Origin of the sequence: Streptomyces sp. NPDC059534, from assembly GCF_042743475.1 — a bacterium.
Classification (GTDB): domain Bacteria; phylum Actinomycetota; class Actinomycetes; order Streptomycetales; family Streptomycetaceae; genus Streptomyces.
Genome location: NZ_JBHWAQ010000038.1, coordinates 18,947 through 67,131, shown reverse-complemented (window position 1 = coordinate 67,131; position 48,185 = coordinate 18,947). Strand labels below are relative to the sequence as shown.

Genomic DNA, 48,185 nt, shown 5'->3' with positions numbered 1-48,185 from the left:
ACCCCCCCCCCCACCCCCCCGTCGCCGGGGGCCGCTCCGCGGGCCCCCCCACCACACCCCCGGGGGCGGGGGGCCCCCCCCCCCCGGCCCCCCCCCCCCCGTCCGAGGTACCGGGGACCGTCAGGCGACGATCAGGTAGATGCCGTACGCCACGGCCGCCAGGCACAGGCCGAAGCAGGCGTAGGCGCCGGTGCGGGCCAGAGCGGCGGAGCCGCCCTGGGCGGCGGCCTGCTCCTGCTTGGAGAGGCCGATGACGCCGAGGGTGAAGAGGCCCACCAGGGCGACGGTCGCCACGAGGCTGACTCCGAAGACGGAGCCGAGAGCTGCCCAGTCGATCTTCATGTCGTTGTGTTCCTTACACCGCTGCGGCGGGGGCCGGGGGAGCGGCCGGGTCGCTGGGAGCCGGCGCCGGGATGGTGGTCTTGAGGTCCTCGTCCGCGACGGCGGCGACGGAGCCGGCCGGCGGCGGGGTGACGGCGGCGATCGCCGTGGTCACCACACCCGCGGGTTCGGCGTCGTCGAGGTCGTCGGCGGTGACGTTGTGCTGGTCGACCGGCTTGCGGCGGGACAGCGTCCAGATGACGGCCGAGCCGGCGACCAGCAGGACCGCGACGGCGGCGATGCCCCAGGGGCCCTGCTGGGTGAGGAACTCTGCGCCGGCGCCGACCAGGCCCGCGGCGGGCAGGGTCAGGCCCCAGGCGACGAACATCCGGGTCGCGGTCGACCAGCGGACGACACCGCCCTTGCGGCCGAGACCTGCGCCCATCACGGCACCCGAGCAGGACTGGGTGGTGGAGAGGGAGAAGCCGAGGTGCGAGGAGGCCAGGATGACCGTCGCGGCGCTGGTCTGGGCGGCGAAGCCCTGCTGCGGCCGGAGGTCGGTGAGGCCCTTGCCCATGGTGCGGATGATGCGCCAGCCGCCGAGGTAGGTGCCGAGCGCGATGGCGACACCGGCGGAGACGATGACCCACAGCGGAGGGTTCGAGCCGGGGCTGACGACGCCCTGCGTGACCAGGGCGAGGGTGATGATGCCCATCGTCTTCTGGGCGTCGTTGGTGCCGTGGGCGAGGGAGACGAGACCGGCGGAGGCGATCTGGCCGACCCGGTAGCCCTTGGCGGTGTGCTTCTCGTCGGTCTTGGCGCCGATCTTGTACGTCAGCCGGGTGGCCAGCATCGCGGCGAGGCCGGCGACGATCGGCGCGGCGACGGCCGGGATCAGGACCTTGGTGACGATGGTCGGGGCGTTCACGGCCGACCAGCCGGCCGACATGACCGCGGCGCCGATGAGACCGCCGAAGAGGGCGTGGGAGGAGCTGGACGGCAGGCCCAGGAGCCAGGTCAGCAGGTTCCACAGGATGGCGCCCACGAGCGCCGCGAAGATCACTTCTGTACGAATGCCCTCTTCGTTGATGATCCCGCCGGAGATCGTCTTGGCGACCTCCACGGACAGGAACGCTCCGACGAGGTTCAGCACGGCGGACATGGCCACCGCCGTCTTGGGCTTGAGTGCACCGGTCGAGATGGTCGTGGCCATCGCGTTGGCGGTGTCGTGGAAACCGTTCGTGAAATCGAACACGAGAGCTGTCACGACCACAATGGCGAGCAGCAGCGTGATGTGTTCCATTTACCCAGGCAATCGTTTGACGTCAGTGGCTCGTCGAACGTAAGCAACCTGGGTGAACGGAAGATGAACTGGGGCGGGCGGCGTGGTGTCCCTATCCGGTGTCAAGAGATTCCGCTTAGCCCTCGGACGGGGCGGCTGTCCACGATGCGGTCACCCCGCAACCCCGGGTAATCCGGGGCGTCCCCGGGCACATGCGACCTGCCCGGGTTCCTCCCCCGCCACCCCGTTCCGCTCCCTGGACCGGACCATCCGACCGGGGGACCCAGCGGAGGAGACCCATGTCACTCCCCAGGGGGGTCCACCGGACCCGGACGCGCTCCGCCGGACCCGTATGACGAACCCCGTCGGCTGCCCCCCGCCCGGGTCCGTCCGGTGGCAGCCCCTCCGCACCCTGCCGACACTGGGAACGTGCGCCCGGCTACAGCGACGGCAGTGGCCGTCACCACTCTGATCGGTGTCGGCGCGGCCGCGGTAGCGGCCGGCCGGTACGCCAGCGACGTCGCCCTCAGGGCGCCGTCCGGACATCCCCTCCCCGGGGATCCCCGGCTGACCGTGCACGCCACGGGCCCCGAACGGATCACCCTCACCCGCAGCCTCGCCTCGCTGCGCCCCGGCACGTACGGCGTGGAGGCCCCCAACCTGCACGCCGTCGTCGGCCCCGTCCTCGACCACGTCCCGCACACCGCCGACACCGTCGTCCGGCGCCTGGAGCGCGTCGAGCTCGGCACCCTCGGGCCCGGCTTCCGCGTCCGCCTCACCCCCCAGCTGCACCGCGGCACCCCGGCCACCGCTCTCGGCCTCGCCCACGAGGACGTCGAGATCCCCGGCGAACTCGGCCCCCTCCCCGCCTGGCTCGTGCCCGGCCCGCGCAGCACCTGGGTGATCGCCCTGCACGGCCTCGGCACCACCCGCGAGCACCCGCTGAACGTCGTCCCCTTCTACAACCGGCGCAAGATCCCGGTCCTCGTCCCCGCCTACCGCGGCGACGAAGGGGCGCCCCGCTCCCCGGAGGGCCTCGCGCACCTCGGCGACTCCGAGTGGCGGGACGTCGACGCCGCCATCCGCTACGCCGTCCGCCGCGGCGCCTCCCAGGTCGTCCTGCACGGCTGGGGGACCGGCGCCTCGATGGCCCTGCGGGCCGCCGCCGAGTCCGGGGTGCGCGACCGGATCCGCGGCCTCGTCCTCGACTCCCCGGTCCTCGACTGGGAGGCCACCCTGCGCAACCTCGCCGCGGCCCGCCACGTCCCCGGACCGCTGCTCCCGCTCGCCGTCCGCGCCGCCCTGGGCAGGACCGGTCCGCACGGCGACCACCTCAGGGACGCCTCGGCGCCGGACGCCCTGCGGGTCCCGGTCCTGCTCCTGCACGGCCCCGACGACACCATCGCCCCCTGGGAGCCGTCGGTCGAACTCGCCGCCCGCCGACCCGACCTGGTCAGCCTGCAGACCGTCCGGCAGGCCCCGCACGCGGCGATGTGGAACGCCGACCCGGTCCGCTACGAGGAGTCCCTGCGCCGCTTCCTCACCCCGCTGCTCTGACCCCGTCCGGCGAAGGCCCCCCCCCGCGAAGGGCCCTGCGAGGGCCCCGCGAAGGCTCCCGTCAAGGCCCCCGGGAAGGGCCCCGTCAAGGGCCCCGGGAGCCGGTGCCGGTACCGCCCCGAGGAGGCGTTCCGGCGGCAGTTGTGACGGGGCTGCGGATTCCGATTGGGCTTTCGGGCCGTCAGCGGGAAGACTGCCCCCGTGACGTCTCGAAAGCCCGATGAACCATTGGCGCGCAACTCCAGACTCCGACTCGTCCGCCCGCGGGCGCTGGCCACCGCCCGACGGGCCGTGACGACCCGGCGCACCCGGCCGGCGCCGCGGCCGCCCGAGGGCACTCCGCCCCGCGCGGAACTCGCCCGACAGGCCCGGCAGGTCCTCGCCGACGCCGTACGGATCGCCCGCTGGGCCGCCGCCGAGCACGGCGCCGAGACCGCCCCCCGCACCGGCGCGGCCACGGAACGGGCCGCCGCCGCACTGGACCTGACCCCCGGCCAGGTCGGCGCCGGCTGGGACCGCGCCCGGCTCGCCGGCCTCGTCGAACTGCACGGCGACACCGCCCGCCCCGGCTGGCGGCTGCACGCCTGGGACCGCGACGACTCCGCCGTGCTACGGGGCTGGGTCGCCCTCTTCGACGCCTGGTCCCTGGTGCACCCGGCCCCCGAGGGCGTCGCGCCGGGCGCCGTCGCCGAGGTCGTCGAGGCCGTCCCGCAGGTCCTCTCGCTGCTCCAGCTCTCCCAGGGCCCCGTCCCCGTCCCGGCCCTCCTCGACCTCCTCGTCCAGCGTGTCGAGGAGCTCCGCGAGGAGCGCTGCGAGGTGCCCGTGGCCGAACACGCGCCGGAGCCGGCGGACGACCCCGGCACCGACGGGCTCCCCGCCCTCCTGGACTGGGCGCTCGAAGGACTGGCCGCCGTCGGCGCGCTCACCCTGGACCCCGGCGCCCCGGAGCGCCACGCCACCCTGACCCCGCTGGGCAACTGGGCGGTCTGGGTCAAGCTGGAGCAGATCTGCGTCGCCGCGCAGAGCCCGGCCGGCAACATCGAGCAGTCCGCGGAGGACATGCTCCGCGGCTGCGCCCGGCTCACCCCCGGCCCGGCCCGCGACGAGTACCGCGCCTGGCTCGCGGCCCGCACCCTCTCCAGCGCGGTGACCGAGCTCCTCGCGGTCGCCCGCGGCGAGGACGCCCTGCTGCGCGGCCTCGCCTTCGAGGCGCTCCGCGTCGTCGGAGCCCCCGCCGAGGCCGAGGTCAGGGCCACCGTCGCCGAGCCCTCGCTGCGCCCCTACGCGCTGCTCTGGCTCGCCGAGTACGACGGTGCCGACCCGGACGACGCCCAGGAGGTCCTCACCCGCGAGGAGGCGACCTGGCTCTGGGTGGACACCGCGGCCGCCGTCGCCGACCACGGCGAGAGCGCGCTGCTCGTCCGCCACCTCGACTCCGCGGTGCAGGGCACGGTCCCCGCGCTGCTCGACGAGGTCCGGGCCGTCGGCCACCCGCGTACCGTCCAGGTGCTCGTCGCGCTCGCCGCCGCCCACCCGGACCCGGCGCTGGCCAAGGCGGTCCGCCGGGCCGCCTTCCAGGTCCACACCGGGGGAGCGTGACGGCGGGAGCTCAGTCCGCGGCGCCGGGGGTGTACGTCCCGAAGCTCCAGATGTTTCCCTCGGCGTCCCGGGCCGTGTAGTCCCGGGAGCCGTACTCCTGGTCCGTGGGCGGCAGCACGATCTCGACGCCGTGGGCGACCGCGCGCGCGTGGTGCTCGTCCACGTCGTCCACGTGCACGAAGACCCCCACCGGGCCCGCGCCGGCCATCAGCTTGTCGAACTCGCTGCCGGTGCCCTTGCTGCCCAGCATCACCATGCCGTTGCCGAACGACAGCTCGGCGTGCGCGATCCGGCCGTCCTCGGCCTCGTACACGGCCGTCGCCGTGAAGCCGAATCCCTCCGTGAGCTGTCTGATCGCCGCCTTCGCGTCCTGGTACGTCAGCGTCGGGCAGACGTGCGGTGCCTCGGTCATCCCGTCACTTCCCTTCCGTGCAGCCGAATGTGACCTGGGTCTCAGTCTGGCAGCCCCCACTGACAACTCAGCGGAAGGTGTTGCACCGGGCCATGTCGCCCGTCCTGTAGCCCTGGTAGAACCACTGCTGCCGCTGCGCCGCCGAACCGTGCGTCCAGTTCTCCGGCGTCACCCGGCCCTGGAACCTCTCCTGGATCCGGTCGTCGCCCACCGCGGCCGCCGCGTCCAGCCCGTCCCGGATGTCGTCGTCGGTGAGCCGGGTCAGCAGCGGCCGGCCCGTCCTGTCGTCGGGGGTGGTCGTCGCGTGGTGCGCCCACACCCCGGCGTAGCAGTCCGCCTGGAGCTCGACCCGGACGGCGTTCGAGTTCGCGCCGGTCCGTCCGTCCTGGGCGCGGCTCAGGGTCCCCATCAGGTTCTGGACGTGGTGGCCGTACTCGTGCGCCACCACGTACGCCTGGGCGAAGGGTCCGCCGCTCGCCCCGAACTTCGTGCGCAGCTCGTCGAAGAAGTCGAGGTCCAGGTAGACCTGCCGGTCGCCGGGGCAGTAGAAGGGGCCGACCGCCGAGGTCGCGGAGCCGCAGGCGGTCGGGACCCGCCGGCTGAACACGACGGTGGCGGCGTTCCCGTAGGTGCCGCCGCGGCGCGCGTACTCGGTCCGCCAGTAGTCCTGGACGCTGTTGACGACGGCGACGATCCGGCAGTCCTCGCGGGTGTTGGCGTCCGAGCCCTTCCGGCAGCTCTGGTCCACCTGGGCCGCCGACGAGGAGGTCGCGACCGGCTCGTCACCGCCGCCGGAGAGTCCGAGCTGGTCGGGCCCGACGCCGAAGAGCACCCCGAGGACCAGGGCGATGAGGCCGATGATGCCGCCGCCGACGGTCGCCCTGCCGCCGGGGATGCGGCTGTTCCGGACGTCCCGTACCTCCGAGGTGTCCAGGTCGGCGTCGTCGTCGAACTGCACGGTCCACCACCCTCCGCGTCACTGCCGCGGCAGTGGCCGCCGCCCTTCGCCGAGTATCGGGCGATCTGTGACCTTCCGCCCCTTTTGTGAATCATCGGCAGAAATGTGAGAAAGCTCCGATCGGGCCCCCGTGCCCCGCATGGCCGAAAACCAGTTGCAGGAGCCCGTTAGACTGGCCGCATGGCCATTCTCCCTTGGGTGCATTAGCGGCGTCGAAGCCCGCCACCAGCCGTCCTTCCGCCGTTTCCCATCGCCCTGGAGTCTGTCCGTGATCACCGCTACCGGCATCGAGCTGCGCGCCGGCGCCCGCGTCCTCATCGAATCCGCTTCCTTCCGCATCGCCAAGGGCGACCGCATCGGCCTCGTCGGCCGCAACGGAGCGGGCAAGACCACCCTCACCAAGTGCCTCGCGGGCGAGGGCCAGCCGGCCGCCGGCGCCATCGCCCGCTCCGGCGAGGTCGGCTACCTCCCGCAGGACCCGCGCACCGGCGACCTCGACGTCCTGGCCCGCGACCGCATCCTCTCGGCCCGCGGCCTCGACACCCTCCTCAAGAAGATGCGGGCGAACGAGGAGCGCATCGCGACCGGCAGCGGGGGCACCCGCGACAAGGCGATGCGGCAGTACGAGCGCCAGGAGACCGAGTTCCTCACCAAGGGCGGATACGGGGCCGAGGCCGAGGCGTCCACCATCGCCGCCGCCCTCGGTCTGCCCGACCGGGTCATGGGCCAGCCACTGCACACCCTCTCCGGTGGTCAGCGCCGCCGCGTCGAGCTCGCCCGGATCCTCTTCTCGGACGCCGACACCCTGCTCCTCGACGAGCCGACCAACCACCTCGACGCCGACTCCATCATCTGGCTCCGCGACTACCTGAAGACCTATCGCGGCGGGTTCATCGTCATCTCCCACGACGTCGACCTCGTCGAGACCGTGGTGAACAAGGTCTTCTACCTGGACGCCAACCGCTCCACCATCGACGTCTACAACATGGGCTGGAAGCTCTACCAGCAGCAGCGCGAGGCCGACGAGAAGCGCCGCAAGCGCGAGCGGCAGAACGCCGAGAAGAAGGCCGCCGCCCTCAACTCGCAGGCCGACAAGATGCGCGCCAAGGCCACCAAGACCGTCGCCGCGCAGAACATGGCCAAGCGCGCCGAGCGGCTGCTCTCCGGCCTGGAGGCCGTCCGTGCCTCCGACAAGGTCGCCAAGCTCCGCTTCCCGGACCCGGCGCCCTGCGGCAAGACCCCGCTGACCGCCGAGGGGCTCTCCAAGTCGTACGGCTCGCTGGAGATCTTCACCGACGTGGACCTCGCCATCGACAAGGGCTCGCGCGTCGTCATCCTCGGCCTCAACGGCGCGGGCAAGACGACCCTGCTGCGCCTCCTCGGCGGCGTGGAGCGGCCCGACACGGGCGAGGTCACCCCCGGCCACGGCCTGAAGCTCGGCTACTACGCCCAGGAGCACGAGACGCTCGACCCCGAGCGGACCGTCCTGGAGAACATGCGCTCGGCCGCGCCCGACCTCGACCTCGTCGACGTGCGCAAGACGCTCGGCTCCTTCCTCTTCTCCGGCGACGACGTCGACAAGCCGGCCGGCGTGCTCTCCGGCGGCGAGAAGACCCGGCTCGCGCTCGCGACCCTGGTCGTCTCCTCGGCGAACGTGCTGCTCCTCGACGAGCCGACCAACAACCTGGACCCGGCCAGCCGCGAGGAGATCCTCGGCGCCCTGCGGACGTACAAGGGTGCCGTCGTCCTCGTCACCCACGACGAGGGTGCCGTGGAGGCGCTCGACCCGGAGCGGATCATCCTGCTCCCGGACGGCGTCGAGGACCTGTGGGGCGCGGACTACGCGGACCTGGTGTCCCTGGCCTGACCCGGCGCTCGGCCCCGGATGCGCCCGAAGGGGACCGTCCGGAGCCCGGAGTGATCATGCGGGGCTGGATCATTCGGCTCATCGGTGATCCTTCATCTGAGTGAGGGTGTCTGGTACATCCCGGCGCGGTGCTCTGCCGAATCCTTCCGGCAGACCCGCGCCGTACGTGTGTTCCCCTGTCGTCGCTGACCTGGTACTTCCCGTGCCGACCGGTACGGATGTGCCGTTCCATCGGTGCGGAATAGCAGATTCCGTCTGTGATGACGCCGTACTCCTCCGCAAACCCGGCGGCACGGACCTTGTCGAATGGGTGGCCAGGACGCCGGGGAGGGGTGATCATGAGAAGTCCAGAGCGCACTTCCCATGAGGAGGCACGGGTGGCCGAGACTCTGAAGAAGGGCAGCCGGGTGACCGGCGCCGCGCGCGACAAGCTCGCGGCAGACCTGAAGAAGAAGTACGACTCCGGTGCGAGCATCCGGGCGTTGGCCGAGGAAACCGGCCGCTCCTACGGGTTCGTCCACCGGATGCTCAGCGAGTCCGGAGTCACGCTGCGTGGACGCGGCGGAGCGACACGGGGCAAGAAAGCCGCCTCGGTCTGACATCGGGGCGGCTCGACCGGGCCACCGGGTCTCTCGGTGGCCACCCGGTCGGTCCTGCGGCCGGCCAGGTGGTTACTGTGCAGTCACTTAGCATTTCGCATGCAGTGCTGCACCGGAACCGGAGGCGCCCCCATGACTACGCTCGAAGACTCTGAGCCCGTATTCGACAAGGACGGTGTACGGCTCACCGTCGAAGACGCCGTTGCCACGGTGACCCTGACCAACCCGGCGAAGCGCAACGCTCAGTCTCCCGCTCTGTGGCGGGCGTTGACGGAAGCCGGCCGGTCACTGCCGGGCAGCGTGCGGGTCGTCGTCCTGCGCGGTGAGGGCAAGTCCTTCTCCGCCGGGCTCGACCGGCAGGCGTTCAGCCCCGAGGGCTTCGACGGAGAGCCGTCCTTCCTCGATCTCGCGCGCGGTTCCGACGAGAACCTCGACGCGGTCATCGCCGAGTACCAGGAGGCGTTCACCTGGTGGCGCCGCAGCGACCTCGTGTCGATCGCGGCCGTCCAGGGCCACGCCATCGGCGCGGGCTTCCAGCTCGCCCTCGCCTGCGACCTGCGGGTCGTCGCCGAGGACGTGCAGTTCGCCATGCGCGAGACCAGCCTGGGCCTCGTCCCGGACCTCACCGGCACGCACCCGCTCGTCTCGCTCGTCGGCTACGCCCGCGCGCTCGAGATCTGCGCCACCGGCCGCTTCGTCCACGCCGAGGAGGCCGAGCGCATCGGCCTCGCCAACCTCTCCGTGCCCGCGGACGAGCTCGACGCGGCCGTACGGGACCTCGCCGCCGCGCTCCTCGCCGCGCCCCGGGACGCCGTCACCGAGACCAAGGCGCTCCTCCAGGGCGTCGGCGGCCGTTCCTACGAGGAACAGCGCACCGCCGAGCGCGCCGCCCAGGCCCGTCGCCTGCGCGACCTCGCCGGACTCGGCGACTGACGACACCCCGCAATGCCCGGGCGCGCCCCGGCCGGACGGCACTGCCCTACCGCAGTTCCGTGACCAGAACCGTGACCGCGGTCGCCCCAGGGGCGGTCGCGGTCACGGCGTTCCGGGCGGCGCGGGCGACGTCCAGGGGGCGCCGGCCGGCGGTGACGGCCAGCTCCACGCGGACGAGGTCGCCGGGACTCCGGCGCACCACCGGCGGCCCCAGGACGTCCGTCACGCCCGCCACGCCCTCGACCCGCAGGACCGCCAGGGCCACCGGGTCGTCGGTCGCCGGTGAGGGCCGACCCGGCGGGGGAGCGGCCGGTCCGGTCGGCGGCGCCGCGTCGAACAGCTCCGTCACCCGCAGGTCCACGCCCGTCACCGGGAGCCCGAGCCCGCTGTCGGCCGCGCCGAGCAGGGCGGCCCGTACCTCGTCCGCCAGCTCCGGCAGCGAACGGCCCAGCACCGCCCCGAACTCCGCCGTGATCAGCAGCGGCCCATGCGGCAGCCCGCCCGGCGGCACCGGCACCGGCACCGGCACCGGCACTGGCTCCGGCCCCGGCGCCTCGGTCGCCTCCGGCCCGGCCTGCTGGCCCGGTCCGATCCGCAGGCCGCCCGGCACCACCCCCGGTACCGTCGCGGCGGCCCGGTCCAGGACCTCCCGCGCCGCCCGCTCCGTGATCCACGCGCCGTCCTCCGCCGTCCCCAGCGGCAGCAGCCTGCCCGGCGCGAGGCGGTCCCGTACCGCCGCCGTCCAACCCTCAGCCGTCGTCATTCCCCCAGCCTGCCGTATCCCCGGGGCGAATCAGGGCAAGCGCCCTTAATCTGGGCGAGGAACCCCGAACCATCAGAGAAGGGGCGATGCAGGATGACTGACACCAATCCCACCGGAAATCCCGCGCCGGAGGAATCGCGCCGCACCTCCGTGACCAAGCGCGGCGGCGGCGCCCCGGCCTCCCGGGGCCGGACCACCATCGCCGACGGCGTCGTCGAGAAGATCGCCGGCCTCGCCGCGCGGGACGTCGTCGGCGTCCACGCCATGGGCAGCGGACTCTCCCGCACCTTCGGCGCCGTACGCGACCGGGTCCCCGGCGGGGGCGGCGGCAAGGCGAGCGTCACCCGGGGCGTGAAGGCCGAGGTCGGCGAGGTACAGACCGCACTCGACCTGGAGATCGTCGTCGACTACGGCGTGTCCATCGCCGACGTCGCCGGCGAGGTCCGGGAGAACGTCATCGCCGCCGTGGAGCGGATGACCGGCCTGGAGGTCGTCGAGGTCAACATCGCGGTCAGCGACGTGAAGCTGCCCGACGAAGAGGACGAGGAGCCGGAGTCCCGGCTCCAGTAGCCGTCGGCACCCCGGCGGTACGGGCATGGAAAGGGGCTCAGGATGAGCATGGCGGTGGTCGGCCTGGTGGCCGGCATGGCCCTCGGCTTCGCCGGATACTTCGGCGGCTTCGGGGCGTTTCTCCTGGTCGCGGCCTTGGGCGCGGTCGGCTTCGTGGCGGGCCGTTTCCTCGACGGCGACCTCGAACCCGGCGACCTGCTGCGCGGCCGCGACCGCGGCGACCGGAGGCGGTGACGCGGAGTGGTGACGGACCTGGCGCGGGACCGGGGGGCGACGAGGATCGCCGACCGGGTCTTCGCGAAGATCGCCGCCCAGGCTGCCAGAGAGGCCCTGGACGCCGTCCCCGAGGGCGGATCACGGCCGCACGCCTCGGTCGTCGTCCACCGGGACGTCGCCCGGGTCTCGGTCAGCCTCGACCTCGACTACCCCTCCGACATCGGCCGCCAGTGCGGGGCCGTCCGGGGCCGGGTCCGCACCCGCATGGAGGAGCTCGCCGGCCTGGAGGTCCACGAGGTCTCCGTCCACGTCGAACGCCTCCACTCCCCGCTCACCCGGCAGGCCGCACACCGGGAGCGCCTGTCGTGACCGCCACCCCCGAACCGCCGCCCTCCGACGAGACGGAGACCGGCGCCCCCGGCCCCGTACCCGTCCTCGCGGACACCCCCGCAGTCCCCGTCCGCCGCTTCTGGGCGGTACGCCGCATCCCCGCCGCCCTGCTCGCGGCGGTCGTCCTGGGGGGCACCGGGCTGCTCCTGTACGACGTGGCCGCCGTGCGGGCGGACCACTCCGCGATGGCCTGGCGGCGCGAGCTCGCCGACGCCCTCGCGACCAAGCCGCTCGACAGCACCGCGGTCGTCGCCGGCGCCGCCGTGGCCGCGGCCCTCGGGATCTGGCTCCTCGTCCTGGCCGCCACGCCGGGGCTGCGCGCGGTGCTCCCGATGCGCCGCGCGCACGCCGACGTCCGGGCCGGACTCGACCGCGAGGCCGCCGCCCTCACCCTGCGCGACCGCGTCATGGAGGTGTCCGGGGTGCAGTCCGTCGAGGTGCGCGTCGGCCGCGCCAAGGCCGCCGTCCGGGCGGTCTCGCACTTCCGGGCGCTCGACGAGGTCCGCGCCGACGTCGAGACGGTCCTCGCCGCCGGCGTCGAGGAACTCGGCCTCGCCCACCCGCCCCAGCTGACGGTGCGGGTGTCCCGCCCACGCAGGAAGGGATGAGCCGATGAGCCAACGGGACCAGCGGGGGAGGGGCCGGTGACCGTCGTCCTGCGGCGCGTCAACCGCGTCCTGCTCGGGCTCGCCGGGCTGCTCCTCGCCGTCGGCGGCGGGGCGGTCCTGGCCGCCGCCCTCGACCTGCCCGTACCGACCTGGTGGCCCTGGTCGGGCCCCTCCGACGTCCTGCTCTCCACCGCCGACCGGCAGCGGGGGCAGGACCACAGCTGGTGGTGGCCGGTGGTCATCGCCGTCCTCGGCGTCGTGGTCCTGCTCGCCCTGTGGTGGCTGCTCGTCCAGTTCCGGCGGGCCCGGCTCGCCGAGGTCCTCGTCGACACCGGCGACGGCGACGAGGCGGTCGTGCGCGGCCGGGCCCTGGAAGGCGTCCTGGAGGCGGACGCCGCCGCCCAGGAGGGCGTGGCCAAGGCCAAGGTCTCCCTCACGGGCCGCCGCGCCGCCCCCCGTACCCGGGTCGCCCTGCTCCTGGAGCCGTACGCCTCCCCGGGGGCCGCCCTGAACACCCTCAGCACCCAGGCCCTCGCGCACGCCCGCACGTCGGCGGGCCTGCCCGCGCTGCCCACCGAGGCGCGGCTGCGGGCGGTGAAGCACCGGGCCCGCCGGGTGACCTGACGGCGGGCCGTACGCGACGGCGGCTCAGAAGCCGCCGCGCGCCCCGCCGTCCACCGGGAGCATCAGCCCCGTCAGGTACGAGGCGGCCGGCGACAGCAGGAAGGCCGCCGTCCGGCCGAACTCCTCCGGGGTGCCGTAGCGGCGCAGCGGGATGGCGGCCTCGTTCGCCGCGCGGGACGCCTCCGCGTCGCCGGACAGCGCGTCGAGCGAGCGCACCCGGTCCGTGTCGATCCGGCTCGGCAGGAGGCCGATCACCCGGATCCCGCGCGGTCCCAGGTCGTTGGAGAGGGACTTGGCGAAGCCGGCGAGGCCGGGGCGCAGCCCGTTGGAGATGGTCAGGCCGGAGATGGGCTCGTGGACCGAACCGGACAGGACGAAGCCGATCACCCCGCCCTCGGTGAGGGTCTCGGCCGCCGCGCGGGCCAGCCGCACCGCACCGAGGAAGACCGTGTCGAAGGCGGCCGACCACTGCTCGTCGGTGTTGTCGGCCGCGAAGCCGGGCGCCGGGCCGCCGACGCTGATCAGGATGCCGTCGAAGCCGCCGAACCGGGACCGCGCCTCGGCGATCAGCCGGGCCGGGGTCCCCGGGTCGTCGTTGTCGGCGGCGATACCGGCCGCGCCCTCGCCCAGTTCGGCCACCGCGTCGGCGACCGTCTTCTCCTCGCGCCCGGTGATCAGCACGCGGGCCCCCTCGGCGAGCAGCGCCTCGGCCGAGGCGCGGCCGAGCCCTCGGGTCGCGCCGGTCACCACGTACACACGGTCCTTCAGTCCCAGATCCATGGCCCTATCCTGCCGCCTCCTCGGCGGCGAGCGCGAAGGCGGTCCCGACCAGGCCGATGTGGCTGAACGCCTGCGGGAAGTTGCCCAGCTGACGGCCGGCCACCGGGTCGTACTCCTCGGCGAGGAGACCCACGTCGCTGCGGAGCGCGACGAGCCGCTCGAAGAGGGCGCGGGCCTCCGCGGTCCGTCCGGTCAGCCGCAGCGCGTCCGCCAGCCAGAACGAGCAGACGAGGAACGTCCCCTCCTGGCCCGGGAGCCCGTCCACCGTTCCCGAGTCGACGCTGTACCGGCGGACGAAGCCGCCGTGCATCAGCTCCGCCCGCACGGCGTCCACGGTTCCCACGACCCGGGGGTCGTCCGGCGGCAGGAAGCCGACCTGCGGGATGAGCAGGGTGGCGGCGTCCAGCTCCCGCGAGCCGTACGACTGGGTGAAGGTGTTCCGCACCGGGTCGTACGCCCGGGCGCACACCTGCGCGTGGATCTCGTCCCGCATCGCCCGCCACCGCGCCGCGTCCCCCGGCAGCGAGCGGTCGGCCTCCAGGGTGCGGACCGCGCGGTCGGCGGCCACCCAGGCCATCACCTTCGAGTGGGTGAAGTGGCGGCGCGGCCCGCGCACCTCCCACAGTCCCTCGTCGGGCTCCCGCCAGGTCGACTCCAGGAAGCCGAGCAGGCTCAGCTGGAGGTTCCAGGCGTGCCGCTCGGCCGGGATGCCGGCCTCGCGCGCGCGGTGGAGCGAGTCCATGACCTCGCCGTACACGTCGAGCTGGAACTGGTCCACGGCCGCGTTCCCGGTCCGTACCGGCGCCGAGTCGGCGTACCCGCGCAGCCACGGCAGGGTCGTCTCGGGGAGCCGGCGCTCCCCGGCGGGGCCGTACATGATCTGGAGGTCGGCCGGGTCGCCGGCGACCGAGCGCAGCAGCCAGTCCCGCCAGGCGGCGGCCTCCTCGACGTATCCGGCGGCGAGCAGCGCGCCGAGCGTGAGGGAGGAGTCGCGCAGCCAGCAGGCGCGGTAGTCCCAGTTCCGCACGCCGCCGAGCTCCTCCGGCAGCGAGGTGGTGGGTGCCGCCACGATTCCGCCGGTCGGCGCGTACGTGAGTGCCTTCAGGGTGATCAGGGAGCGCACCACCGCCTCGCGGTGGGGGCCTTCGTAGGTGCAGCGGGCGGTCCACTCCCGCCAGTCCGCGAGGGTCTGCTCCAGGGCCTCGTGGGGGTCGACGAGGGCGGGGCGCGGCTCGTGCGAGGGGTGCCAGGTCAGGACGAAGGCGACCTTCTCCCCGGCGGTGACGGTGAACGAGGAGCAGGTGGCGAACTGCTGCCCCCAGGTCTTCACGTGCGGTTCGCTGCGCAGCCAGACGGAGTCCGGCCCGGCGATGGCGACCCGGTGGTCGTCGGAGCGGCGCACCCAGGGCACGATCGATCCGTAGTCGAAGCGCAGCCGCAGGACGGCGTTCATCTCGACGGTGCCGCTGACGCCCTCCACGATCCGCATGAGGTCCGGCGACCTGTCCCGCTGCGGCATGAAGTCGACGACCCTGACGGTGCCGGTACGGGTCTCCCAGTACGTCTCCAGGACGAGGGAGTCCTCGGCGTAGCGGCGGCTCGCGCAGGTCGTGGCGCCCTTGGGGGCGATCCGCCAGTGGCCGTTGTTCTCGTCGCCGAGGATGGCGGCGAAGCAGGCGGCCGAGTCGAAGCGGGGCAGACACAGCCAGTCGACCGATCCGTCGCGGCCGACGAGCGCGGCGGTCTGGAGATCGCCGATGAGGGCGTAGTCGTCGATACGTTGCGTCACGCTTTGGGCTGTTCCCGGAAGCGGCGCCGGTCAATCAGCGGGACGGGGCCGCCTCGACCGGCTCTGTGTCGTCCTGTGGGGATCCGGGGACGTCGGAGGCCCGTGCGGCCTGCCGGTCGTGCTTCTCCCGCCGGACGAGGATCACCCAGCCGACGGGCACCCCGGCCGCGAACAGCCACCACTGGACGGCGTACGCCATGTGGGAGCCGATCGAGTCGTGGTCGGGCTCGGCGATCGGTTCGGGGGTGTCGTTCGCGGGGGCGGGAGCGATCTGCTCCAGGTAGCCGCCGAGCACCTCGCGGCCGATCAGCTCGGCCTGCTGCCGGCTGCTGATCAGCATCACCTGGCGGTCCGGCAGGCCCTTCAGGTCCTTGATGCCGCTGGCGCCGGTCGTCTCGTCCGCCTTGAGCCGGCCGGTGACGGTGATCTCGCCCCGGGGGGCGGGCGGCACCGCGGGGTAGGCGTGCTGGTCGGCGGCGGCCGGTACCCAGCCCCGGTTGACCAGGACGACCCGGCCGTCCCGGAGGACCAGCGGGGTCAGGACGTGCACGCCCACCCGGTCGTCGGCGGAGGTGCGCCGGCGGACGACCACCTCGTGCGCGGTGTCGAAGGTGCCGGTGGCGGTGACCCGGCGCCAGTAGTCGGTGCGCGGGACGGTGTGACCGGGCGAGGTGAGCTCTTCCACCGGTACCGGCTTCGCCGCGATGCTGTCCTCGATCAGCGCGTTCTGGGCGACCCGGTGCTCGTGCCGGTGGAACTGCCAGAAGCCCAGCTCGATCATGGTCGGGACGAGCACGAGGGCGACGAGGGTGAGGATCACCCACTGCCGGGACAACAGGAAGCGGTACACCCCATGACCGTACCTCTGGGCCGACGGGGTGTACGCAGGGGGGTTCGGCTCGCCCGGAGGCGCGCCCAGGATCGTTTCCTCACGTCCTGTCCTCGTCACACCCTGTCGACGATGCCCACCTTCCCCTCGGCGCGGGCGCAGTGGCCGCCGCAGTACCAGCTGCCGTCGACCTCGACGCCCTGTCCGATGATCTGGACCCGGCAGTGCTCGCAGATGGGCGCCATGCGGTGGATGGCGCAGGCGAAGCAGTCGAAGACGTGCACCGCGCCCTGCGCGTGCACCTCGAAGGACATGCCGTAATCGTTTCCGCAGACCTCACAACGTGCCATGCGCCACAGGGTGGGGCTCCCCGGCGGGCGCGCGCAGCACGGCACGCCCGCAGGGGCGGGGGTGTCACCCGTCTGCCGGGCTCACGTCCCGCAGCAGCTGCGCGTAGGCGGCCTCGTCGACGACCGGCGTGCCGAAGGACTTCGCCTTCAGCGTCTTGGACGTGGCCGAGTCCGGATCGTTGGTGACGAGCAGGCTCGTCAGCCGGGAGACGCTGGACGCGACATGGAGCCCGGCCTCGACCGTGCGGTCCTCCAGGAGCTCCCGGTCGACCGAGGTGTCCCCGGAGAAGGCGATCCGCATGCCCTGCTTGAGCGGTTTGTCCGTCTCGTAGCGGCCGGGGTTGGGGTACGGGCACGCCGGACGCTTCCGCGAGGGGCGCCAGCTGTTCGCCCGGTAGGAGGACTGGTGGCCGATCCGGGGCTGCGCGGGCGTCGTGGCCCACTCCGTCAGCGGCCGGCACTCCAGGAGCGGCAGCCGCACGTTCCGCTCGGCCGCCGCGTGCAGGCTCGGCCGGAACGCCTCCGCGAGGACCCGCGCGTCGTCCAGCGCGTTGTGCGCGCGCTGCTGCACGACGCCGAAGTGCGCGGCGAGCGACTCCAGCTTGTGGTTGGGCAGCGGCAGCGACAGCTCCTTGGCGAGCGCGATCGTGCACAGCCGCTGGCGCACCGGCGCCGCCGACTCGGCGCGCGCGTACTCCCTGGCGATCATCTGCCAGTCGAACATCGCGTTGTGCGCGACCAGCACCCGCCCGTCCAGCCGCGCCGCGAACTCCGCCGCGATCTCCGGGAACAGCGGCGCGCCCTCCAGGACGTCGCTGGTCAGCCCGTGGATCCACACCGGCCCCGGGTCCCGCTCGGGATTGACCAGCGTGTACCAGTGGTCCTCGACGTTCCCCTGGGCGTCGAGCCGGTAGACGGCAGCCGAAACTATCCGGTCGTCGCGGGCGAGTCCGGTGGTCTCCACGTCGACGACCGCGTACCCCTGCGGGTAGGCGGCCGGCCACGTCGCTGCTGTCGTACGGTCGTCAAGCACGGTCACAGAGAATACGGCCCGCGACCGACAACTTCGTCCCCGGTGTCCCCGGAGGCGCCGGCGAGCAGCCCGTCCACCAGGGCCCGCACGGAGTCCGTGAAGAGCCGCTCGGTGTCGATCGGGGCGGCCAGGGCGCGCGCCAGGGGCCCGTCGGACTCGGCCTCCTCCGCGCGCCACAGCTCCTCCTCGGCGGGGGACTGGGCCGGTGCGCGTTCGCGGTTGCGCTCGACCAGGACGTAGCCGACGACCTGGAACTGGACGGCGCGGACGGCGCGGGCGGCGGCCGTGCCGCGCAGGCCCGCGGCGTGGGCCTCGTGGGCCAGGGCGCGCTGGGCCGGCAGGAACATGCGCTCGGTGAGGCCCCGTTCGTGGACCATGGCGACGAGGTGCGGGCGCTCGCGCAGGGCCCGGCGCAGGCCGCGGGCGACGGAGACCATCCGCTCGGCGGGGGACGTGCCGTGCGGGCGGAGGGTGCCGAGGTCGGCGACCGTCCGTGCGACGAGCGCGTCGAGGAGCGACTCGCGGTTGCCGACGTGCCAGTAGATCGAGGTGACGGCCGTGCCGAGTTCGGCGGCGAGCCGGCGCATGGTCAGGGCGTCCGGGCCGTGCTCCCTCACCAGAGCGGCCGCGGTGTCCAGGACTTCCTCGCGGCTCAGCGCGGAGCGTGCCATCGCATCCCCCAACTCCTCTGCGTGCACGGGTCTTTACCGTTCATCGCCATCGGTGTAACTGTGTTACAGGCCGACGATCCCGAAGGGTGGTACGTCATGGCACGAGTACGGTACGGGGCACGCAGCGACGCGGAGGCGGCGGCGGCCCGCGAGCGGTCCGCCAAGCTCCCCGACATCTGGTCCACCGGCGTGGTAGCCGTCTGGGAGACCGATCCGGACGTCGTCGCGGCGGTCCTGCCGCCCCCGCTGAAACCCACCGCGCGTCCCCTCGTACGCGCCAACATCAGCAAGGTCGACCTGCCGGGCTACCCCCTCGGCGCCGGGTCGGTGGCCGTGGCCGCCGCCCACGGCGACCGGGAGGGCTGGTACCCGCTGGTCATGCCGATGACCCACGAGCGGGCCCTGATCGGCGGGCGCGAGGTCTTCGGCGAGCCGAAGAAGCTGGGCGAGGTGACGGTCGAGCGCGAGGGGCTCGTCGTCCGCGCGGCGCTCGCCCGGCACGGCATCGCCTTCGTGGAGGTGCGCGGCGCGGTCTCCGGCCCGCTGCCGCTGCCCGAGCCCGTCGAGAAGACCGACTTCTACTTCAAGTTCCTGCCGGGCGTGGAGGGTTCGGGGTTCGACGCCGACCCGGTCCTGGTGCACTGCGTCCGCAACGAGAAGGTGCGCAGGCTGGAGCGGGTCACGGGTGACGTGGTGCTGCGCGAGTCCATGTACGACCCGGTCGCCGACCTCCCCGTACGCCGGCTCGTCGAGATCACGATCGGCGAGAAGACCACCGACCAGAGGGGCACGGTCGCCGAACGCGTCTCGGCGCGGGACCTGCTGCCGTACGTCCACCAGCGGTACGACGACCCGCTCCAGATCCTCGACGGGCCCCCCGAGACGAGCCCGCGGAAGGAGGCGTCCGATGGAGCTGCGTGAGGGACAGGTCGCCGTCGTCACGGGCGCGGCGAGCGGCATCGGGCTCGCCATGGCCCGCCGCTTCGCCGCCGAAGGGCTCGCCGTCGTCCTCGGGGACGTCGAGCGGGGCGCGCTGGAGGAGGCCGCCGACGAGCTGATGGCGGACGGGGCGCAGGTCCTCGCCCGGACGGTCGACGTCTCCGACCCGGACCAGGTCCGGGCGTTCGCGGACGCCGCCTTCGAGACCTTCGGCGCCGTCCACGTCCTCTGCAACAACGCGGGCGTCGGCTCCGGCGCCGAGGGCCGCATGTGGGAGCACGAGCCCAACGACTGGAAGTGGGCCTTCTCGGTCAACGTCTGGGGCGTCTTCCACGGCGTCCAGGCATTCGTCCCCCGCATGATCGCGAGCGGCGAGCCGGGCCACGTCGTCAACACCTCCTCGGGCGACGGCGGCATCGCCCCGCTGCCCACCGCCTCCGTGTACGCGGTCACCAAGGCGGCCGTCGTCACCATGACCGAGTCGCTCTACGCCCACCTCAGGGCCGAGCACGCGCGCGTGGGCGCGTCCGTGCTCTTCCCCGGACCGCACATGCTCCGCACCGGTCTGTGGGAGTCGCACCGCAACCGGCCCGAGCGGTACGCCAAGCAGCGGCCGCGCCGGACCCCGTACCGCAGCCTCGACCAGTGGGAGGCCGCCATGAAGGAGGCCGGGCACGAGGTGGCCTTCACGCCGGTGGAGGAGGTCGCCGAGCACGTCGTCGACGGCATCCGCGCCGACCGCTTCTGGATGCTGCCCAGGAGTGAGCACAGCGACCGGCAGATCAGGGCGCGTTCGCAGTCGATGCTCGACCGCGCCAACCCGTCGTACCTGGAGAGCTTCATCCTCGACTGACCGGCCAAGGAGCCCGACGTGAGCTTCGAAGACCCGTACCTGATCATCTCGTCCGACTGCCATGCCGGGCTTCCCACCGAGGAGTACCGGCCCTACCTGGAATCCCGCCACCACCGCGCCTTCGACGAGTTCCTCGCCGGGCGCGAGGCCCGCCGGGAGGCCATGACCCGGCTCGGGGTCCGCAACGAGGCATTCGCCGACAAGTGGTTCCACGACAACGAGGAGGGCCTGCGGGGCGGCTGGGACGCCGCCCAGCGGCTCAAGGAACTCGACGGCGACGGAGTGGCGGGGGAGGTGGTCTTCCCCGACGCGGACGCCGTCGACAGCCGGACCGCCGCGCCCTTCGGCGTCGGCCTCGGCCTCTCCGGCGACCAGGACCCCGAACTCGGCATGGCGGGCGCCAAGGCGCACAACCGCTGGCTCGCCGAGTTCGTCGGACGCAACCCCGAGCGGCACTGCGGGGTCGCCCTGCTCCCCGTCACCGCCGACCCCCGCGAGGTCGTCGCCGAGATCCACCGGGCCAAGGAGTCCGGGCTCGGCGCCCTCATGATCCCCTCCATGTGGGTGGACAGGGCCCCGTACCACGACCGGTGCTACGACCCGGTGTGGGCGGCCGCCGCCGAGACCGGGATGCCGGTGGTCACCCACTCCGGGGCCGCACCGCGCGAGGAGTACGGCGACCACCTCGGGATCTACGTCTCCGAGGTCACCTGGTGGCCGGCCAGGCCGCTGTGGTTCCTGCTCTGGTCCGGGGCCTTCGAGCGCCACCCCGGCCTCCGGTTCGGCGTCGCCGAGTCCGGCTGCTGGTGGCTGCCGAACCTGCTCTGGTTCATGGACCGGCTCTACCTCGGCGCGCACGGCGGCAAGAAGCTCTCGCCGTTCGCGGAGCTGAAGCGGCCGCCGAGCGAGTACCTCGACCGGCAGGTCTTCGTCTGCGCCACCAACACCAAGCGGCGCGAGCTGGCCCAGCGGTACGAGATCGGCGTCGACAACATCCTGTGGGGCTCGGACTTCCCGCACCCGGAGGGCACCTGGCCCGACACGCGCGCGTGGCTGCGGAACACCTTCCACGACATCCCGGTCGAGGAGACCCGGCGGATGCTCGGCCTCGCGGCGGCGGAGGTCTTCGGCTTCGACCTCGGCGCCCTGGCGCCGATCGCCCGCCGGATCGGCCCCACCCCCGCCGACCTCGGCCAGCCCGCCGACCAGACCGCGGTCGAGGCGTCCTGGGCCCGCTCGCGCGAGGTCGGCCGCCACTGGCTGACCGACCACGACTTCCCGGTCCTGGGGGCGAGCTGATGGACAGGTACACCGTCATCTCCGCGGACTGCCACGCGGGCGCCGACCTCCTCGACTACCGGCCGTACCTGGAGCGCCGGCACCACGAGGCGTTCGACGCGTGGGCGGCCGGCTACGTCAACCCCTACGAGGACCTGCTCGCCGACACCGCCGACCGGAACTGGAACTCGCGGCGCCGGCTGAGCGAGCTGGCGGCGGACGGCATCGTCGCCGAGGTCGTCTTCCCGAACACCATCCCGCCGTTCTTCCCCTCCGCCTCCCTGATGGCCCCGCCGCCGACCCGGGAGGAGTACGAGCTCCGCTGGGCGGGCCTGCGCGCCCACAACCGCTGGCTGGCCGACTTCTGCGCGGACGCGCCCGGCCGCCGGGCGGGCGTGGCGCAGATCCTCCTCAACGACGTCGACGAGGCGGTCCGGGAGATCCGCCGCAGCAAGGAGGCGGGCCTGACCGGCGGGATCCTGCTGCCGGGCGCCCCGCCGGGATCCGGCGTCCCCGAGCTGTACTCGGAGGCGTACGACCCGATCTGGGCGGTCTGCGCCGAGCTCGGCGTGCCGGTCAACCACCACGGCGGCTCGGCCTCGCCGCCGCTCGGCGACGAACCCGCGGCCCGCGCCGTCTTCATGGTGGAGACGACCTGGTTCTCCCACCGGGCCCTGTGGCACCTGGTCTTCGGCGGCGCCTTCCGCCGCCACCCCGACCTCATGCTCGTTCTGACGGAACAGGGCTCCGGCTGGATCCCCGGGGTCATGGACATGCTGGACTACTACCACGCCCGGCTCGTCGCGGCGGCGACCCGCGCGACGACGGCCGAGTCCCGGTTCGGCGCCGGGCTCGCCGCGTCCATGGGCAAGGGTCCCAGCGAGGTCTGGCGCGACAACTGCTACGTCGGCGCGAGCTTCATGCGCCCGCACGAGGTGCCACTGCGCGACCGGATCGGCCTCGACAAGATCATGTGGGGCAGCGACTACCCGCACGACGAGGGCACCACGCCCTACTCCCGCGAGGGCCTGCGCATCGCCTACGCGGGCGTGCCGAGGGACGAGGTCGCCGCCATGGTCGGCGGCAACGCGGCCCGCGTCTACGGCTTCGACCTCGCCTTCCTCGACCCGATCGCCGCCGTCCACGGCCCGACCGTCGAGGAGATCGCCGAACCGCTGAAGGAGATCCCCGCGGGGGCCACCAGCCCGGCGTTCGCCCCGGGCGGGTCGGTCCGCGTCTGGTGAGCCGCCGGGTGCGACCCTCCTGACGTGACAGCACCCCAAGCACCGGAAACGGCACACGGCGAGGCCCACGGCGGAGGTCTCGGCTCCCGTCTCAACTGGCTCCGGGCCGCCGTGCTCGGAGCCAACGACGGAGTCGTCTCCACCGCGGGCCTCGTCGTCGGTGTCGCGGGCGCCACCGAGTCGCAGGCCGCCCTGCTCACCGCCGGGCTCTCGGGGCTGCTCGCCGGGTCGATGTCGATGGCGGCGGGGGAGTACGTCTCCGTCTCCACCCAGCGCGACTCGGAGAAGGCGGCGCTCGCCCAGGAGAGGCGCGAACTGCGCGAGGACCCGGAGGCGGAGCTGGCCGAACTGACCGGGCTGCTGGCCGCCCGCGGCCTCTCGCCGGAGGTGGCCCGCGAGGCCGCCGCGCAGCTCACCGAGCGCGACGCCCTGCGCGCCCACGCGCGCGTGGAGCTGGGCATCGACCCCGACGCCCTCACCATCCCCTGGCACGCGGCCGGCGCCAGCTTCCTCGCCTTCACCGTGGGCGCCCTGCTCCCGCTCCTCGCGATCGTCCTCCCGCCGGCCTCCGCCCGCCTCTGGGTCACGGTCCTCTCGGTCCTCGCCGCCCTCACCTTCACCGGCTGGTGGAGCGCGCGCCTGGGCAGCGCGCCCGCGGGACCCGCCATCCTCCGCAACGTGGCGGGCGGCGCCCTGGCGATGGCGGTGACCTACGGGGCGGGCTCGCTGCTCGGCGCGACCGGGGTCTGAGAGGCGCGCGGACCGGCCGACGGCGGCCGCTTGTCGAAAGGTGCCAAAGCCTGCTGACAAGTCGTCTCGCATACTTGTCGGTAATCACGTCTAGCCGCGCCCGCCCGCCGCCCCTACCGTCGACGGCATGCCCAACCTGCCCGATGTCGTGCTCTGGTCCATACCGGCGTTCGTCCTGCTCACCGCCGTGGAGATGGCCGGCCAGCGCCTCCACCCCGACGAGGACGCCGCCGGATACGAGGCGAAGGACACCGCCACCAGCGTCGGCATGGGCCTGGGAAGCCTCTTCTTCGACTTCCTGTGGAAGATCCCGATCGTCGCGGTCTACGCGGCGGTCCACGAGCTGACCCCGCTCCGCGTCCCCGTCCTGTGGTGGACGATCCCGCTGACGCTGCTCGCCCAGGACTTCTTCTACTACTGGTCGCACCGCGGACACCACGTCATCCGGATCCTGTGGGCCTGCCACGTCGTGCACCACAGCAGCCGCAGGTTCAACCTCTCCACCGCCCTGCGCCAGCCCTGGACCGGCCTGACGTCCTGGCCGTTCTACCTGCCGCTGATCGCGCTCGGCGTCCACCCGGCCGCCCTCGCCTTCTGCTCCTCGGTGAACCTCGTCTACCAGTTCTGGATCCACACCGAGCGCATCGACCGGCTGCCCCGGCCCTTCGAGTACGTCCTCAACACCCCCTCGCACCACCGCGTCCACCACGCCTCCCAGGGCGGCTACCTGGACCGGAACTTCGGCGGCATCCTCATCCTCTGGGACCGGGTGTTCGGCTCCTGGGCCGGCGAGACCGTCCGCCCCGTCTACGGGCTCACCAAGAACATCGAGACGTACAACCCGCTGCGGGTCGCCACCCACGAGTACGCCGCCATCGCCCGCGACGTCCGCACCGCGAGCGGCTGGCGCGAGCGCGCCGGACGCGTCTTCCGCGGCCCGGGCTGGCAGCCGGCGCCGACCGCCGGGACGAACCCCGCCCCCACGACGGGCCCCGTCGCCACGGCGGCCCCCACACCGGAGGCCGCCGCGTGAGCACCGCCACCACGGCCGCCCGCGCCGTCCCGACCACCGCCTCCCGCGCCCTGCTCGCCGCCTTCGGGCTCGCGGCCGCCCTCGACCTGGGCTCCCTGCTCGCCGGCGCCGAGCTCGGCCACCAGATCGCCAAACCGCTCCTGCTGCCGCTGCTCGCCGCGTACGCCGTCACCCTCGGCGCCCCGAAGCCGCTCACCGCCGCGCTCCTCCTCGGCTGGGGCGGCGACGTCCTCCTGCTCTCCGACGCCGACTGGGCCTTCCTCGCCGGCATGGGCTCCTTCGCCGCCGGACACGTCTGCTACCTGGTCCTCTTCGGGCGCAGGCGTACGTCCCCGGCGCTCGGCGCCCTGTACGCGGCCACGCTCGCCACCACCGTCGTGCTCCTCTGGCCCGACCTCCCCGCCGGACTGCGCATCCCCGTCGCCGGGTACTCGCTGCTGCTCACCGCGATGGCCTACCGCGCGAGCTCCCTCGGACTCCTGGCCGGCCTCGGCGGATCCCTGTTCCTGCTGTCCGACACCCTCATCGCCACCGGCGTCGCCGGCTGGCCCCGGCTGCCGGCGCCCGACTTCTGGGTCATGCTGACGTACATCGCGGCGCAGTACCTGCTGACGGCGGGAGCGCTCCGCACGATGTACGGTGAACGTCGTACAACCGTCTGACAGCAAGGACCGCCCCCCATGCGCGCCACCACCATCCACGCCCCGTTCGACATGCGCGTGGAGGACGTGCCCGACCCGGTGATCCAGGACCCCACGGACGTCGTCCTGCGGGTCCTGCGCGCCTGCATCTGCGGCAGCGACCTGTGGGCCTACCGCGGCGAATCCGCCCGCCAGCCCGGCCAGCGCATCGGCCACGAGTTCCTCGGCATCGTCGAGGCGGCCGGCTCCGCCGTCACCGGCTTCACCGCCGGCGACCTCGTCGTCGCCCCCTTCGTCTGGTCCGACGGCACCTGCGACTACTGCGCCGAGGGCCTCCAGACCTCCTGCCCGCGCGGCGGCTTCTGGGGCTCGGTCGGCTCCGACGGCGGCCAGGGCGAGGCCGTCCGGGTCCCCTTCGCCGACGGCACCCTCGTCAAGCTCCCCGTCGAGGCCGCCTCCGACGACCGGCTGCTCACCGCGCTGCTCGCCCTCTCCGACGTCATGGGCACCGGCCACCACGCCGCCCTCGGCGCGGGGGTGAAGCCCGGCTCCACCGTCGCCGTCGTCGGTGACGGCGCCGTCGGTCTCTGCGGCGTCCTCGCGGCCAAGCGCCTCGGCGCCGAGCGGATCATCGCCCTCGGCCGGCACACCGTCCGCACCGACATCGCCCGCCTCTTCGGCGCCACCGACGTCGTCGCCGAGCGCGGCGAGGCCGCCGAGGCCGCCGTCCGCGAGCTCACCGGCGGCCAGGGCGCCCACGGTGTCATCGAGGCCGTCGGCACCGAGCAGTCCATGCGCACCGCCGTCGCCATCGCCCGCGACGGCGGCTCCATCGGCTACGTCGGCGTCCCGCACGGCAGCGGTACGGGCCTCGACCTCTCCGTCATGTTCGACCGGAACATCGCACTGCGCGGCGGTGTCGCCCCGGTCCGCGCGTACATCCCGGAGCTGCTCCCGGACGTCCTCGACGGCACCATCGACCCGTCCCCGGTCTTCGACCTCACCGTCGGCCTCGACGGGGTCCCCGGCGGCTACAAGGCCATGGACGAGCGCACGGCCCTCAAGGTCCTGGTCAAGCCGTAGCGGCGGCCCGCCCGGCCGTCGTCATCCCCGTGCCCACCTGTCCCGCCCGGCGGAACGGGTGGGCACAGCCCCTTCCCGGGCCGTCAGGCCCCGAGCCACTCCGGCGCGTCCGTCCCCGCGACGCCCGGCGGGCGCGACCAGCCCGCCGGGCCGCCCTCGTACGCGATCGGCGACAGCGCGTACCGCAGCCGCCCCAACGGCCCCTCCGACTCCGCGAGGTACCGCTCCGGTTCGTACCGCGGCAGCGTCCCGGTCAGCCAGTGGCCGGTCTGGGCGAGGGCCAGGCGGACGAGCCGCGTGCCGCCGTCGCGGTCCTGCTCGGTCAGCGAGCGCAGGACGGCCGCCGCGAGGAGGTAGCCGGTGCCGTGGTCCAGGGCCTGCGCGGGGAGCGCACCCGGCTCCTCGGCCGAGCCCTCGGTGGCGGCGATGCCCGTCGCCACCTGCACCAGGGAGTCGAAGCCGCGTCGCTCGCCCCAGGGCCCGTAGTCGCCCCAGGCGGACAGCCGGGCCACCACGAGTCCCGGCCGGTGGAGGTCGAAGCGGTCGAGCGCACCGGGCCGGTAGCCGGTGACCAGCACGTCGGCCGAGTCGAGGAGTTCGCCGAAGGCGCGCCGGTCGGAGGGGCGCTCCAGATCGAGCGCCGCCGTCCGCTTGCCGACGGCCGTCTCCGCGTGCTGGTCGGGCAGCTCGGGGTTGCCCGGCGGGTCGATCCGGAGCACGTCCGCGCCGAGCAGCGCCAGGGTCCGGGTGGCGACCGGGCCGGCGATCACCCGGGTCAGGTCCAGGACCCGCAGCGGTCCCGTGCGGCGCCGGGGCGGGGCCTCGTCGAGCCGCTCCCGGGTCAGCAGCGGCCGCGCCGCCACCTCCCGGCCCTGCTCGCTCGCCGCCCACGCGTCGGGCGTGCGCAGGGCGACGGCCAGGCCGCCGGCCGCGTACACCGCCGTCTCGACCTCGACGGCCTTCCGCTCGGCGACCGCCGCCGCGACGGCCTCGACCGAGTCGGCCCCGACCGAGTCGGCCACGCCGAGCGCCGCCAGCAACGCCGCCCGGTGGTGCGGGTAGTTGGCATGGGTGCGCACCCAGCCGTCCGCCGCCCGCCAGAACCGGGACAGGGGCGCGAAGTTCACCGGCGCCCGCCCGTCGACCCGCAGATGACGCTCGCTCACGAAGGCGGTGGCGACGGCCCCGTCGTCCACCCGCACCGGCCCCGGGACCCCGGCCCGCTCCGCGGCGGCGAGCGAGCAGGCCGCCACCGTCGCCCGCGCGAGGTCCATCACCGGCAGCCGCGCGGGCAGCAGCCCCGAGGTCCCGCCGTACACCACGCGGTCGACCAGGGCGGGATCGCCGTCGAGAGCCGACCAGAGCAACTCCGTACCCGAACGCACTGTGTTGTCCATGACCGCACTATGGCACTGGGTGTCATGACGAAGGGCCCTGGTGTGGCGCACCACACCAGGGCCCTCCGCTCAACGGACTTCCGCGACTACCAGCGGACGGCGTCGAGCGCGTCGATCAGACCGGCTCCGTAGAAGCCGTTCTTGTTCTTGCCACCCTCGCAGACGGCGTCGATCTTGCCGTCGCCCTCGATGTCGTACGGGTTGGTGCAGGCGCGCTTGTCGGCCTGCGCGTACAGCAGCGCCTTCAGCGCCGCCGGGCTCGCGTAGGGGTGCGTCGACTTGATGAGCGCCAGGACACCCGCCACGTGCGGCGAGGCCATCGACGTGCCGGCCTTGTAGTTGTAGCCGCCGTTGACCGTGGTCGACAGGATGCGGCCGTTGACCGCCGGGGCGTCCGGGGTCTGGTACTCGGTGCGGTCACCGCCGGGGGCGGCGATGTCGATCACGCCGAGACCGTAGTTGGAGTAGGACGCCTTGAGGCCCTTGGCGCCGGTCGCGGAGACCGTCACGACGCCCGGCAGCATGGCCGGGTAGTCGAAGCACTCCTTCGGGTCGATGACCCGGTCGCCCGGCGTGCCGTCGTTCGGGCTGCTGTTGTCCAGGATCGAGTCGGCCGCCAGGTCGAACTTCGAGTTGCCGGACGCCGCCACGTTGACCGTGCCCCGGCGCTCCGCGTAGCGGGTCGCGCGGGTGACCGCCTCGATGAGGGCCTTCTGGTCCTCGTCGTTCTTGCAGGCGAACATCCACGGGTCGGTGTAGTAGCTGTTGTTCGTGATGTCGACGCCGTGCTCGGCCGCCCACACGAAGCCGCAGACCACGGCTTCGGTGTAGAAGAAGCCGTCCGGGGTGGACACCTTGATGCCGGAGACCTTGACGCCCGGGGCGACACCGGTGATGCCGATGCCGTTCTTGGCGGCCGCGATGGTGCCGGCGACATGCGTGCCGTGGTCGCTCTCGCCCGGGTTGGGGCGCCACGATCCGGCGGTCGTGTCCGGCTTGCCGGACACGCAGTTGGCGGACGCGGCGGCGTCGAAGTTCGGCGCCAGGTCCGGGTGGGTGTCGTCGACACCCGTGTCGATCACACCGACGGTGACGCGCTTGCTGCCGAGCGTCTTCTGGTGGGCCTTGTCGGCCTTGATCGCCGGGAGGTCCCACTGCAGGGGCTCCAGCGGGTCCTGCTCGTCCGTCGCGTTGGCGGCGGCGGCCGCGGCCTCGGCCGCGGTCAGCGTCTGGGCGCCCTCGTCGACGGAGTCGTCGGACTGGACGGAGAGCGGGGCGTTACGGGTCGCACCCGCCGACACCACACCGCGCGCCGTGCGGATCGTCTTCGCGAACTCGGGGTTCTGCGAGTGGACGACTATCACGCCTATCTGGTCGTACGAGACGACCACCTCGCCGCCCGCGGCGGCGATCGCCTTCTTCACCGAGGCGGCGGTCCAGCGGCCACCCTCGACGTTGACGACGTACGACAGCTTCGGGCCGTTCGTCGCCACCGTGGCCGGTGCGTCGCTCAGTTCCGCGGCGGAGGCGGCGCCGGGGGCAAGGAAGCCGAGCGAGGCCGTGAGCGCGAGACCAACCGGCAGAGCGAGAGCTCGGCCGCGCCTCGATCCCAGATGAGCCATGGGTTCTCCACATCATCCGTATGTACTGTCCGCGCGCGGGTTTGCGCGTGAACAGGTGCATGACGAGTGAAGCTATCGCTGATCTTCCCGAACCTTCAATGAGTTGAGAAGACTTCATGAAGATCTGTTCAAGGAAATCCCCCGCGTGAACCGCTTCGCTTCCGGCTCCGTGCCGTTGGTCAGGGGAGGAGCTCCGACCGGAGTCCCGTTCCCGCACCCCCCCGGTGAGGCCCCCTTGACCATGCCGTCCGCCCCCGCGTCACGAGGAGATTCCGTGGCTACCGAAGCACCGCCGCCGCCCAGGAACGGGACGGAGACCGACCACGGTCCCGCGTCGCCCACGACGGAGCAGTTCGTCGAGGTGCAGGAAGGCGCGGAGTTCGGCGAACTGCGCCGTACGTACCGCTCCTTCGCCTTCCCCCTGACCGTCGCCTTCATCGCCTGGTACCTGCTGTACGTGCTGCTCTCCAACTACGCGGGCGACTTCATGGGGATCAAGCTCTTCGGCAACATCAACGTGGCGCTCGTCCTCGGCCTCGGCCAGTTCCTCACCACCTTCCTCATCGCCTGGCTCTACTCGCGCCACGCGGCGAACCGGCTCGACCCCAAGGCCGAGGCCATCAGAACCCGAATGGAGGGCGACGCATGAGCACCCCCGTCCTGCTCGCGGCGGACAGCGCCACCACCGAGCACCGGCCGCTGATCATCGCCCTGTTCGGCGCCTTCGTCATCGCCACCCTGGTCATCACCGTCTGGGCCGGCCGCCAGACGCGCAGCGCCGCCGACTTCTACGCCGGCGGACGCCAGTTCACCGGCTTCCAGAACGGCCTCGCGATCTCCGGCGACTACATGTCCGCCGCGTCCTTCCTCGGCATCGCCGGAGCCATCGCCCTCTTCGGCTACGACGGCTTCCTGTACTCGATCGGCTTCCTCGTCGCCTGGCTCGTCGCCCTCCTCCTGGTCGCCGAACCGCTGCGCAACTCCGGCCGGTTCACCATGGGCGACGTCCTCGCCTACCGGATGCGCCAGCGGCCCGTCCGCACCGCCGCCGGCACCTCGACGATCGTCGTCTCGATCTTCTACCTGCTCGCGCAGATGGCGGGCGCCGGCGTCCTCGTCTCGCTCCTGCTCGGCATCACCAGCGACGGCGGCAAGATCGCGATCGTGGCGCTCGTCGGCCTCCTGATGATCGTGTACGTGACCATCGGCGGCATGAAGGGCACCACCTGGGTGCAGATGGTCAAGGCGGTCCTGCTCATCGCGGGCACCCTCCTGATCACCTTCCTCATCCTCCTCAAGTTCCACTTCAACATCTCCGAGCTGCTCGGCGCGGCCGCCACCAACAGCGGCAAGGGCGACGCCTTCCTCCAGCCCGGCCTCAAGTACGGCGCCACCGGCATCTCGAAGCTGGACTTCCTCTCCCTCGGCATCGCGCTCGTCCTCGGCACGGCCGGCCTGCCCCACATCCTGATCCGCTTCTACACGGTGCCGACCGCCAAGGCCGCCCGTAAGTCGGTCAACTGGGCCATCGGCATCATCGGCGCCTTCTACCTGATGACGATCGTCCTCGGCTTCGGCGCCGCCGCCCTGCTCAAGAACACCGACATCGTCGCCTCCAACAAGGCGGGCAACACGGCCGCACCGCTCGCCGCCCTGGAGATCGGCGGCGGAGCCGGCTCCACCGGCGGCGCGATCCTCCTCGCCGTCATCTCCGCCGTCGCCTTCGCGACCATCCTCGCCGTCGTCGCCGGACTGACCCTGGCCTCCTCGTCGTCCTTCGCGCACGACATCTACGCCAACGTGATCCGGCGAGGGAAGGCCACCGAGAAGGAGGAGATGCGGGCCGCCCGCTGGGCGACCGTCCTCATCGGCATCGTCTCCATCGCGCTCGGCGCCCTCGCCCGCGACCTCAACGTCGCCGGCCTGGTCGCCCTCGCCTTCGCGGTCGCCGCCTCCGCCAACCTGCCGACGATCCTCTACTCGCTCTTCTGGAAGCGGTTCACCACCCAGGGCGCGCTCTGGTCGATCTACGGCGGTCTGATCTCCGCCGTCGTCCTCGTGCTGTTCTCGCCGGTCGTCTCCGGCAAGCCCACCTCGATGTTCAAGACGGCCGACTTCTACTGGTTCCCGCTGGAGAACCCCGGCATCGTCTCCATCCCGCTCGGCTTCCTGCTCGGCTGGCTCGGCTCGATCCTCTCCAAGGAGGAGCCGGACAAGGGCAAGTACGCGGAACTGGAGGTCAAGTCCCTCACCGGCGTCGGAGCGCACTGAGTCGTATACGTTCCGCTTCCGACGGACGGTCGCGTCGTAGAGTTCTACGACGCGACCGCACCGGTCCTCGTGACAATCTGCCCTGCTCACCGTCCCCGGGCTCACGTAGGCTCGGAGCACACGCATCCACACGACGGGAAGGGGGCCCAAGTGCTCATCGACACCTACGGCAGGGTGGCCACCGACCTGCGCGTCTCGCTCACCGACCGCTGCAACCTGCGCTGCACCTACTGCATGCCCGAAGAGGGCCTCCAGTGGCTCGCCAAGCCCGACCTGCTCAGCGACGACGAGATCGTCCGGCTGGTCCGGATCGCGGTCACCGACCTCGGCGTCACCGAGGTCCGCTTCACCGGCGGCGAGCCGCTGCTCCGCCCCGGCCTCGTCGGCATCGTCGAGCGCTGCGCCGCCCTGGAGCCCCGCCCCCGGATGTCCCTCACCACCAACGGCATCGGACTCAAGCGCACCGCGACCGCCCTCAAGGCGGCCGGGCTCGACCGGGTCAACGTCTCCCTGGACACCCTGCGCCCCGACGTCTTCAAGACCCTCACCCGCCGTGACCGCCACCAGGACGTCCTCGACGGCATGGCCGCCGCCCGGGACGCCGGCCTCACCCCGGTCAAGGTCAACGCCGTCCTGATGCCCGGACTCAACGCCGACGAGGCGCCCGACCTCCTCGCCTGGGCGATCGAGGAGGCGTACGAGCTCCGCTTCATCGAGCAGATGCCCCTCGACGCCCAGCACGGCTGGAAGCGCGACGGAATGATCACCGCCGGTGACATCCTGGAGTCCCTGCGCACCCGCTTCACGCTGACCGCCGAGGGCGCCGACGAGCGCGGCTCGGCCCCCGCCGAGCGCTGGGTCGTGGACGGCGGACCGCACACGGTCGGCGTCATCGCCTCCGTCACCCGTCCGTTCTGCCGGGCCTGCGACCGCACCCGCCTCACCGCCGACGGCCAGGTCCGCACCTGTCTCTTCGCCACCGAGGAGACCGACCTGCGGGCCGCCCTCCGCTCGGACGCGCCCGACGCGGAGATCGCCGCGATCTGGAAGCGGGCGATGTGGGGCAAGAAGGCCGGCTCGGGCCTCGACGACCCGAGCTTCCTCCAGCCCGACCGGCCCATGTCGGCGATCGGCGGCTGACCCAGGGGGTTTCCGCGGATGTGGTTTAGGGGGTTTCCGTGGACTCGGACTCCCACTCCGCGAGCGGGACGACGTCCTTCAGGAAGCCCCGTACGCCCAGGAACTGGGAGAGGTGCTCGCGGTGCTCCTCGCACGCGAGCCAGGTCTTGCGCCGCTCGGGCGTGTGCAGCTTGGGGTTGTTCCACGCGAGGACCCAGACGGCGTCGGCGCGGCATCCCTTGGCGGAACAGGTCGGCTTCTCTTCACTCACCCGGTCATTGTCCAGCAAGGGCGATGCCGAGCAGCCACGGGGGGAGCTGCCCGGCATCGGTCCGTCGCTCCGACGGGGGATGCGGAGCGCGTAGGAAGTATGTCACGGCACATGGGGTGTGGTGCACAGGAACTTCATGATTGATCTGAGCTTTTCTTGAGCTTTCCGGCCACTGTCCGTGATCAGTTCCGGCCGTGCGGACGTTCCGTGTCCGCGTCCTCCGCGGCCTCCTTGCCACCCAGCGCGGGCCGCTCCGGAGTCGGGACGAAGGTGGAGGGAAGGGACGGAGTGGACTCGCGTCCCGCGTTCGCGATCACCACGGCCACATAGGGGAGCAGGATGCCCAGGGCCAGCGCGACGACCGCGACGTGCCGCTCCACGTTCCACAGCACCGCGGCGGCGATCACGGAGAGCGTTCGCACCGTCATCGAGATGACGTAGCGCCGCTGCCGTCCCCGCACGTCGTCGGCGAGCCCCTGCCGGGCTCCCGTGATCCGGAAGACCTCGGTCCCGCCATGCTTCGGCATCGCCGTCCACCACCCACAGGTCGTGCCGGACCCTCCCCGGTCCGGACCTCTCTCCACCGTACGCCCGCCCCCGTGCCGCGACGAGGCCGGGGCACGTCCGGCGCTGTCCGACATGCGCCGTATGACCGATGGGCCGAAACTGGGCGCACATGCGTACAAGGAGGCGACGATGAGTTGGTTGTGGGCGATCATCGTGGGATTCGTCCTCGGCCTGATCGCGAAGGCGATCCTGCCGGGCAAGCAGCAGATCCCGCTCTGGCTGACGACCGTGTTCGGCATTCTCGGCAGCGTGCTCGGCAACGCGGTCGCGACCTGGATCGGGGTCAACGACACCAAGGGCATCGACTGGACCCGCCACCTGCTCCAGCTGATCGGCGCCGTCGCCGTGGTCGGAGTGGGCGACATGCTGTGGGCGTCGATGAAGGGCACCAAACAGCGCACCTAGTCCGGCCCGGCCGGCCCGACACCCCCGGCCCACGGGACGGAAACACCGGAGGCCCGGTGTGCGGCACACAGGGGTGTGCCGCACCGGGCCTCCGGTTGCGCGAAGCGGGCGGGTCAGCCCGCCGCGCCAGCGAACTCGATCGCCGCCAGGTTCTTCTTGCCGCGCCGCAGCACCAGCCAGCGGCCGTGCAGCAGCTCCTCCGGCGACACCTCGGCGTCCTCGGCGGTGACCTTCACGTTGTTCACGTAGGCCCCGCCCTCCTTCACCGTGCGCCGCGCACCCGACTTGCTCGGCGCGAGGCCGACCTCGGTGAACAGGTCCACGACCTGGCCGAGCTCGGTCACGCGCGCGTGCGGCAGCTCGGACAGGGCGGCGGCCAGCGTCGCCTCGTCCAGCTCCGCCAGCTCGCCCTGGCCGAACAGCGCCTTGGAGGCGTTGATGACGGCCGCGCACTGGTCCGCGCCGTGCACCAGCGTGGTGAGCTCCTCGGCCAGCGCCCGCTGGGCGGCGCGCGCCTGCGGCCGCTCGGCGGTCTGCGCCTCCAGCTCCTCCAGCTCCTCGCGGGACTTGAAGGACAGGATCCGCAGGTACGTCGAGATGTCCCGGTCGTCCACGTTCAGCCAGAACTGGTAGAACGCGTACGGCGTGGTCATCTCCGGGTCCAGCCAGACGGCCCCGCCCTCGGTCTTGCCGAACTTGGTGCCGTCGGCCTTCACCATCAGCGGGGTCGCCAGCGCGTGCGCCTGCGCGCCCGGCTCCAGGCGGTGGATCAGGTCGAGCCCGGCCACCAGGTTGCCCCACTGGTCCGACCCGCCCTGCTGGAGCGTGCAGCCGTAGCGGCGGTACAGCTCCAGGAAGTCCATGCCCTGGAGCAGCTGGTAGCTGAACTCCGTGTAGCTGATGCCCTGCTCGGACTCCAGGCGCCGGGCCACGGAGTCCTTGGTCAGCATCTTGTTGACCCGGAAGTGCTTGCCGATGTCCCGCAGGAACTCGATCGCCGACAGGCCGGCGGTCCAGTCCAGGTTGTTCACCATGACCGCCGCGTTCTCCCCCTCGAAGGAGAGGAAGGGCTCGATCTGCGAACGGAGCCGGTTCACCCAGTTGGCGACCGTCTCGGGGTCGTTCAGGGTGCGCTCGGCCGTCGGCCGCGGGTCGCCGATCTGGCCGGTGGCCCCGCCGACCAGCGCCAGCGGCCGGTGCCCGGCCTGCTGGAGCCGGCGCACGGTGAGCACCTGGACCAGGTGGCCGACGTGGAGACTGGCCGCGGTCGGGTCGAAACCGCAATAGAACGTGACGGGACCGTCCGCGAGAGCCTTGCGCAGTGCGTCCTCATCGGTGGACTGGGCGAAGAGCCCGCGCCACTTCAGCTCGTCGACGATGTCCGTCACGATCGTCCGTCTCCTCAGAAAGTTGTCAGTGCTACGACGACCCAGTCTAGGCGGGTCAGACCCCCTTGCTGACCGAGCTCATGTTGAAGTCCGGCACCCGCAGGGCGGGCATCGCGGCCCGGGTGAACCAGTCGCTCCACTCGCGCGGCAGCGTCTTCTCCGTACGGCCCGCCTCCGAGGCCCGCGACAGCAGGTCCACCGGCGACTCGTTGAACCGGAAGTTGTTCACCTCGCCGACCACCTCGCCGTTCTCGACGAGGTAGACGCCGTCCCGGGTCAGACCGGTCAGCAGCAGCGTCGCCGGGTCGACCTCGCGGATGTACCAGAGGCAGGTCAGCAGCAGCCCCCGGTCGGTGGAGGCCACCATCTCCTCCAGGGAGCGCTCGCCACCGCCGTCCAGGATCAGGTTCCCCGCTCCGGGGGCCACGGGCAAGCGAGTAAGTCCCGCCGTGTGCCGGGTGGTGATCAGGTGCGCCAGGCCGCCGTCCTTGATCCAGTCGATCGGCCCGACCGGCAGGCCGTTGTCGAAGACGGAGGAGTCGTCGCCGGAGGAGTGCGCGATCACGAACGGCGCGGACTCCAGGCCCGGCTCGTTCGGGTCGCTGCGCAGCGTCAGCGGCAGCGGGGAGAGCGTCTCGCCGAGCCGGGTTCCGCCGCCGGGCTTGGAGAAGACCGTCCGGCCCTCCACCGCGTCCCGGGCCGTGGAGGACCACAGCTGGTAGATCATCAGGTCGGCCACGGCCGTCGGCGGCAGCAGCGTCTCGTACCGCCCGGCGGGCAGCTCGATCCGCCGCTCGGCCCAGCCCAGGCGGGTCGCCAGCTCGGCGTCGAGCGCGGCCGGGTCGACGTCCTTGAAGTCCCGCGTCGACCGGCCGGCCCAGGCGGACCGCGAGCGGTCCGGCGACTTGGCGTTCAGCTCCAGCGTCCCGTTGGGCTGGTCGTGGCGCAGCCGCAGCCCCGTGGACGTCCCCAGGTAGGTGGAGGTCAGCTCGTGGTTGGCGAACCCGTACAGCTCGCGCCCGCCGGCCCGGGCCCGGGCGAACGCCTCGCCGAGCGCCGGCGCGAAGTCGGCGAAGACCGCGGAGGTGGTCTCCGCCGGCGCGTCCGTGAAGTCGGGCGACGCGGACACGCCCTCCACCAGCGGCTGCGCGTCCTCGGCGGGCCCGGCGGCGCGGGCGGCGGCCTCGGCGGCCCGCACCAGCGGCTCCAGGTCGTCCGCGGTCACGGCGGACCGGGACACGACACCGGAGGCGGTGCCCTGCGCGCCGTCCACGGTCGCGATCACCGTGAGCGTACGGCCCCGGGTGACACCGTTCGTGGTGAGCGTGTTCCCGGCCCACCGCAGGTTCGCCGACGACTCCTCGTCGGCGATCACGACACACCCGTCGGCACGGGACAGCTCCAGCGCCCGCTCGACGATCTCGTACGGCTTGCTGACGCGGCTCATCGCCCGGCCTCCTGCGTCGTGTTCAGAATGTTGACGCCCCGGAAGAGGGCGGAGGGGCAGCCGTGGGAGACCGCGGCGACCTGGCCCGGCTGGGCCTTGCCGCAGTTGAAGGCGCCGCCGAGGACGTACGTCTGCGGGCCGCCGACCTGCTCCATCGAGCCCCAGAAGTCGGTGGTCGTCGCCTGGTAGGCCACGTCCCGCAGCTGACCGGCGAGCTTGCCGTTCTCGATGCGGAAGAAACGCTGCCCGGTGAACTGGAAGTTGTAGCGCTGCATGTCGATCGACCAGGACCGGTCGCCGACCACGTAGATGCCGCGCTCCACCCCGCCGATCAGGTCCTCGGTCGACAGGCCGCCCGGGTCGGGCTGGAGGGAGACGTTCGCCATCCGCTGTACCGGCACGTGCGCGGGGGAGTCCGCGAAGGCGCAGCCGTTGGAGCGGCCGAGACCGGTGAGCTTCGCGATCCTGCGGTCCAGCTGGTAGCCGACCAGCGTGCCGTCCTTCACCAGGTCCCAGGACTGCGCCTGGACGCCCTCGTCGTCGTAGCCGATGGTCGCGAGACCGTGCTCGGCGGTCCGGTCGCCCGTCACGTTCATGATCGAGGAGCCGTACGCCAGCTTGCCCAGCTGGTCGAAGGTGGCGAAGGAGGTGCCGGCGTAGGCGGCCTCGTAACCGAGGGCCCGGTCCAGTTCGGTGGCGTGCCCGATGGACTCGTGGATCGTCAGCCAGAGGTTCGACGGGTCCACGACCAGGTCGTACCGGCCCGCCTCGACGCTCGGCGCCCGCATCTTCTCGGCGAGGAGACCCGGGATCTCGTCCAGTTCCCTGTCCCAGTCCCAGCCGGTACCGGTCAGGTACTCCCAGCCGCGCCCGACCGGCGGGGCGATCGTCCGCATCGAGTCGAACTCGCCGGTCGTCTCGTCGACGGCGACCGCGGTGAGCTGCGGGTGCAGCCGGACGCGCTGCTGGGTGGTGACCGTGCCCGACGTGTCCGCGTAGAACTTGTTCTCGTGGACGGTCAGCAGCGACGCGTCCACGTGCGCCACGCCGTCCGCCCGCAGCAGCCGGGTGCTCCAGTCGGCGAGCAGCGCGCTCTTCTCCTCGGCGGGGACGGAGAAGGGGTCGATCTCGTACGAGGAGACCCAGGTGCGCTCCTCGTGCACCGGCTCCTCGGCCAGCTCCACCCGCTCGTCCGAGCCGGCCGCCGCGATCACCTTCGCCGACAGCTTGGCCATCGCGACCGCCTGCGAGGCGACCCGCGCGGCCCCGTCCATGGTCAGGTCGACCCCGGACGCGAACCCCCAGGCCCCGCCGTGCACCACCCGCACCGCGTAGCCGAGGTCCGTGGTGTCCGACGATCCGGACGGTTTGGCGTCGCGCAGCCGCCACGAGGCGCTGCGCACCCGCTCCAGGCGGAAGTCGGCGTGCTCGGCACCGAGCGCGCGCGCCCGGGCGAGCGCTGCGTCGGCGAGCGCCCGCAACGGCAGCGCGACGAACGAAGGGTCGATCTGATGGACCACGAGCGGCCTCGCTCTCAGTGATCGGAAGGCGGCGGTTGAGCTGTTCCGGAAGTCAATCACGGGACGGACGGCGGAGTCGGCCCATTGCTGTGCGCCCCTGGCGGAACCCGCTCCAACAGGCCATCGGGCACCGGGCATTGGGGAATCGGAATAGAGCGTTGGCATAGCCCCTCCGCTGGTGGGATGAGATGATCTGCGCCATGCACGGGTGGGTGAACGAAGTCAGGTCCTGGCTGTCGTCGCTGGACGAGGACGCGCTCAGGTCCCTGCTGACCTGGCACCCGTGCTTACGGGGCGACAGACACGCCCACGCCCCGGACCGCCCCGCCCGCCGGACACCCCCGACCCGCAAGGAACTGCACGCGGCCCGCGTCCGCTTCGCCAAGGCACAGCAGGGACAGCTGACGAGCATCGCCGCCTGCGGACTCGTCTGGGCCGCGAAGGCACTGAGGACGGAGTACGGCTTCTCCGAACGCGCCCTCGCCGACCCCACCCTCGACGAACTCCTCGCCATGCTCACCGTCCTGGAGTCGCCCCTCGCCCGGTGCGCGCTCTACGGGATGCTCGTGCCCGGCACGGCCGCCCGGCTGCCGGCGGGACCGCTGGCGAGACAGCACGAGGCCGCGTTACAGGCGGCCGCGGACAGCAGCCCGCCCCCGGACGCGTACGAGATCGGCCCGGCCTTCGACCCGCCCGACGCCGTCGCCGCCCCGGACCCCCCGGAGCCTGCCGCCCCCGACGCCCGCGACGAGCCCCCGCCGACGCCCCCCGAGCGTGAGGATGCCGCCCCTGTGCCCGTGCCCCTGCCCGCATCCCCGGCGGACCCTCCCTCCTCCCTCGCGGACCTGAAGCGGTCCGGCGAACGGCTCGCCGCCGTCCTGCGCGCTGCGGCGGACGCCGTCGAGGCCGGGCTGCTCCCCGCCGACGCCCCCGCCGACGCGCTCACGGCCTGGACGGGGGAGCGCGAGCGGCTGGCCGCGGCGCTCGCCGCCGAGGGCCTCACCTGGGAGCCGGGCCTCGGATACGACGACGCCGAGGCCGGCTTGACGCGCCTTCGGGCCGCACGGGCGGAACAGTGCGACGCCCTGCGCCGCAAGGCGAGCGGATACGCCGAACTCCTGGAACTGGCCGACGACGAGGACGAGGCCGCCGACCTCCGCCGCCACCTCGAACGCACCGAGACCCAACTGCGCGAACTCGGCGCGACCGCCCCCGCCGTGCGGGACGCGGAGGTGCGGGATGCGGCGGTACGGGACGCGGCGGTGTCGGACGCCCTTCTCCCCGACGGCACGGTGCTGGGCACTACGGTGCCGGACGGCACGGTGCTGGGCACCACGGTGCCGGACGCCACGGTGCCGGGCACTACGGTGCCGGACGTCACGGTGCCGGGCACCACGGTGCCGGACGCCACGGTGCCGAACGCCACGGTGGCGGACGCCGCCGTGTCGAGTGTCCCCGTGCCGGGTGCCCCCGTGGCGGACGCCCCCGCAGGGCGTACCGCGCACGGCACCGGCGACTCGGCCGCTCCGCTGGGCCGCGCGGCCGACCGCGTCCGGGTCGGCGCCTCCGCCATCGAGGCCGTCCGCCGCGTGGTGGAGCCCCCGTCCCCGGCACCCCTTCCGGCACCGGGCCCGGCGCCGCAGCCGTCCCCCGCCCCACCGGTGACGGCTTCCCCTTCGGCGGGGATCTCCGTACCGGCTTCTCCGTCCGTACCGGCTTCTCCGTCCGTACCGGCTTCTCCGTCCGCGCCTGATCCCTCGTCCCTACCGGCTTCCCCGGCGGCGTCTGCCTCTCCGCCGGCGGCGACGCCCGTACCGGCCTCCCCGTCCGCGGCCCCCGAGCCCGCGCCCGCGCCGATATCCGCGCCCGCACGGGTCTCCACGCCCGCCCCGGCCCCCGCGCCCCCGCCGATCCCGGCGCCCACGCCCGCCCCGGCCCCCGCGCCCCCGCCGGAGCCGGCCGCCGCGTCCCTGCACGTCGCCGCACCCGTGCGGGTTCCCGCCTCCGCCTCCCCCTCCGCGCCGGCCCCCGCGGTCCTGCCGATCCCGGCGCCCGCGGCCCCCGGCGGCAAGGCCGCCGCCCGTCCCGAGCCGTCCGCGGCCGGACCCGAGCCCGCCGCCGCGAAGACGGTCAGGGCGGTCGGGGCGGTCAGGGTCGCCGTGCCGGCGGCCGGGCCGCCGGTGGAGGAGCCGTGGCCCGCCGGGGTCGAGACGCCGGACTGGGAGCCGTACGCGCCCTGGGACACGGGGAGCGAGCCGCCGGTGGGGCGGCTGCTGCGGGAGGGGCGGGTCGCCGAGGCGTACTGGATGACCGTGGCCTCGCGGGAGAGCGCCGTGCGGGCGCGGACGCTGGCCTTCGCCGCGGCGGCGTTCGGCTGTGTCTCGGACAGCGAGGCCACCCCCGTGCAGATGGCGCACGAGCTCGACCCGGCCCTCGCCGGGCAGGACCGCGAGGCGCACCTCGTGGCCCTGGCGGCCGCCCTGCGCACGGGGCTCACCGCCCGCTGGCCGCACGGTCTGGTCAGCGGGTTCGTGATGCCGTCCGGGCTCAGCGGCGCGTGGCAGCACCTGCTGAACGTGCTGGTGGCGGCCGTGCGGGACGGCCGCGCCTTCGAGCCCGGCATGCTCCAGGGCAGCGTGGAGGGACAGGAGGCCGCCACCCGTGAGGAGATCGGTCTGACGGCCCGGCAGCTGCTCGACGACCTCCCGCGCCGGAAGATGAAGTACCAGCGGGCGTCGCAGGTGCTGCAGTACCTCGTCGGCCCCTCGGGGGCGGTGCGGCACGCCCTGAACGAGGTCATCGAGTGGTCGGGCCAGAGCCCGGCCCAGTACACGGGCACGCCCGGATTCCGCTCCCTGGGCGAGGAGTTGTGGCGGGCGGAGGACATCGACCGGCTCATCGAGGACACGGACGCCCTGTTCCGTACGTCGAAGCAGGCGAAGGAGCCGATCACCGCCGGCGCGCTCCGCCAGCTGCACACCGCCTGCCGGTCGGTCGGCGAGCTCCTCATGCGCGCCGAGGCCGCCCACACCGGCGCCCGGCCGCACCAGGGCGTCAGCGACCGTGGCATCCCGGAACTCGCCTCGGTGCTCCGCGACGTCTCCGACGAGCCCGCGCCGGCCGGCACCGGCGGCGCGGCCCTGGCGCTGCTGCGCGGCTGGCTGACCGGCGAGCACCTGCGGCACGCGGACACCGCGGCCGACCGGCTCCGGGAGGACGGCGGCCCCGTGCCGCCCGCCGACGCCCTGCTCCGCCTGCCCGACCTGCCCCGGGACGCGCTGGGCGACCCCGACCTCGCCGACCCCAGGGCGGCCCGCCGCATCGCCGCCCTGCTGTCCCCCGCCGACGCCGAGTACGCCCTCGCCCGGTACCTCGGCGACGGCGACCTGCACCTCGCCAGGGCGCTGGTCGCCGCGGTGGAGAGCCGGCCGGAGGAGTACGGCTGCACCGACCCCGAATGGGGCGAGGCGGCCGCCCGGCGGCTCGCGCAGGGGCACGAGGAGTGGCGGCGCGCGGTCGCCGAGCACCATCGCGCGGCGGCCGGACTGCTCGCCCAGATGCGGACGCTCAACCAGCTCGCGGCCGATCAGGAACGGGAGTTCGTGGGCCGCCTCCAGGAGTTCGCCGACGGCGAGGAGGCGGGCCGCTACCGCTTCGCCGTGGAGTCGCTGCGCACCCTGGAGGCGGAGCTCGTCACCCTCGTCGAGGACTACACCCGCCAGCTCCGCGAGAACCTCGCCCAGCTGCGGTCCCGCCCCGACCAGCCGCTCTCCGCCGGGGACCACGACCGGATCGCCCGCCTCATCGACGAGGGCGACACCGTCACCGCCCAGGAGTTCCTCGCCCTCGCCACCAGCCACACGCCGCTGCCGGAACGGCCCGCCGACGACGGCTCGGAACTCGCCGCCTTCCTCACCGGGGTGACCGCGCCCGGCGCGCCGAAGGCCGGCGGGGAGGGCACGGAGGCCGACTGGTGGGCGCGGCACTACGGCGACCCGTCGGCCTCGCTCACCCCGGCGGCCGGCAACGGCCTGGAGGCGTGGGCCGCCCTGTGCACCCCGCGGGGCCGGCGCGGCGACCTGCCGCAGCACCTCTCCCGGGTGCTGCGGCTCCTGGGCCTCGAACTGGCCACGAACCAGGTGGTCGCCGAACGGGTGGCGCTCGGCCAGGGCATGCGCCGCTTCAAGGTCCGGGCCCGGGTCGCCGAACGCGCCGGGTACGTCGCGACGCTGGGCTCGCGGGCCTCCTCGTACACCGTCCTGCTCGTCTGGGAGGAGCAGCCGGCCGACGGCCCGCTCGCCCACCTGGAGGACGCCGACGTCGGCGCCAACATCGTGCTCTACCTGCACCCGCTCGGCATGGAGGGGCGCCGGGGCCTCGCCGAGTCCGCCCGTTCCTTCGCCCAGCAGGCGCTGGTCGTCGACTCGGCGGTGATGGGCTGGATGACGGCCCGCGCCCCCGGCTCCTTCCGCTCGCTCCAGCGCGTGACGCTGCCCTGGGCGGCGTACAACCCGTACACGCCGTTCGTGGCGGGGCTCGTCCCGCCCGAGGTCTTCTACGGCCGCGACGAGGAGATGCGGGAGGTGATGGGCCGGGAGGGCGGCATGTTCCTGTACGGCGGCCGCCAGCTCGGCAAGTCCGCGCTGCTGCGCAGGGTCGCCGAGATCTTCCCGAGCCGCGCCGACGCCCACGTCGCCGTCTACCTCGACCTGCTCAAGGCCGAGATCGGCCACGCGGAGGCCCCCGACCGGATCTGGAGCCGGCTGGTCGAGGACCTCAAGCGCAAGGGCGTGTTCAACAACAAGATGTCCGAGCAGGCCAACCCCGACGTCGTCGTGCGCAACATCCGCGCCTGGCTCGACCAGGACGACACCCGGCGCATCCTGGTCCTCGCCGACGAGGCGGACGCCTTCCTCAACACCGACTCGCGCCGAGCCTTCCGCGTCGGCAGCGAGTCGACCTTTCCCAACGTCATGCACTTCCAGCGGCTCATGGAGCAGACCGAACGCCGCTTCAAGATCGTCTTCGCGGGCCTGCACCAGGTCCAGCGCTTCGGGCACCTCTCCAACGTCTCCACCGTCCACGGCGGCCCCGACGTCCTCGTCGGCCCGCTCGGCACCCAGGCCGCCGTCCGGCTCGTCACCGAACCCATGGCCGCGCTCGGCTGCTTCTTCGAGCGCCCCGAACTGGTCTGGCGCATCCTCGCCATCACCAACTACCAGGCCAACCTGGTGCAGATCTTCTGCCGCGAACTGGTCCGCGTCCTGCACGACCGCCCGTACACCGTCTCCGGCGAGCCGGTCCGGATCACCGAGGACGACGTCCAGAAGGTCGCCGCCTCCGAGACCGTCCGCCGCCAGATCGCCGAACGGCTGCGCTTCACCATCAACCTGGAGGACCGCTACCGGGTCCTCGCCCTCGTCATAGCCCTGCGCAGCCTCCAGGACGCCTACCGCGGCGACTACACCGCGAGCGAACTGCTCCAGGAGGCCCGCGAGGCGTGGCCGGAGGGGTTCGAGATGCTCACCGCCAAGCAGGCCCAGATCTTCCTCACCGAGATGGTCGGCCTGGGCCTGCTCATCCAGCTCGGCGACCGCTCCCGCTTCGCCGTCCGCAGCCCCAACGTCGTCAACATGCTCGGCACCCGCGAGGAGCTCGAACTCGAACTCCGCGAGACCGAGTTCGGCCTGCCGTACGACTACAACCCGCACGCCGCACGGCGGCTCCTCGGCCGCGACGCCCGGCACGTCCAGACCTACAGCCCGCTCACCGAGGAACAGCTCCACGAGAGCGCCCAGTCCGGCGTCAGCCTGATCGGCACCACCGCCCTCCACCGGCCCGAACTGGTCCGCCAGGCCGTCACCGCCTTCGCCGTCAACCGGGGCGTCGAAGTCGTCCCGTACACCCACGGCGAGGACCTCACCGCCCTGCTCAAGAGCCGCGGCCGCAAGGCCCACGTGATCATCGCGGACCTGCGCGCCGCCGCCCTCGCCGAGCTCCGCGAGGCCGTCCGCTCCATGCAGGTCCACGCCGGCCCCGCCGCGGACCGGCTCCTCCACCAGACCCAGCCGCGCAGCGGCGGCAACGAGAACCGCTCCGTGGTGGTCGTCGCCGACGCCGTCGCACTCTCCGAACTGGCCGCCGACGAAGGCCACGACGAGCTCTCCGTACGGTGGCTTCGCCCCGAGCGGTGGACCGCCGACGCCCTGCGCGCCTGGTCCGAATGCCCCTTCGTCTCCCGCGAGGACCGCGACCGGCTGGTCGCGGCCACCGGCGGCTGGCCCCGGTGGATGGAGGCCGCGGTGGCGGACGTGTCCGTGCACGGCCAGACCCTCGAGAACGCCGTCGAGCGGATTCGGACGCTCATCGACGGCCCCCGCAACCTCGCCGAGCACCTGCGCCTCTCCGGGCTCGACGCGCGGGACCTCGACCGCCTCGCCACCTGGACGGGTTACGTGGAGGAGGGCCAGGGGGCGCCGCGCGACGACGTGCGCGAGGCGGTGGAGCTCGACGACGCCGACACCGACGCCTGGCTGCACCACCTGGAACAGCTCGGGGTCCTCGACGAGACCGCCGAGGGCTTCGCGGTGGAGCCGGTCACGTACCGCGCGGTGCGGGCCCGGGCGGCGGCCGCCGGGGAGAAGTGACGTGACGGAGGCACCGGCGCGGACGCCCGGCGCGGGGTCGGCGCCCGCCGTGCACCCGACCGACCTGCCCGGCGTACGCGCCCGGCTCCGCGACGTCACGTCCGACCTCGCCGCCGGCCTGAACTGCCTCTGGCTGGTCACCGACGCGATGGTGGAGTCGGGACTCGCGGACGCCCTGTACCGGGAAGCCCTCGCCGCCGCCCCGGTCCACGTCGACGTGCCCGCCCCCACCCCGGTCCACGTCGACGTGCCCGCCCCCGCCCCCGAACGGGCGATCGGGCCGCGGCCCGCGCCGGCGCCGCCGCGGGCCGGGACGGACGACGGCTGGTGGACGGAGACCGACGAACTGCCCTACCTCGACCTCCCCGACGACGGCTTCGACCTCGACCTCGGCTGGACCCTCGACGGCCGCCCGCCCCGTGTGCCCGCCCCGCGCCGTGAACCCGGCGCACCCCGCCACGACCCGCACGGCCTCACCGCCCGGCTCGGCGGCCGACTCTCCGTCACCCCCGACGAAGCCGTCCCCGCCCTGCTCACCCGCGCCCGCGAACAACGCCCGGTCGTCGGCATCCGGGCCTGGCGGGAACACGACGACGGCTCGGGCACCCGTACGGACGGGGACGGGGGTACGGCCATCCGTGCGCGCACGGACCCGGACCAGGCCACGCGCGCGCGTACGGACCCGGACCAGGCCACGCGCGCGCGTCCTGCCACGGACCCGGCCACGTGCGCGCGTACCCCCTCGGGCGCGGGAAGCGGCAGGCCGGCCGGCGCCGCCACGGCCCCCGAGACCGGTCCCGCCCCGCCCCGGGGCGCCGCCGTCGAACGGCTCTTCCGCTCCCTCGCGGCCGCGGTCAGGGAAGCCGGGCTGCCGCCGGCCGAACGCCCCCGGCTGCTGGTCGTGGCCCGCCTCCGCGACCTCCCGGAGCCGCTCCCGGACGAGCTGCGCGACGGCCTCGGCGACACGGCCGTGCACTGGTGGTGGGGTGCGCTCGGCCGGCTCGACACGGCCACCGCGATCGCGCCGGTCCTCGACCACAGACCCGGCGCCACCGGCCGGGCGCGCGACCCGCTCGCGGACCGTGTCCGCGGCGCGGTGCGCTCCGAGACCGTGGTCGAGATCTGCGGTCCCGACCTGGAGCTCGCCCGGCTCCTGGTCCTGGAGTGGGACGGCGCCCAGCACACCCTCGCCGGCACGCTGGGGCGCTGTCTCGCCGCGACCGGCGGCCCTACCCCGGGGGAGTGCCCGCCGCTGCGCCGGATCGGCGCCCTCGCGCGGCCCGGGGCGGAGCTGCGCCAGGCATGGGCCCGGGGCGCCGTCGTCTCCTGGGAGGGCCGCCTGCGGCACCACGTGTCGGTCTGGCACCCGGCCGCCCCGGCCGACGGCACGGCGGCCGTGCCCACCGCCGACGGGAGGGCCCGGCTCGCCGCGCTGGTCTCCCAGGCCCAGCAGCGCGTCCTGAACCCGTGGATCGAGGAGGCCCGGCAGCGCCTCGCCGCGCGGGCCCTCGGCCACCTCGGCCGTCCGGTGGCCGCCGTCGTCGCCGATCACGCCGACCGGCCTCCGGCGTATCCGGGCGCCGACCCGGAGCGGGCCTTCCTGGAGCTTCAGGTGGGGGAACTGCTCGGGGCCCACATCAGCGGGGCCCTCGCCCTGCCCCCGGACGACGCCCGGCTGCTGCGCCTCCTCGTCATGGCCAGAAATGTCCTTTCGCACCGCTCCGTGCTGTACGACCGGACGCTCGACGACCTGTGCGCCGAGCTGTCCAGGGCCGACCTGCGGGCCTCCTGAGACCCGTCCGGGACGAGCGGCGAGCCGCCCCGTACCGGCTCCTGGCTGTAGGGACCCGACAGTGACACCCGTACGCCACTGTCGGAGGTCGATTCCTCATGTCGGGAGCTATACCGATAGGTTTTCGGCTACCAGACCGCTATCGAAAGGGTGATCCGTTGAGCCGCTCGGTTCTCGTCACCGGAGGAAACCGGGGCATCGGCCTCGCCATCGCCCGCGCGTTCGCCGAGGCCGGCGACAAGGTCGCGATCACGTACCGCTCCGGCGACCCCACTGAGCTCGAGAAGGCCGGGTTCCTGGCCGTCAGGTGCGACATCACCGACTCCGAGCAGGTCGACCAGGCGTACAAGGAGATCGAGGAGAAGCACGGTCCGGTCGAGGTCCTCGTGGCCAACGCCGGCGTGACCAAGGACCAGCTCCTCATGCGGATGTCCGAGGAGGACTTCACGTCCGTCCTGGACACCAACCTCACCGGCACCTTCCGGGTCGTCAAGCGGGCCAACCGTGGGATGCTGCGCGCCAAGAAGGGCCGCGTCGTCCTGATCTCCTCGGTCGTCGGTCTGCTGGGCTCCGCGGGCCAGGCCAACTACGCCGCCTCCAAGGCCGGCCTCGTCGGCTTCGCCCGCTCCCTCGCGCGTGAGCTGGGCTCGCGCAACCTCACCTTCAACGTCGTCGCCCCTGGTTTCGTCGACACCGACATGACCGCGGTGCTCACCGACGAGCAGCGCGCGGGCATCGTGTCCCAGGTACCGCTGGGCCGCTACGCGCAGCCGGAGGAGATCGCCGCCGCGGTGAAGTTCCTCGCCTCCGACGACGCCTCGTACATCACTGGAGCCGTCATCCCGGTTGACGGCGGATTGGGCATGGGTCACTGATCACCATGAGCGGAATTCTCGAGGGCAAGCGCATCCTGATCACCGGTGTGCTGATGGAGTCCTCCATCGCCTTCCACACCGCGAAGCTGGCCCAGGAGCAGGGTGCGGAGATCATCCTCACCGCCTGGCCGCGGCCGTCGCTGACCGAGCGCATCGCCAAGAAGCTCCCCAAGCCCGACAACGTCAAGGTCCTGGAGCTCGACGTCTCCAACGACGAGCACCTCGCGCGCCTGGAGGGCCAGGTCCGCGAGCAGCTCGGCGACCGTCTCGACGGCATCGTGCACTCGATCGGCTTCGCCCCGCAGGACGCGCTCGGCGGCAACTTCCTCAACACGCCGTTCGAGTCCGTCGCCACGGCCATGCACGTCTCCGCCTTCTCGCTGAAGTCGCTGACGACGGCGCTGCTGCCGCTGATGACCGAGGGCGGCGCCGTCGTCGGCCTCACCTTCGACGCGCAGTACGCCTGGCCGCAGTACGACTGGATGGGCCCGGCCAAGGCCGCCCTGGAGGCCACCAGCCGCTACATGGCGCGTGACCTGGGCAAGCAGAACATCCGCTGCAACCTGATCTCGGCCGGTCCGATCGGCTCGATGGCCGCCAAGTCCATCCCGGGCTTCAGCGAGCTGGCCGCCGTCTGGGACAGCCGCTCCCCGCTGGAGTGGAACCTGGCCGACCCCGAGCCGGCGGGCCGTGGCGTCGTGGCGCTGCTCTCCGACTGGTTCCCGAAGACGACGGGCGAGATCGTCCACGTCGACGGCGGCCTGCACGCGATCGGCGCGTAACGGCTCCACCCGCACGCGAACGGCACCGAGGGCCGGGTGGGGCGCGCGCCCCCCAGGGCCCCCGCCCCCCCCCCGAGCCCCCCAACCCACACACCAGAGATAAAACAAGG

At 73.2% G+C, this 48,185-nt stretch carries 44 protein-coding genes; 26 read left to right on the top strand and 18 right to left on the bottom strand.

All coding sequences use genetic code 11. From position 1 onward, the window contains the following. Positions 1-120: 120 nt before the first annotated feature. Together ACFVZH_RS32855 and ACFVZH_RS32850 are read right to left on the bottom strand one after the other, a co-directional pair. Positions 121-342 (bottom strand): hypothetical protein, encoded by a 222-nt coding sequence (locus ACFVZH_RS32855; protein WP_384903125.1) that lies wholly within the window; start codon positions 340-342, stop codon positions 121-123. A 13-nt stretch (positions 343-355) separates the two neighbouring features. Next, positions 356-1,624 carry an anion permease gene (locus ACFVZH_RS32850; protein ID WP_384903124.1) on the bottom strand — a complete coding sequence of 423 codons (1,269 nt, stop codon included), beginning with the start codon at positions 1,622-1,624 and terminating at the stop codon, positions 356-358. Between the two features lie 408 nt (positions 1,625-2,032). On the opposite strand from ACFVZH_RS32850, the gene ACFVZH_RS32845 reads away from it, so the two are divergent. Together ACFVZH_RS32845 and ACFVZH_RS32840 are read left to right on the top strand one after the other, a co-directional pair. Next, entirely contained in the window at positions 2,033-3,160 is a 1,128-nt protein-coding gene (locus ACFVZH_RS32845; RefSeq protein WP_384903122.1) for an alpha/beta hydrolase, read from the top strand. A 201-nt stretch (positions 3,161-3,361) separates the two neighbouring features. Then, positions 3,362-4,759 (top strand): hypothetical protein, encoded by a 1,398-nt coding sequence (locus ACFVZH_RS32840; RefSeq protein ID WP_384903120.1) that lies wholly within the window; start codon positions 3,362-3,364, stop codon positions 4,757-4,759. A gap of 10 nt (positions 4,760-4,769) precedes the next feature. Here ACFVZH_RS32840 and ACFVZH_RS32835 read toward each other — a convergent pair whose 3' ends face one another. Together ACFVZH_RS32835 and ACFVZH_RS32830 are read right to left on the bottom strand one after the other, a co-directional pair. Beyond that, complete coding sequence (locus tag ACFVZH_RS32835; RefSeq protein WP_384903118.1) at positions 4,770-5,171, bottom strand: VOC family protein; 402 nt, start codon at positions 5,169-5,171, stop codon at positions 4,770-4,772. A 67-nt stretch (positions 5,172-5,238) separates the two neighbouring features. After that, positions 5,239-6,129, bottom strand: coding sequence for a neutral zinc metallopeptidase (locus ACFVZH_RS32830; protein WP_384903116.1), 891 nt, complete (start codon positions 6,127-6,129; stop codon positions 5,239-5,241). Positions 6,130-6,397: 268 nt separating this feature from the next. Here ACFVZH_RS32830 and ACFVZH_RS32825 point away from each other — a divergent pair, with 268 nt between their 5' ends. The 3 genes from ACFVZH_RS32825 to ACFVZH_RS32815 all read left to right on the top strand — a co-directional run bounded on the left by ACFVZH_RS32825 (position 6,398) and on the right by ACFVZH_RS32815 (position 9,528). Continuing rightward, entirely contained in the window at positions 6,398-7,996 is a 1,599-nt protein-coding gene (locus ACFVZH_RS32825; RefSeq protein ID WP_384903114.1) for an ABC-F family ATP-binding cassette domain-containing protein, read from the top strand. 377 nt (positions 7,997-8,373) lie between these two features. After that, positions 8,374-8,595: a helix-turn-helix domain-containing protein gene (locus ACFVZH_RS32820; RefSeq protein ID WP_024756249.1), complete on the top strand. Its 222-nt coding sequence runs from the start codon at positions 8,374-8,376 to the stop codon at positions 8,593-8,595. A 132-nt stretch (positions 8,596-8,727) separates the two neighbouring features. After that, the gene (locus ACFVZH_RS32815; RefSeq protein WP_384903112.1) at positions 8,728-9,528 is read left to right on the top strand and encodes an enoyl-CoA hydratase/isomerase family protein; all 801 of its coding nucleotides are present in this window, start codon (positions 8,728-8,730) and stop codon (positions 9,526-9,528) included. 46 nt (positions 9,529-9,574) lie between these two features. Here the strand turns inward: ACFVZH_RS32815 and ACFVZH_RS32810 are convergent, their stop codons facing one another. After that, a complete protein-coding gene (locus tag ACFVZH_RS32810) occupies positions 9,575-10,291 on the bottom strand; it encodes a hypothetical protein (RefSeq protein ID WP_384903110.1) in 717 nt (238 codons plus the stop codon). Between the two features lie 93 nt (positions 10,292-10,384). Here ACFVZH_RS32810 and ACFVZH_RS32805 point away from each other — a divergent pair, with 93 nt between their 5' ends. Genes ACFVZH_RS32805 through amaP form a run of 5 tightly spaced genes read left to right on the top strand, consistent with a single transcriptional unit; the run spans position 10,385 to position 12,699 of the window. Beyond that, positions 10,385-10,861, top strand: a complete 477-nt coding sequence (locus tag ACFVZH_RS32805) for an Asp23/Gls24 family envelope stress response protein (protein WP_384903109.1) — start codon at positions 10,385-10,387, stop codon at positions 10,859-10,861. Positions 10,862-10,903: 42 nt separating this feature from the next. After that, positions 10,904-11,095: a hypothetical protein gene (locus ACFVZH_RS32800; protein WP_384903107.1), complete on the top strand. Its 192-nt coding sequence runs from the start codon at positions 10,904-10,906 to the stop codon at positions 11,093-11,095. A gap of 6 nt (positions 11,096-11,101) precedes the next feature. Continuing rightward, a complete protein-coding gene (locus ACFVZH_RS32795) occupies positions 11,102-11,446 on the top strand; it encodes an Asp23/Gls24 family envelope stress response protein (protein ID WP_384903105.1) in 345 nt (114 codons plus the stop codon). After that, positions 11,443-12,075, top strand: a complete 633-nt coding sequence (locus ACFVZH_RS32790; RefSeq protein ID WP_384903103.1) for a DUF6286 domain-containing protein — start codon at positions 11,443-11,445, stop codon at positions 12,073-12,075. Before ACFVZH_RS32795 ends, ACFVZH_RS32790 begins: the two co-directional genes overlap by 4 nt. Positions 12,076-12,111: 36 nt before the next feature. Then, a complete protein-coding gene (amaP, locus tag ACFVZH_RS32785) occupies positions 12,112-12,699 on the top strand; it encodes an alkaline shock response membrane anchor protein AmaP (RefSeq protein ID WP_384903102.1) in 588 nt (195 codons plus the stop codon). A gap of 24 nt (positions 12,700-12,723) precedes the next feature. On the opposite strand, the gene ACFVZH_RS32780 is transcribed toward amaP, so the two are convergent. The 6 genes from ACFVZH_RS32780 to ACFVZH_RS32755 form a co-directional block, all read right to left on the bottom strand. Then, positions 12,724-13,479 (bottom strand): SDR family oxidoreductase, encoded by a 756-nt coding sequence (locus tag ACFVZH_RS32780; protein ID WP_384903100.1) that lies wholly within the window; start codon positions 13,477-13,479, stop codon positions 12,724-12,726. A gap of 4 nt (positions 13,480-13,483) precedes the next feature. Further along, positions 13,484-15,268: a glycoside hydrolase family 15 protein gene (locus ACFVZH_RS32775; RefSeq protein ID WP_384903098.1), complete on the bottom strand. Its 1,785-nt coding sequence runs from the start codon at positions 15,266-15,268 to the stop codon at positions 13,484-13,486. A gap of 34 nt (positions 15,269-15,302) precedes the next feature. Next, positions 15,303-16,118: an SURF1 family protein gene (locus ACFVZH_RS32770; protein WP_384903097.1), complete on the bottom strand. Its 816-nt coding sequence runs from the start codon at positions 16,116-16,118 to the stop codon at positions 15,303-15,305. A gap of 95 nt (positions 16,119-16,213) precedes the next feature. Further along, positions 16,214-16,447, bottom strand: coding sequence for a hypothetical protein (locus tag ACFVZH_RS32765; RefSeq protein WP_073806545.1), 234 nt, complete (start codon positions 16,445-16,447; stop codon positions 16,214-16,216). A 64-nt stretch (positions 16,448-16,511) separates the two neighbouring features. Beyond that, positions 16,512-17,486 carry a DEDDh family exonuclease gene (locus ACFVZH_RS32760; RefSeq protein WP_384903096.1) on the bottom strand — a complete coding sequence of 325 codons (975 nt, stop codon included), beginning with the start codon at positions 17,484-17,486 and terminating at the stop codon, positions 16,512-16,514. After that, on the bottom strand, positions 17,483-18,151 hold the full coding sequence (locus ACFVZH_RS32755; RefSeq protein ID WP_384903094.1) for a TetR/AcrR family transcriptional regulator: 669 nt from the start codon (positions 18,149-18,151) through the stop codon (positions 17,483-17,485). Before ACFVZH_RS32755 ends, ACFVZH_RS32760 begins: the two co-directional genes overlap by 4 nt. 96 nt (positions 18,152-18,247) lie before the next feature. On the opposite strand from ACFVZH_RS32755, the gene ACFVZH_RS32750 reads away from it, so the two are divergent. The 8 genes from ACFVZH_RS32750 to ACFVZH_RS32715 all read left to right on the top strand — a co-directional run bounded on the left by ACFVZH_RS32750 (position 18,248) and on the right by ACFVZH_RS32715 (position 25,972). After that, positions 18,248-19,072: an acetoacetate decarboxylase family protein gene (locus ACFVZH_RS32750; RefSeq protein ID WP_384903092.1), complete on the top strand. Its 825-nt coding sequence runs from the start codon at positions 18,248-18,250 to the stop codon at positions 19,070-19,072. Then, the gene (locus tag ACFVZH_RS32745) at positions 19,059-19,943 is read left to right on the top strand and encodes an SDR family NAD(P)-dependent oxidoreductase (RefSeq protein ID WP_384903091.1); all 885 of its coding nucleotides are present in this window, start codon (positions 19,059-19,061) and stop codon (positions 19,941-19,943) included. The genes ACFVZH_RS32750 and ACFVZH_RS32745 overlap by 14 nt, the downstream gene beginning before the upstream one ends. 18 nt (positions 19,944-19,961) lie before the next feature. Beyond that, positions 19,962-21,242 carry an amidohydrolase family protein gene (locus ACFVZH_RS32740; protein WP_384903089.1) on the top strand — a complete coding sequence of 427 codons (1,281 nt, stop codon included), beginning with the start codon at positions 19,962-19,964 and terminating at the stop codon, positions 21,240-21,242. Then, positions 21,242-22,465: an amidohydrolase family protein gene (locus ACFVZH_RS32735; RefSeq protein ID WP_384903087.1), complete on the top strand. Its 1,224-nt coding sequence runs from the start codon at positions 21,242-21,244 to the stop codon at positions 22,463-22,465. The genes ACFVZH_RS32740 and ACFVZH_RS32735 overlap by 1 nt, the downstream gene beginning before the upstream one ends. Before the next feature lie 24 nt (positions 22,466-22,489). Further along, positions 22,490-23,215 (top strand): VIT family protein, encoded by a 726-nt coding sequence (locus ACFVZH_RS32730; protein WP_384903086.1) that lies wholly within the window; start codon positions 22,490-22,492, stop codon positions 23,213-23,215. Positions 23,216-23,342: 127 nt separating this feature from the next. Then, positions 23,343-24,248: a sterol desaturase family protein gene (locus ACFVZH_RS32725; protein ID WP_384903084.1), complete on the top strand. Its 906-nt coding sequence runs from the start codon at positions 23,343-23,345 to the stop codon at positions 24,246-24,248. Next, a complete protein-coding gene (locus ACFVZH_RS32720) occupies positions 24,245-24,910 on the top strand; it encodes a lysoplasmalogenase family protein (protein ID WP_384903082.1) in 666 nt (221 codons plus the stop codon). The genes ACFVZH_RS32725 and ACFVZH_RS32720 overlap by 4 nt, the downstream gene beginning before the upstream one ends. An 18-nt stretch (positions 24,911-24,928) precedes the next feature. Then, positions 24,929-25,972 (top strand): zinc-dependent alcohol dehydrogenase family protein, encoded by a 1,044-nt coding sequence (locus ACFVZH_RS32715; protein ID WP_384903080.1) that lies wholly within the window; start codon positions 24,929-24,931, stop codon positions 25,970-25,972. An 83-nt stretch (positions 25,973-26,055) separates the two neighbouring features. On the opposite strand, the gene ACFVZH_RS32710 is transcribed toward ACFVZH_RS32715, so the two are convergent. Both ACFVZH_RS32710 and ACFVZH_RS32705 read right to left on the bottom strand, forming a co-directional pair. Beyond that, positions 26,056-27,369, bottom strand: a complete 1,314-nt coding sequence (locus ACFVZH_RS32710; protein WP_384903078.1) for a CoA transferase — start codon at positions 27,367-27,369, stop codon at positions 26,056-26,058. A gap of 86 nt (positions 27,370-27,455) precedes the next feature. Then, on the bottom strand, positions 27,456-28,991 hold the full coding sequence (locus tag ACFVZH_RS32705) for a S8 family serine peptidase (protein WP_384903076.1): 1,536 nt from the start codon (positions 28,989-28,991) through the stop codon (positions 27,456-27,458). Positions 28,992-29,265: 274 nt separating this feature from the next. Between ACFVZH_RS32705 and ACFVZH_RS32700 the strand changes: the two genes are divergently transcribed. From ACFVZH_RS32700 to moaA, 3 genes are all read left to right on the top strand, one after another. Next, complete coding sequence (locus tag ACFVZH_RS32700; protein ID WP_384903074.1) at positions 29,266-29,640, top strand: DUF485 domain-containing protein; 375 nt, start codon at positions 29,266-29,268, stop codon at positions 29,638-29,640. Next, the gene (locus ACFVZH_RS32695; RefSeq protein ID WP_384903072.1) at positions 29,637-31,262 is read left to right on the top strand and encodes a cation acetate symporter; all 1,626 of its coding nucleotides are present in this window, start codon (positions 29,637-29,639) and stop codon (positions 31,260-31,262) included. Before ACFVZH_RS32700 ends, ACFVZH_RS32695 begins: the two co-directional genes overlap by 4 nt. Positions 31,263-31,412: 150 nt before the next feature. Beyond that, complete coding sequence (gene moaA / locus ACFVZH_RS32690; protein ID WP_384903071.1) at positions 31,413-32,402, top strand: GTP 3',8-cyclase MoaA; 990 nt, start codon at positions 31,413-31,415, stop codon at positions 32,400-32,402. Positions 32,403-32,427: 25 nt separating this feature from the next. Here the strand turns inward: moaA and ACFVZH_RS32685 are convergent, their stop codons facing one another. After that, positions 32,428-32,652, bottom strand: coding sequence for a hypothetical protein (locus tag ACFVZH_RS32685; protein ID WP_384903070.1), 225 nt, complete (start codon positions 32,650-32,652; stop codon positions 32,428-32,430). Positions 32,653-32,834: 182 nt separating this feature from the next. Beyond that, the gene (locus tag ACFVZH_RS32680) at positions 32,835-33,179 is read right to left on the bottom strand and encodes a DUF3099 domain-containing protein (protein ID WP_384903068.1); all 345 of its coding nucleotides are present in this window, start codon (positions 33,177-33,179) and stop codon (positions 32,835-32,837) included. Between the two features lie 169 nt (positions 33,180-33,348). Between ACFVZH_RS32680 and ACFVZH_RS32675 the strand changes: the two genes are divergently transcribed. Continuing rightward, entirely contained in the window at positions 33,349-33,624 is a 276-nt protein-coding gene (locus ACFVZH_RS32675; protein ID WP_384903066.1) for a GlsB/YeaQ/YmgE family stress response membrane protein, read from the top strand. A gap of 113 nt (positions 33,625-33,737) precedes the next feature. Here ACFVZH_RS32675 and tyrS read toward each other — a convergent pair whose 3' ends face one another. Genes tyrS through ACFVZH_RS32660 form a run of 3 tightly spaced genes read right to left on the bottom strand, consistent with a single transcriptional unit; the run spans position 33,738 to position 37,979 of the window. Next, a complete protein-coding gene (gene tyrS / locus ACFVZH_RS32670) occupies positions 33,738-35,012 on the bottom strand; it encodes a tyrosine--tRNA ligase (protein ID WP_384903064.1) in 1,275 nt (424 codons plus the stop codon). Positions 35,013-35,067: 55 nt separating this feature from the next. After that, entirely contained in the window at positions 35,068-36,459 is a 1,392-nt protein-coding gene (locus tag ACFVZH_RS32665; RefSeq protein ID WP_384903062.1) for a metallopeptidase TldD-related protein, read from the bottom strand. Beyond that, a complete protein-coding gene (locus ACFVZH_RS32660) occupies positions 36,456-37,979 on the bottom strand; it encodes a TldD/PmbA family protein (RefSeq protein WP_384903061.1) in 1,524 nt (507 codons plus the stop codon). The genes ACFVZH_RS32665 and ACFVZH_RS32660 overlap by 4 nt, the downstream gene beginning before the upstream one ends. A 212-nt stretch (positions 37,980-38,191) precedes the next feature. Between ACFVZH_RS32660 and ACFVZH_RS32655 the strand changes: the two genes are divergently transcribed. The 4 genes from ACFVZH_RS32655 to fabI all read left to right on the top strand — a co-directional run bounded on the left by ACFVZH_RS32655 (position 38,192) and on the right by fabI (position 48,075). Beyond that, complete coding sequence (locus tag ACFVZH_RS32655) at positions 38,192-44,626, top strand: hypothetical protein (RefSeq protein ID WP_384903059.1); 6,435 nt, start codon at positions 38,192-38,194, stop codon at positions 44,624-44,626. 1 nt (position 44,627) lies between these two features. Then, complete coding sequence (locus ACFVZH_RS32650; RefSeq protein ID WP_384903057.1) at positions 44,628-46,418, top strand: hypothetical protein; 1,791 nt, start codon at positions 44,628-44,630, stop codon at positions 46,416-46,418. 158 nt (positions 46,419-46,576) lie between these two features. Beyond that, positions 46,577-47,293: a 3-oxoacyl-[acyl-carrier-protein] reductase gene (fabG, locus tag ACFVZH_RS32645; protein WP_384903056.1), complete on the top strand. Its 717-nt coding sequence runs from the start codon at positions 46,577-46,579 to the stop codon at positions 47,291-47,293. 5 nt (positions 47,294-47,298) lie between these two features. Beyond that, a complete protein-coding gene (gene fabI / locus ACFVZH_RS32640) occupies positions 47,299-48,075 on the top strand; it encodes an enoyl-ACP reductase FabI (protein WP_384903054.1) in 777 nt (258 codons plus the stop codon). Positions 48,076-48,185 lie beyond the last annotated feature (110 nt).

Excerpts from the sequence above, each read along its gene's own strand:
- ACFVZH_RS32835 (WP_384903118.1), bottom strand. The coding sequence starts at position 5,171 with ATGACCGAGGCACCGCACGTCTGCCCGACGCTGACGTACCAGGACGCG.
- ACFVZH_RS32665 (WP_384903062.1), bottom strand. The coding sequence starts at position 36,459 with ATGAGCCGCGTCAGCAAGCCGTACGAGATCGTCGAGCGGGCGCTGGAG.
- ACFVZH_RS32675 (WP_384903066.1), top strand. The coding sequence starts at position 33,349 with ATGAGTTGGTTGTGGGCGATCATCGTGGGATTCGTCCTCGGCCTGATC.
- fabI (WP_384903054.1), top strand. The coding sequence starts at position 47,299 with ATGAGCGGAATTCTCGAGGGCAAGCGCATCCTGATCACCGGTGTGCTG.
- ACFVZH_RS32800 (WP_384903107.1), top strand. The coding sequence starts at position 10,904 with ATGAGCATGGCGGTGGTCGGCCTGGTGGCCGGCATGGCCCTCGGCTTC.
- ACFVZH_RS32735 (WP_384903087.1), top strand. The coding sequence starts at position 21,242 with ATGGACAGGTACACCGTCATCTCCGCGGACTGCCACGCGGGCGCCGAC.
- ACFVZH_RS32725 (WP_384903084.1), top strand. The coding sequence starts at position 23,343 with ATGCCCAACCTGCCCGATGTCGTGCTCTGGTCCATACCGGCGTTCGTC.
- ACFVZH_RS32710 (WP_384903078.1), bottom strand. The coding sequence starts at position 27,369 with ATGGACAACACAGTGCGTTCGGGTACGGAGTTGCTCTGGTCGGCTCTC.
- ACFVZH_RS32855 (WP_384903125.1), bottom strand. The coding sequence starts at position 342 with ATGAAGATCGACTGGGCAGCTCTCGGCTCCGTCTTCGGAGTCAGCCTC.
- ACFVZH_RS32805 (WP_384903109.1), top strand. The coding sequence starts at position 10,385 with ATGACTGACACCAATCCCACCGGAAATCCCGCGCCGGAGGAATCGCGC.
- ACFVZH_RS32715 (WP_384903080.1), top strand. The coding sequence starts at position 24,929 with ATGCGCGCCACCACCATCCACGCCCCGTTCGACATGCGCGTGGAGGAC.
- ACFVZH_RS32695 (WP_384903072.1), top strand. The coding sequence starts at position 29,637 with ATGAGCACCCCCGTCCTGCTCGCGGCGGACAGCGCCACCACCGAGCAC.
- ACFVZH_RS32705 (WP_384903076.1), bottom strand. The coding sequence starts at position 28,991 with ATGGCTCATCTGGGATCGAGGCGCGGCCGAGCTCTCGCTCTGCCGGTT.
- ACFVZH_RS32745 (WP_384903091.1), top strand. The coding sequence starts at position 19,059 with ATGGAGCTGCGTGAGGGACAGGTCGCCGTCGTCACGGGCGCGGCGAGC.
- ACFVZH_RS32680 (WP_384903068.1), bottom strand. The coding sequence starts at position 33,179 with ATGCCGAAGCATGGCGGGACCGAGGTCTTCCGGATCACGGGAGCCCGG.
- ACFVZH_RS32810 (WP_384903110.1), bottom strand. The coding sequence starts at position 10,291 with ATGACGACGGCTGAGGGTTGGACGGCGGCGGTACGGGACCGCCTCGCG.
- ACFVZH_RS32765 (WP_073806545.1), bottom strand. The coding sequence starts at position 16,447 with ATGGCACGTTGTGAGGTCTGCGGAAACGATTACGGCATGTCCTTCGAG.
- ACFVZH_RS32850 (WP_384903124.1), bottom strand. The coding sequence starts at position 1,624 with ATGGAACACATCACGCTGCTGCTCGCCATTGTGGTCGTGACAGCTCTC.
- ACFVZH_RS32815 (WP_384903112.1), top strand. The coding sequence starts at position 8,728 with ATGACTACGCTCGAAGACTCTGAGCCCGTATTCGACAAGGACGGTGTA.
- ACFVZH_RS32755 (WP_384903094.1), bottom strand. The coding sequence starts at position 18,151 with ATGGCACGCTCCGCGCTGAGCCGCGAGGAAGTCCTGGACACCGCGGCC.
- ACFVZH_RS32750 (WP_384903092.1), top strand. The coding sequence starts at position 18,248 with ATGGCACGAGTACGGTACGGGGCACGCAGCGACGCGGAGGCGGCGGCG.
- ACFVZH_RS32780 (WP_384903100.1), bottom strand. The coding sequence starts at position 13,479 with ATGGATCTGGGACTGAAGGACCGTGTGTACGTGGTGACCGGCGCGACC.